Here is a 55,446-nt window from a genome sequence, read left to right as displayed (position 1 = left end):
ATCTGGCGATCAAAATCGGCGCGCCAAATTGACTCTTCGTGGACCCGAATCAATGGTGGGGGCATGGGAGAGGCAGCACTCAGCGATACAGTCATCTCGTTCCGCCTGGCGCGGGCCGAGGAGTTTGCGCGGCAGTGGAAGATCAACGCCAAGCGGCTGCAGAGCCTCGCCAACAATCCGCAGACTCCGGACTCGGTGCGCAGCGATGCGCTGGCCGAGGCACGGACGGCGGCAGGGATCGTCGGGCAGCGGGCGACGGACCTGGCCGAACTCGCCAAGCAGCGCGGGTTTGCTGCCTGGGAGTCGGACCCGAAGGTGGCGCCGCTGGTGGTCGAGATCCGGGCGGTGGAGCATGCGCTGAGCTATGCCGCGGATGCGTTGAGCAAGTAGCTCAGACGCGAAAAACTGTGGCCGGCCAGTCACATGGCGGCAGGCTCCCACTCTTGTATCGGCGCGCAGGCTAGCCAGCGGACGTGGTCTCAGCTAGCAGCAGGTCACAGGTTCCCGAACGATTTCGGGAACAGCGTCACAGTGGACCACACCTTATGAACAAGCTCATTCTTGCTACCGGCGTAGCGCTCTGCGCGCTCTCCGGCACTGCCTTCGCCGCTGACCTGATCGTCGACGAACCGGCGATCGCGGCGGCGACGGCCGATGTCGGCGTGTACCTGCAGCTGCTCGGTGGCGCGGCCTTGCCGGGCACCTACGACTACAACGAGGGCGACAATCTGTTTGATCTCGGCGCCGGCGGCGCGGTCGCCGGGGTGATCGGGTTCGGTACCGGCCTCGAAGGGCTGTCGGTGGAAGCCGACTTCTTCCTTGCGCAGCGCGGCTATGTGTCCGGCATCGACGACTACGACCTCACCACCGGCACGGCGATGGCGGCACTCAAGTATACCGTCAGCCTCAATGACGGCGTCGACCTCTATGGCGCTGTTGGCCTCGGCGGGGTGTACCTGCGCGACCAGGAAGCCGGCACCGACAATGTCGATGTCGAAGGTTGGGGCGCGGGCTACCTGGTGAAGGCCGGCGTGACTGTTGCGGTTGCCGAGCAGATTAGCCTCGTGGGCGAAGTCCGCTATGCCAACTCGTTCGCGCCGATCGATAGCACCAACAATGGCAATGTCGGGCAGGCCGGCACCGCTGCGGTGCTGGTGGGTCTGCAGATCGGGTTCTGATCCGGTCGACAGGTTCAAAGGGCCTCCCTCGGGAGGCCCTTTTCTTTTACTGCCCCATCTGGATGACGGCCTTGTCGGGGAGGGCAACGGGGGGCATTTCGGAGAAGGTCAGGGCGCCGGGGTCGCCGATGTTTTCAGCGCCTTCGCCGCCGCTGGCCGAGAGGTTGGCGTTGCCGTCAGTGTTGATGGCGCCCTGACCCTGTTTTTGCGCGGTCTGGGCGGCGTTGGCCTCAGCGTTGCCGGTGGCGGCGAACTGGCCGAGGACCTTGCCGCCGCCTTCGATCTGCTGCTGCGCCGAGGCCACCTCGGTGGCGATCTCGACCTTGTAGGGGACCTCGAAGGCGCGGGGCGGGCTGATGACGATCTGGCGGTCGTCGACTTCCTCGACCCAGAGGTAGATGGCGCCGGGCAAGTTGTTGAGCTTGTCGGGCTCGACGATGCGGGTGGCGAGAAGGCCGAAGCGTTTGGGCATTTCGCCGGGGCTGGCCCAGCCCACGAGCCCGGTCATGGTGAAGTACAAGACCAGCACCGAGCCTAGCGTCACGACGATGGCGGCGGCCTTGATCCACCACGTCCACAGCGACGTGAGGTTGAGACTGAGCAGCAGCAGCGCGAGGACGAGGAACAGCGCGACGGCGCCGACGATGATCAGCGGGTTCACTTGCGCACCGCCTGGATCAGCGACACCGGCACGGTGTTGATGTTGCTGACAGCGCCGTCTTTGTCGAGGCTGAAGCGGACGACGGTTCTCTCGTCGCCTTTGTGATCGAGCACGAGCGTGTCGTAATAGACCACCGAGAGCTTGGGGTTGATCTTTTCGACCTTGATGGTCACCGGCACGGCGGCGGCGCTGGGGTTGGTGAAGTGGTAGATATTCACCGCGTAATCGCCCGGCAGGATGCCGCGGACCGTCACGGTTTCCTGGTTCAGCGCAATGTGGTGGGTGACGCCGTTGACGGTGACTTCGTCGAGATAGTTGCCGCGGTCGTCGCGATCGAGGGTGACGAACCCCTTCTGCATCGAGTGGTACCAGACGACGTTGCCGGTCGGGTCCTGCACGTAGGTGTCGATGTCGTCGTCGTTGTCGTCGGGCCAGGTGGTGGTGATGATGAATTCGGCGTTGGTGTCGATGATGCCCGACTCGGCGTCCGGCCGGATCAGCGCGAAGGCGACGAACACCATCATGGTGAAGCCGAGCAGCACGTTGAACAGGATGTCGGTGAACGGCACAAAGGTGCCGTCGTCGCTTTCGGCGCCGCTGAAAAGGCTAGGGCCGTCCATCGTGGCTCCGCTCGATGGCGGGGACGACGTGGATCTCGGAGACCTCGGCGATGAGGGAGAACAGCTCGCCGATGGCGCCATCGAGCTGGAAATACTGGAACTTGAGGACTAGCGCTGTGGCGATGCCGGCGACCGTGACGTTGAGCGCAACGGCCATGCCGCCCGTCATGCCGGATAGTGCGCCGCGCAGGGTTTCGGCGTCGAACGAGGTGAGGCCGGCGATCGGGATCAGCATCAGGATGAAGCCGATGGTGGTGCCGAGGAGGGCAAGGCGGAGCAGGCCCTCGGAGACGAAGAGGCCGATCTTTTCGCGGGAGCGGAGCTTGTCGGCGACGGTGCGGAGCAGCAGGGTCTGGTCGAGTTGGCCCTTGCCGCGGATATCGGCCTTTTTCACCAGGTTGCCGACATGGGCGGTGAGCAGGCCCGGTTCGAGCAGGGTGCCGGCGCCGGTGAGGACGTGCACGCCGGCGAGGCGGAAGCCGGTGGCGCTTTCGGCCTCGATCACGGCGCGGGCGCGGCGGGCGGCGATCAGCTCGCGGCTGATGTCGATAGCCTGCACCAGGCAGTGAAGGCTGGTGATGACGAAGATGGCGAAGATCAGCAACGAAATGCGGGTGTGGTCGGAGGCGAGGACCGAACCGAGAAAGCCGAGCTGCCACAGGGTGAGGAGGCCGAGCGCGACGAGCACGTTGACGATCAGCCAGCGCAGGACGGGGGTGTAGTCGCGCCGCTCGATGGGCGGCCCGATGACCGCTGCTTTCACGTCGTCCAAACCCGTTCCTCCGCACCCGACCGGCTCGCTTCGTCCGGGGCGAGCTCGATGCCGCAACCGCTAGCATGAGGGGGAGATCGTCTCCGCCTATGCATCGCATTGGAAATGCCAACGTGGCCTGCAGCCCTTGGCCTTTAGTGGCGCGACAAAGGTGCCGATTGCTGCTGCCCGCAGGAGCAGTCAGGCTGGTGTCGGGCACAGTTGAGGACAGGCCAGATGGCGGAGTGGCGTGAGCATCAATATCGGCGGCTGATCGATGCCGAGACGCATGCGCGGCCGGTGCTGGGCATGACGCCGCCGATCCGCATCCGGCGGCTGGCGTTCATGAGCGCCGATGGCGGCGCCGACCTCAGGGCGCTGCACAGCCAGATGGGCGTGGTGGCCGGGGTGGCGCCGGAAGGGCCGGCCTGGGCGCGGCAGCTCGCCTTCAGCCGCGACGGGCGACGGGTGACGTGGGAGCTACACAACGAGTTCGCCACCATGACCTGGACCGGGGCGGCGGATGACTGGGACGCCAAGCCCGCGGGGATCGGGCTCGAGCTGCACGAGAAGCTGCTGCTGGTGTTCGCGACACGCATCGACGTGATGCCGACGGACACCATTGGCGAGGCGGCGCTGGCCGGGTTCAACCCGCTCAGCCTCTGCTACTCGTCGATCTTCGACGACGGGGCGCAGGCGGCGACCGACTTCCACCTTGATGCCGACGGGTTCACCCGCTTCGAGGTGGCGGCCGGGCGGAGCGGTGAGCTCAGGATCGGGGTGATCGTCCGGCGGCTGTTGGAGATCGAGACCTACCGGACGATGGCGCTGATCGGGCTGCCGCTGGCGCGGGAGCTGGGCGGGCGGGTGTCGGGCTATGAGCGGCAGCTGGCCGGGATCATGCAAGCCGTGGGGGAGGGCGACACCGCCGAGGACCACGAGGTGTCGCTGGCGGCGCTGCATAAGTTGAGCGTCGAGATCAGCCGCACGGTAGAGGAGACGAGCTTCCGCTTTGCCGCGACGCAGGCCTATGGCGAGGTGCTGGCGGAGCGGCTGACGCGGCTGCGCGAGCATGCGATCGGTGAGTTCACCACCATCGAGCGGTTCCTCAACAACCGGGTGCACCCGGCGCTCGCCACCTGCAAGGCTATGGAGAAGCGGCTGACGGCGCTGACGCAGAAGGTGCAGCGCTCGATCGAGCTCTTGGACGCGCGGATTACGCTGTCCATCCAGACGCAGAACCGCTCGGTGCTCGATGCGATCAGCAAGACCGGGCGCAGCCAGTACCGGCTGCAGCTGACGGTCGAGGGGCTGTCGATCATCGCCATCTCGTATTACGCGCTGGGGATCCTCGGGTACATCTTCGAGGGGCTGCACGAGGTGCTGCCGTTCACCAAGGGCGAGATGCTGGCGGTGGCGGCGCCGGTGGTCGTGCTGCTGGTGTTTCTGGGGATCCGGCGGCTGCGGAACCGGCATTTGTGATCGCCAGCTTGGCAACGACCACCGTCGCTGGGTGGAGCGCGCTCGGATGCTAAGCAAGTGCTGTGCCAGCGTTTTTTGGGCTAAGCACGCCCCGGCGGCGGTGCGACGTGTCGTCGCTTGACCGCAACCAACGCCGTCGCCAGAGATTTCCCAACGTGATTGACGCCGGGCCATCCGGCGCGCGCTTGGAGGAATGTGAATGAAAGTCCTGGCCCTTGGTTTGGTGATGTCGGCGCTGCTCGCCGGTTCGGCTTTTGCCGAAGGCGACGCGGCAGCAGGCGCCACCGTGTTCAAGAAGTGCGCGTCCTGCCACGCGGTGGGCGAGGGCGCGAAGAACAAGGTCGGGCCTGAGCTGAACCTGCTCATCGGCCGGACTGCCGGCACGGCCCCGGACTTCAAGTATTCCCAGGGGATGACCGATGCCGGCGCCGGCGGGCTGGTGTGGTCGGCCGAGACGCTGCACCAGTTCCTGGTTAAGCCGAAGGACTTCGTGAAGGGCACCAAGATGAGCTTCCCGGGGCTCAAGGAGCAGGCGGACATCGACAATGTCGTTGCCTACCTGACCACCTTCTCGGCTGCCGCAGCTCCCGCCGATGGCGCGGCGCCCGCCGCGCAGTAAGTCAAATCTGACAGCGTTATCAGAGCCCTCTCCTGAACCGGGGGAGGGCTTTTTTGTGCACCCCACAAATGGGGGGCATGCGACGTTCTATTAGCTTATCGAATGTGAGGTATTGTGCTGACATAGAGGGCCAGAAATCAGGGCCCTCATGGATATCACGCTCAAGCAGATGCAGATCTTCCGCGCCGTGGTGATCGCAGGATCGATCACCAAGGCATCGCGGCGCGTCGGGCTGAGCCAGCCCTCGATCAGCCAGCAACTGGCGAAGCTCGAAGAGCGGCTGGGCACCCAGCTGATCAACCGCAACCGCACCGGCACGGTGAGCCTCACGCCGTCGGGCGAGTACTGGTTCAAGTTCTCCGACGATGTGCTGCGCAAGTTCGACCAGGCGATCGACGAGCACGAGAAACGCTATGTCGATAGCCGGGTGTTTCTCAGGATCGGGCTCTCGCCGACGCTGCGCGGGCGGTTCCTGTCGGCGGCGGCGCGCATCGCCAGCGATGAGCAGGGTTTTGCCAAGTTCGAGGTGAGTTACGCGACGACCAGCAGCGAACTGGTCGAGCAGTTGCGGCTGCACCAGCTCAACTGTGTGATCGTCAATGACGAGGCACTGGCCGAGGATCGCTCGTCGTTCGCCACGTCGCTGCTGTTCCGCGACCCGATGGTGCTGGTGGTGCCGGCGGATTTGCCGGAGGGGATGCTGGAGAGGGCGCTGACCAAAGGGGTCAAAGCCTCGCAGCTCGATGCGTCGCTCACCCGCTATGTCGAGATCAGCGCCAATGTGCCGATGCGGCCGGTGTCCGATGCCTGGTACCGCGCCAACCTGCCTTACGCGACGCCGACCTTCTCGGCGATGACCTACGTGGCGGCGACCGACATCGTGGCGGAGGGACTGGCGACCACGCATGTGCCGCTGTCGCTGCTGCCGAGCCTGCCCAATTCGGTGCGGACGCGGCTCAAGGTCCATACGCTCCCCGGCATGGACCGCTCGATCGTCCTTGCCATGCCCAAGCACCTGATGACGATGCCGGGCTATGCCAATATCTTCAGGCGGCTGACCGATTTCTGCCGGCATGAGTATGCCCAGAACGTCCCCGCCGACAGTGTGCTGGAACTGCCGGTGCCCGAACGGGCGCGGCCGGAGAAAGAGTTGGCCGGGGGCCGTGTGGCTGCCGGGGTGCAGCAGAATTACCAATAGATGACATAGGCAAACTTCCCCGCGCATCGGTCTTATGTGGCGCCAACGCCTACCTAAGAACTGATCCTTGAAGAGGGGGAGACTATGCGCCTAAAACACCTTCTGGCTACCATGTTGGCCGGCAGCATGCTGGCACTGCCGGGCCTGACAATTGCGGCGGATGTGACCGCCGAGCGGCTTTCTGCCGCGGGCAGCGAGGCGGAGGCCGGCAACTGGCTGATGGTGCACCGCACCTATGACGCGCACCGCTTCTCGCCGCTGAGCGAAATCACCGCCGACAACGTTTCGGGCCTGAAGCTCGCCTTCGCGGTGCCGCTCGGCGGCTCGGAGCCCGCCGGGTTTGGCGCCGGCTCGATGGAAGCGACCCCGCTCGCCAAGGACGGATTCCTCTACATCTCGGACCCGTGGGGCACGCCTTACAAGATCGACGCGTCGGACGGCAAAACCGGCAAGACCGTGTGGGTCGGCGATACCGGTGTCGACAAGGATCCGAGCCGGGCAATCCTCCTCGCCAGCCGCGGTCTCGCGCTGGTCGACAATTTGGTGATCACCGCGCTCAACGACGGCCGCGTCATGGCGTTCGACGACGAGACCGGCGACGTGGTGTGGGACCAGCAGGTCGGCAAGGAGCCGGGGGAAGGGTTCACCAATGCCCCGCTGGTGGTGAAGGACAAGATCCTCGTCGGGCAATCCTATGGCGACTGGGCAACGCGCGGCTGGGTTGCGGCACTCGATGCCAAGACCGGCGAAGAGGTTTGGCGGTTCTACACTGTGCCGGAGCCAGGCCAGCCGGGTTCGGAAACCTGGCTCTGCGACCAGTCGGGCAACCCCGACTGCTGGAAGACCGGCGGCGCGGCGGCGTGGGTGACGGGTTCCTATGACGAAGCCAGCAACACCACCTATTGGGGCACGGGCAACCCGGTGCCGATGTACGATCCGGAGTATCGTCCGGGCGACAACCTCTACTCCAACTCGACCGTGGCGCTCGACGCCGATACCGGCGCGCTGAAGTGGCACTTCCAGTACACCCCGGGCGACTACATGGACTATGACGAAGTCGGTGCCCAGCTGCTCGTCGATGCCAAGGTGGAAGGCGAGGATCGCAAGGTGCTGGCGCATTTCGGCCGTAACGGCATCTTCTACACGCTCGACCGCACCAACGGCTCGTTCATCGCGGCGAACCCGTATGTGAGCAAGCTGAACTGGACCAAGGGGATCGACCCCAAGACCGGCAAGCCGGTTGAGTATGACGCGTCGAAGCCTTTGCAGGTCTATGCCAACGGCACGATGCGTCGTGGCGGCGAGACGGTGAACACCTGCCCGAACATCCAGGGCGGCATGAACTTCTGGCCGCCGGCTGTCGACTCGACCAGCAACATTGCCTACGGCGCCGGCATCGAAGGTTGTTCAGACCTGACCGTCGAAGCCAAGGCTCCGGAAGACGTTGCGCCCGGCAATTCGACCTTCGCGGGCGGTGCGGCGGCCGCTTCGGGTGCCCAGACCGGCGCGATCTTTGCGTTCGACGTCACCACTGGCAAGCAGGTTGCCAAGATCGATCGTCCCTATCCGAACTATGCCGGCGTGATGACCACTCCGGGCCTCGTTTGGACCGGCGAGATGGACGGCACGTTCGGTGCCTATGACGCGAAGACGCTGGAGCAGAAGTGGTCGATCAACGTGGGCGGCACGTTCAGCGCCCCGCCGATCGCCTTCAAGGTCGGCGACAAGGAATACATCGCGATCGCGGCCGGCGGCAGCGCCGTCACCACCTTCGGGTATCCCGAGCTCGCCAACCGGCCCGCGGCGAACGTCCTCTACGTGTTCGCGCTCTGACGGGTCTTGCGAGACAGACACAGTAACGCTGCCGGGCGGTCGCCGCCCGGCACAACTCATTGAAGAAAGAAGAGTTCTAGATGTCCCTGCTGTCCCGGAAATCCCTGGCACTGCTCGTCGCAGCGGGCCTGTTTGCCGCCACGCCGCCGGCGCTTTACGCAGCGCAGCCGCCGGCCAACGCCCCGGCGGCGGAGACGGCCGCTCCCGCCGAAGCGCCCGCGACCGATGCCGCGGCGGTGGAACTCGATCCGCTGCTCGCCGGCGCCGATATCGAGCGCGGCGTCGTGGTGTTCGGCAGCCGGGGCGGCAACTGCGTCTCCTGCCATGGCTGGGACGGCAACGGGCTGGGCAAGAACCCGCGCTCGGAAGGCGCCGCGGCATTGCTGCGTGACTCCGGCCTCGATGCGCAGGGCTTCATCGAGATCATCAGCTGCGGCATCCCGGGGACGCCGATGCCGTACCACGACAGCCAAGCCTACAAGGACGATCGCTGCTACGGCATGAAGGCCGCCGATTTCGAGGCCGGCCAGGAGCCCCACAAGGGCAAGGCAATCAAGCATGAGGACATCATCAACCTCGTCGCCTACATCCAGACCCACATCCAGGGGAAGCCCAAGGCGACGTACGACGACTGCGCGTTCTACTTCGGCGCGTCGGCTGAGAAGGCCTGCGCCTTCCTGAAGAAGTAGGCGATGCGGCTGCGCCTGCTGCTGTACTGCGTGGGCATGCTGCATGCGCTGGCGGTGACCCCGCCGGTGCTGGCGCAGTTCGACGTGAACCTGGTGCCGGCCTACACGATCTGGGACATCAAGTTCGGCGAGCCGGTCAGCCAGATCCCGCCCGAGCAGGTCGCGGAGATCGCCTGCGGCACCAATGGCGGGCCGCCGTCGACGCCGCTCAGGGATTTCTCGGAGTTCGAGAAATGCCCGGCGGAGCCGTCGGGGCTGCACGAGGTGTTTTTCACCAATGACGACGAGGCCGACTACATCGCGAAAGCGTTGGAAGCGGAGTACCGCGTGATGCAGGGCGGCACGTCGATCTATGCGCATCCGGTGGTCTATTCGGTGCTGATCGACGGCGGGGGGATCGCCCGCGGCATCCGCATCGTCACCGACGAGCGCGCCGCCGACCGCGAGCGGCGGGTGGCGGTGACGCTGGCGCGCAACCTCAAGTCGCGCTACGGGCGCTGGGCGCAGAGCTGCGACAACCTCAAGCCGACCGATGGACAGCTGCCGGTGGGCAAGGTGTTCGTGCACGAGATCTGCACCGCCGTCAGCCCGGAGGGCGATGCGCGAATGCGGCTCGAAGCCACGTATTTCCGCAAGAAGGGCCAGACCTCGATCAGTCTCGAAACGCAGAAGATCAACAAGAACTACTTCCAGTCGGCGACCCGGCTGGAGGTGGTGCAGAAGCCGTATGAGCCGGACACGACGCCGGTCCGCTAGGGCCGCTGGGAGGATGACGATGAGGATAGGGCTGTTCGTGCTGCTGGCGTTGCTGCCGGGCGTGGCGCTGGCGGGTCCGGTTGAAGACCTGAAGGCCGGCGTCCGCACGGAGTGCCGCGGCTGCGACCTCTCGAACCAGAGCTTCAAGAAGGCCAACCTCGCTGGTGTCGACCTCTCGGGCGCCAATCTCAGCGGGACGACGTTTCATCGGGCCAACCTCAAAGGCGCCAAACTTTCCGGGGTGAACGCGGAGGGGGCGAACTTCAACCTCGCCGATCTTAGCAGCGCCGATCTCAGCGGCGGGCATTTCAAGGATGCGATGTTCTATGAGGCGCAGCTGTCGGGGGCGACGATGGAGAAGGCCGACCTGACGGCGACGCGCATGCAGCATGCGCGGCTGACCGGCGCCGACCTCAGCGGGGCCGATCTCGACTGGTCGGTGATGAAGGAGGTGCGGCTCAACAATGCCAACCTTACGGGAGCTTCGATGGAGCGGACCAATCTCGAGAAGGCCAGCGTGGGGCGGACCAAGTTCGACGAGACCACGATCACCAGTGCCGGCTTCCTGCAGGCGAGCGCGCCGGGGGCGAGCTTCAAGGCGGCGACGATTTCGCTGACCGACTTCTACGGGGCCGAGCTCAACAATGCTGATTTCGCCGGCGCGGTGTTGAGCGACAATCGCTTCACGCGCGCCAAGCTGAAGCTCGAGCAGTTCACCGGCAGCACTTTCACACGCAATATCCTGCCCGATGGGCGGGTGCAGGGTGCCGAATGATACGCACGAAACTGGGCCTCGCCGTGGTGGCGATGACGCTGGCGGTGTCCGGCGCGGTGGCGCAGGAGGTGGTGACGGGGGCCGCCAAGGTGGTCGACGCCGACATCATCATGGTGGAGAAGCAGCGGGTGATCCTCTGGGCGGTGGATGCGCCGGAGCGGCCGCAGAAGTGCTTCGTGGGCGATCTGCTGTGGGACTGCTACGGCGCAGCACGGCAGGCGCTGGGCGAGCTGCTAGCTTCGGGTGAGGCGAGTTGCACGCTGCAGCCGGGCGAGCCGGACAAGTTCAACCGGCGGTATGGCGTGTGCACGTCCGCAGGCAGGGATATTGGCGCGGAGCTGGTGCGGCTCGGGATGGCGCGGGCCTATGTGGAGCAGGGGCCGGACTACGTGGCGCAGGAAGAGGAAGCCAAGGCGGCGGCGGTTGGGGTGTTCCAGCCCGGCGCCAAGGTCGACGCGCCGTGGGAGTTCAGGAAGACGGATCCTCGGAATTATCGGTGACGCTCGGAGGGCGGCGCCCAGTCCGCAGCGGCGGTCGCGGCGGCCGGCTTTGCCCCCGTCAGCGCAATATATGCATCCGTCAGCGTTTCCGTCCCAGCAGCCGCGATGATCTCTCCAGGCGTTCCGACGCGGATGATCTTCCCTGCGACGATGAGCGCGATGCGGTCGGCGTGTTCGACTTCTTCGACGAGGTGGGTGGCCCAGAGGATCGAGACCTGGTGCTGGTCGCGGACGGTGCGGATGTGCTGGCCGAGGAGTTTGCGCGTGGTGGGGTCTAGGCCGACGGACGGTTCGTCCATCAGCAAAAGGTCCGGCAGGTTGAGCAGGGCGCGGACGATCTCGATGCGGCGCTGGTTGCCGCCCGAGAGAGTGCGGACCGGTTTGTCGATGAGGTCAGTGACTTCGAACAGGGTGGCTGCAGCGTCGATGCGGTCCTTCAGCAGCGTGCTGGAGAGGCCGAACAGGTTACCGTGGAACTTGAGGTTGGCGCGCACGCTCATGTCGAGATCGAGCGAGCGCGACTGGAAGACGACGCCGAGGCGTTTGAGGATCTCGGACGCCTGGTCCTGGTAGCTCATGCCGAACAGGCTGACCTCGCCGCCATCGGGTGAGAACAGGCCCGAGCAGATCTGGAACAGGGTGGATTTGCCGGCGCCGTTGGGGCCGAGCAAGCCGACGATCTCGCCGGGGGTGATGTCCAGTGACACGCCCTTCAGCGCTTCGTTGCTGCCGTAGGACTTGCGGACTTCGCTCAGCGCGAGGACGGGGGCGGTCATCCGAAGGCCTTCTCGTCTGTCCCGGCGGAGGCGGCGATCTGGTTGGCGATCTGTTCGCGCTGCTCACGGGTGCGACGGCCGCGTGGAATGTCGAAGCGTAGGTCGGCGGCGATGCGGGCGGGGCGGCCGCTGAGCACGATGGCGCGGTCGGCCAGCATCGCGGCATCCTCGGGCAGGTGAGTGACGAGCAGCACGGTGGGGCGGCTGGCGTCGATGAGCGCGGACAGCACCTGTTCCATCTCGCGCACCAACGTGCGGTCGAGTGAGACGAAGGGCTCGTCGAGCAGTAGCAGGCGCGGGTTGACCGAGAAGGCGCGGGCCAGCGCGACGCGGCGCTGCATGCCGCCGGAGAGTTCGTGCGGATAGTGGTGCTCGAAGCCGGCTAGGCCGACGTTGCGCAGCATCTCGGTGGCTTCGGCAATGGTGGTTTCGGGGCGGACGGCACGGATGTTTTCGAGGGCACTGAGCCAAGGCAGGAGGCGTGCGTCCTGGAACACGAAACCGGCAGGCGGGGCTTCGGCGGCGGGGACGCCGTCGACCAGCACGGTGCCCGAGAACAGCGTGTCGATGCCACCCGCCATGCGCAGCAGGGTGGATTTGCCTACGCCGCTGGGGCCGACCAGTGCCACGATCGATGAGGGCTCGACGACGAGATCGAAGCGCTCGAGCAGCGGCTCGGGAAGGAAGGCGAAGCGCTTGCCTTCGACAGCGATATCGAGACGGGGGCCGGTCATCGTGGCTGTCGCCATTTCAGCACCCGGCCTTCGAGCGGGCGGAGGATCAGGTACTCGAAGACGAAGACCACGAGGATGAAGGCGGTGGTGTAGGCGAAGATGCCCTTGATGTCGAAGAACTGGAAGAACACCGAGATGCGGAAGCCGACGCCGCCATCGGAGCCCAGCACCTCGAAGACGAGGACGATCTTCCAGATCAGGCTCAGGCCGGTGCGGGCCGCCGCGAGGACGAACGGCATCAGCTGCGGCACGGCGATCAGGCGCAGCTGTCGCAGGAACGGCACGCGGAAGGCGCGGCCGAGATCGTCATAGGCGGGATCGAAGCTGCGCACGCCCTCGCGGATGGTGGCGACGACCAGCGGCAGCTTGTTGAGCACCACGGCGAGGATCAGTGCGAACTCAGTGAGGCCCAACCAGATGTAGAGCACGATGGCGATGACGATGGCGGGAACGTTGAGGCCGACCACGACCCAGGTGGAGAACAGCCGGTCGGCGACGCGCGAACGCCCGAGCGCGATACCGATGGCGGTGCCGAGCGCCATGGCGATGATGAAGGCAGTGATGGCGCGGGTCAGGGTTTTGGCCAGGTCGGGTAGCAGCTTGCCCGTGGTCGCGAGCGTCCACACGTGGGCGCCGACATCGATGGGCGAGGGGAACAGGCGCGACGGGAACAGCATCGACAGCACCTGCCAGGCAGCCAGAAGCAGCAGCAGGCTGATCAGCTCGAGGGGAAGCCCCCGCCTGGTCACGCGCTGCTGCCGCCCATTGGTTACGGCTGCGATGCTACTGTCGCGCAGTTCAACGGCTATTTGCGATAGCCCTTCCAGAAGGTGCCGTCAGCCAGTTCGGTCGAATCCCCGACGACATCGGGGCCGCCGAACTTGGCCATCACGGCGAAGGATTCCTCGGCCGGCTTCATGCTCGAGGCCGCGTATTTGGTGACGATGCCACGACGATAATCGTCGCGCAGCTGGGTGAACAGCGCGTCGTCATCGCCGACATTCATCACGTCGCGGATCTTGTCCCACAGCGCGTCGTCGGTGAGCAGCGCGTTCTTGGTTTCGAAGCTGGCGTCGAGGAAGCCCTTGATGGCGGCTTTCTTCTCGCGGCCGGTCTCGTCGAAGAAGGCCCAGCCGAGCAGCGGCGGAGTTTCGGAGACGCCGAGATCGGCGAGCATGGCGGCAACCGAGATCAGTTCGGTCTTGCCCGCCAGCTTGGCGCGCGAGTTCCAGTTCCACAGGTTGAGCGCCGCCTGGGCCTGGCCGCCGGTAATCAGCTCGTTGACCAGCGGGGGCGCACCGAACTTGGCCGAAGCGTCCTCGGTGAGGTTGCCGCCGGTGAGCTTGTTGTAATAGGCGGCGAGGATCACGTAGCTCTTGTCGACCGGGCTGCCGGAGACGGCGAGGGTCTTGCCCTTCAAGTCAGCGACCGTGGCAATGCCGGCGGCCGGATCGACGACGAGGCCGCCGACGGTCAGCGAGTGCGGCACCATGGTGACCATGTTGCCCTGATTGCGCTGGATCGACACCCAGACGAAATCGGACAGGATGACGTCGACTTCCTTGGCCTGCTGCGCGATCTGGCCGGCCTTGCTGTCAGCGACATCGCGGATGTCGAGCGCCAGGTGGTGCTTCTTGTCGAGGCCGAGCGCCTGCATGGCGGCCAGCTCCCATTTCACCGTGCCGGTGGCCTGCACGCCGAGCGACAGCTTTTCCGGCTCGCCATGCTGGGCGAAGGCACCGGAAACGGAGCCGATCGCCAGGGCCAAACCCAGCAGAACGGCCTGAAGAATATTGCGCATGGTCCCTCCCAGGGAACGCGTGTTTTTCGTGGTGGGTCCAGCGCTAGCACCCGCGGACATTGGGCTTGGCTATATCATGTATTGCGGTTGGCGGGGTGGGCGCGCTCGGGCGGAAAGCGGATTGTAAATTGCGATACCGCTGATCGAAAACCGCCTATTGGAACCCGCATAATGAAGACGATTTTTGCAGCTGCTGCTGCCGTACTGATGCTGGCCTGCGCGGCGCAAGCCGAAGGCAACCTCGCGGCGAACGGCACAGACCTGACGCTCGAGATCAACACGGTGGACCTGAAGTTTTCGCAGGACGTGTGGGAGCTCGAAACCGGCAAGTACTACCAGCTCGACATCACCTCCGACGGCAACGAGGAAATCTCGGTGGTGGCGCCGGAGCTGTTCCGCAATTCGTGGATCAACCAGATCGTCGTCAACGACCTCGAGGTGAAGAGCTACGGGCTCTACTCGGTGGAGTTCGACAATGCCGGCACCTTCAACATCTCGTTCGTGCCGATCCGGCCGGGTGAGTACGAGATCTATGTCCCGGGCTACGAGAACCGCGGGCTGAAGGGGAAGTTCATCGTCAAATGATGTTCACCCGACGCACATTCGTCGCGACGGCGACGGCATTGCTGGCGTCGAGCGCCGTGCCGCGGGTCCTCGCCAAGGGGACGGGCAACATCTTCGTGTCCACGGAGAAGGGCAACGAGGTGGTGGTGCTCGACCAATCGCTGGCGGCGATCAAGCGCATCGCCACCTCGCGCCGGCCGCGCGACATGCACTTCAACGCGGCCAAGGATTTGCTCTACGTGGCCTGCGGCGACGATGATGCGATCGATGTGATCGATGTCGCGACGCTCGAGGTGGTGGACTCGATCCCGACCGGCCCGTCGCCGGAAGTGTTCGCGTTCTCGCCTGACGAGAAGATCATCTACGTCTCGAACGAGGAGGATTCCCGGCTCGAGGCGATCGACATGGAGACGTGGGTTTCCATCCAGGACATCCCGACGGGCGCGGAGCCCGAGGGTGTGCTGGTGATGCCGGACGGCAAGACCGCCTATGTCACCTCGGAGGTGGCGGACATGGTGCATGTGGTCGACACCACCACCGGTGCGGTGACCAAGAACATCCTCGTAGGCACCCGGCCGCGCCGCTTCATCCTGACGCCGGATGGGACCGAGCTGTGGGTCAGCTGCGAGCTGTCGAGCGAAATCTACATCATCGATACGGCCACCAACGAGATCAAGGGCGACAGCCTGGTCTTCGTGCCGCCCGGCTTCCGCGAGGAAGACGTCACCCCGGTGGGGATGGCGGTGACCAAGGATGGGTCGAAGGTGCTGCTCAGCTTGGGCCGCGCCAACCACGTCGTCATCATCGATGGCAAGACGCATGAGGTGCTGCAGTACGTGCTGGTCGGCAAGCGCGCCTGGTCGGTCGACCTCTCGAGCGACGAGACGCGGGCCTATGTGGCCAACGGGCTGTCGGACGACATCACGGTGATCGACATGGCTTCGATGAAGCCGATCCAGTCGGTACCGGTTGGGCGTGTGCCGCATTCGGTGGTGATCGATGACTAAACAGTTCCTCGGGCTCCTCCCCCTGGCGGCGTCGCTGCTCCTCTGCGGCACCGCGTTTTCTGCCGAGATCAAGATCGGCTACCTCGGGCTTGAGGACGATCCGCGCTACCACCCCGACCTCGTCTACACGCGCATCGAGATCGCTCCCGGCGGCAACCCGATCGACGGGGCGACGATGGGTGTCGAGGAGATGAAGGTGGTGTCGGACGCGGTGGACCAGCAGGTGGTGCTGGATCATCAGGAGGGTACCGACGCGGCATCACTGGTGGCCAAGGTCGATGCGATGGTGAAGGCGGGTGAGCAGTTCGTCATCCTCGATTTGCCGGCGGAGCTCGTCGACCAGGTGGCCGGGCAGACGCGCGAGTGGCCGGTGACGCTGCTCAACGCCACGGCGCCGGAGGACTATCTGCGCCAGCGGTGCTACCCGAACCTGCTGCACACTGCAGCGTCGGACCGCATGCTGTCGGACGCCATGGTGCAGCTGCTGCGCACACGCAACTGGACCAAGGTGCTGATGCTGGTTGGCGCTGAGCCGCGCGACAAGGCGATGGCGGCGGCGTTCCGCGCTTCGGCCGAACGGCAGCGGCTTAGCATCGTCGACGAGCGCGAGTTCACGCTCGCTACCGACCCGGCAAACCGCGAGAGGAACAACTCGCTGCTGATCACCGGTAATGCCGATTACGACGTGGTGTTCGTCGCCGACCACCAGGGCGAGTTCTCGCGCTACCTGCCGTACGATACGCAGCTGCCGCGGCTGGTGGTGGGCTCGACCGGGCTGGTTGCTTCGGAGTGGCAGTGGAGCTGGGATCGCGATGGCTCGACGCAGGTCACCTCGCGCTTCGAGACGCTGACCGGCGGCCGGCGGATGACCGGGCAGGACTGGTCGACCTGGATCGCCGCCAAGGCGATTGTCACGGCCTATGCCAAGGCCCGAACCGGCGAGTACCAGAAGACCGCGGACTACATTCGCGGCAACCGGCTGAAGATCGACGGCGCCAAGGGCGTGCAACTGAACTTCCGGCCGTGGGACGGGCAGATGCGCTTCCCCATCGTCTTGGCGACGCATAACGCGGTGATCGCCGAGGCGCCGCTCGAGGGGTTTTTGCACCAGACCAACGTGCTCGATACGCTCGGCACCGACGAGCCGGAGCACAAGTGTTTGTAGGCGTTCAGCATCTGTGGCTCGGGGTCTACGCCATCTCTTGGCGAGAGATCGCCAAGTTCCTGCGCCAGACCGAGCGGTTGCTGTCGGCGCTGGTTCGGCCGGCGCTGTGGCTGATCGTGTTCGCGACGGGGTTGCACGACCTGCTTGGCGTTTCGATCGTGCCGCCGTACCAGACCTATACGCCGTACCAGGAGTACATACTGCCGGGGCTGGTCGGGATCGTCATCCTGTTCCAGTGCATGCAGTCGGCGCTGTCGATGGTCTATGACCGCGAGGCCGGGGTGATGCGGGTGATGCTGGTGACGCCGCTGCCGCGCGGGTTCCTGCTGTTCGCCAAGATCACCGGCGCGACGATTTTGGCGCTGCTGCAGGCCTATGCGTTCCTGATCGTTGCCAAGCTCGTCGGCTACGGGGTGCCGGATTTCGGCTATCTCACCGCCATCCCGGCGATCATCCTCGCGGGGCTGATGCTGGGTTCGATCGGACTGCTGGTCTCGGTGTACACGCCGCAGATCGAGAATTTCGCCGGGATGATGAACTTCGTGGTGTTCCCGATGTTCTTCCTCTCCTCCGCGCTCTACCCGCTGTGGAAGCTGCGCGAGTCCGGGGCGGAGATCGTCTACTGGCTCAGCGTCGCGAACCCCTTCACTCATGCGGTGGAGCTGATCCGCTTTGCCATGTACGGGCAGCTGAACCTCACCTCGCTCGGCGTCGTCGCCGGGTGCGCCGCCGTGGCGTTCTTCCTCGCGGCGCGCGGTTACGATCCGCAGGCCGGAGCGATCCGCAAGGTGAAGCGGGACTGATCCTGGCAGGTGCATTATCGTTCATATGGAGCATTGAAGTCGCGGCGAGCGGATGATGAGGTGCGCCCCTCATACTTGAGGGAGGATTTCATGAGTCTCAGCGTTCTTTTCGTCGGTGGTACCGGGCAGATTTCGCTGCCCTGCGTCGAGCGCGCGGTGGCCGAGGGGCACAAGGTTAGCGTGTTCAACCGCGGCCAGCGCGATGCGGCGCTGCCCAAGGGGGTGACCTCGATCGTCGGCGACATGAAGGACCAGGCGACCTATCGGGCGCTGGGCGGCATGAAGTTCGACGTGGTGGCGCAGTTCATGGTGTTCACGCCCGAGCAGATGGCCGAGGATATCGCGACCTTCGCCGGCAACACCAAGCAGTACATCTTCATCTCGTCGGCCTCGGTCTACGAGAAGCCGGCGCGGCATTACATCATCACCGAGAAGACCCCGACCGTGAACCCTTACTGGGGCTACAGCCAGGCGAAGATCGCGTCGGAAGCGATGCTGAAGGCGTCGAAGAACCTGCCCTGGACCATCGTCCGGCCGAGCCACACGGTGCGCACCGGGCTGCCGACGATGATGGGCGAAGGCGACATCGTCATCCGCCGCATGCAGCAGGGGAAGCCCGTGATCGTTGCGGGTGACGGCACCTCGCCGTGGACGCTGACGCGTTCGGTGGATTTCGCCGTGCCGTTCGTCAACCTGTTCGGCAAGGCCGCGGCGCTGAGCGAGGATTTCCACATCACTTCGGACCGCGCCTACAGTTGGGACGACATTTATAAGGCGATCGGTCGGGGCGTCGGGCTCACGCCTGACATCGTGCATGTGCCGTCGGACACGCTGGTTGCCTACAAGAAGGACTGGGAAGGGCCGCTGATCGGCGACAAGACCTGGTCGGCGCTGTTCGACAATTCCAAGGTGAAGCGCGTCGCCGGCGACTTCAAATGCTCGGAGGATCTCGACGAGGTGCTGGCGGAGTCGATCGGCTTCCTGAAGCAGCGGCTGGCGTCGAACGCGCCGGTGAACACGGAGCTTGATCCGCTGATGGACCGGATCACTTCGGAGCAGGCAGCGCTCGGGCGCTAGCCTGGTTCGTGCGGGCGGCAACGTGCGTAGGGCGCCGACGATACGAAAGGCCGGGCACTAGGCCCGGCCTTTGTCACTCGAGCGTTCGTGGCGTGGTTTCAGTAAGAAATAAGGGCATGAACTGGCGAAACTAGTGTCCACCACACTCGGATAGGAATAACTGCGTAGTCAATACTATTGCATTTCACCTATATAGTACAAAGTACAACAAGTTTTCCCATCGCTCGGGACTGGTTCTTAATCTCCACATCGCTCCGCTAAGGGCGAATCGAATGTGGAGAACGACCTTGCCTTCCGTGTCTTCGGTTTCGCGATCAGGCAATGCCTATGTCGACGGCATCCTCGGCGACTACAAGTGGGGCACGTCCAACCTCACCTATAGCTTCCCGACCAGCGCGTCATTCTACGGGAGCTACAGCTCAGGCGAGCCCTCAAGCAATTTCGGTGCCCTGAACGCGGCCCAGATCCAGGCGGCAAAGGCCGCATTCGCCTCGTATGCGGCGATTGCCAATCTCACCTTTACGCAAGTCACGGAGTCCTCGACCACGCATGGCGACCTGCGGGTGGCCATGTCGGACCTGCCTGCGACGGCGTGGGGCTATTATCCCAGCACCGCGGCCTCGGGCGGCGACGTGTGGATGAACAAGTCGACCGGCTATTACAACAGCCCGGTCAAGGGCAACTACGCCTACATCTCGTTCCTGCACGAGATCGGGCACGCCTTCGGCCTCGAGCACCCTCAAGACAACAACATGCCCTCGAGCCGGGACTCGATCGAGTACACGGTAATGAGCTACCGCTCCTATGTCGGGGCGCCGCTGCAGAACTATACCAACGAGACCTGGGGCTTCGCCCAGACGCTGATGATGTACGACATCGCAGCGATCCAGCACATGTACGGTGCCAATTTCACCACCAACGCCGGCAGCTCGGTCTACACTTGGAGCCCCACCACCGGGCAGATGTCGATCAACGGCGTCGGGCAGGGGGCGCCGGGCGGCAACCGTATCCTGATGACGGTATGGGATGGCGGCGGCGTCGACACCTATGATCTCTCTAACTATTCGACCAACCTGAAGATCGACCTGAACCCGGGCGCCTGGACGACCACCTCCGCCGAGCAACTGGCGCGGCTGACCACCAACGGTTCCAAATTGGCGATCGGCAACATCGCCAACGCACTGCTCTACAATGGCGACCTGCGCTCGCTCATCGAGAACGCCGAAGGCGGGTCCGGCAATGACACCATCGTCGGCAACGTCGCCGACAATACGTTGTGGGGCAATGGCGGCGCCGACACCCTGACCGGGGGCGACGGCGACGACCTGCTTTATGGCGGCTCCGGTGGCGACCGGCTGGAGGGCGGCAACGGCCTCGACTCGGTGTCGTACCTGGAAGCGACGGCCCGCGTCGTGGTCGATCTCGCGAGCCCCTCGCTCAATGGCGGCGAAGCAACCGGCGATACCTACTCCTCGATCGAGCAGGTGATCGGCAGCAATTTCGACGACAGCCTGTCAGGTGACAGCGCGGCCAACGGGCTAGGCGGCTTTGCCGGCAACGACACGCTAAATGGCCGCGCCGGCAATGACGTGCTGGTGGGCGGTGACGGCAACGACGTCCTCAACGGCGGTGCAGGTGCCGATCGGCTGGAGGGCGGCAACGGCGTCGACACGGCGGACTACAGCGCGGCATTGCTCAACAGCCTGTTGTCGCTGTCGGTCTCCGGGGTGACGGTTGACCTGATGGCCCCGAGCGTCAACACCGGCGAGGCGGCGGGGGACACCTTCTTCTTTGTCGAGAATCTCACCGGCAGCGCTTTCAACGACGTGCTGCGGGGGGACGATGGCGCCAATGTCATAAACGGCATGGGCGGCACCAATGCGCTCCAGGGGCGCGGCGGCAACGACACCCTGATTGGCGGCATCGGCAACGACAAGCTCGAGGGCGATGCGGGCGCCGACACCCTCACCGGCGGGCTGGGGTTCGACACCTTCATATTCGTTGCCACCAGCGACAGCCCTATGACCGGGCGGGATACGATCACCGATTTCCTGTCGCTGACCGACAAGATCGACCTGAAAGCGATCGATGCCAACACCACTTTGGCAGGCGACCAGGCGTTTACCTATATCGGCTCGGGTGCCTTCACCAAGAAAGCGGGCCAGCTCAGTTTCACCGGCGGGCTTGTCGCCGGCGACGTCAACGGGGACGGCATCGCTGACTTCCAGATCGTCGTCAAAGGCCTGGCGGTGCTCGCGGCGGGCGATTTCATCCTCTAGACATGGGACCCACGGACACCATGTCAGGGCGATCAGCAGGTGCGGCCCCGGCTTTGCGGGGATCGGTGCGCGCCGCGGGACCGCTCGCCGCGTTCGTGCTGGTCAGCCTGCTTGCCAACCTGATCATGCTGGTCGGCCCGCTGTTCATGCTGCAGGTCTATGACCGGGTGCTGCCCAGCCGCTCGTTGCCGACGCTGTGGGCGTTGCTGCTGCTGGTGGTGGCGCTCTACGGCGTCTACGCGCTGATCGAAACGCTGAGGACGCGGATGTCTGCCCGTTTCGCGAGCCTGGTCGATGCGCGGCTTTCGCCGCTGGCCTTCGAGGCGGGGCTCAGGGGCAGGCTCCAGGTGCAGGCGGTAACGCCGGCCGATCCGGTGCGCGACCTCGACAACATCCGGCAATTCCTCTCGAGCTCCGGTCCGGTGGCGCTGCTGGATCTGCCGTGGATGCCGATTTACCTCGCCACGGTGTTCCTGCTCCATCCGGTGCTCGGCTGCGTAACGCTCGCTGGCGCGTCGGTGATGACGGTGCTGCTGGTCATCAACGAGTTCATGTCGCAGCGGCCCTCGCGCGAACTCGCTGCGGCGACGGCGCGGCGGCAGGTGCAGTCCGACGACGCGCGTGCCAGCGCCGAGAGCGTCGTCGCCATGGGGATGCTGCCGGCGATCACGCGGCGTTGGGACGTGGCGAGCGGCGAGCTGTCGCGGGCTCAGCAGCAGGCCGCCGACCGGAACGGCTTCTACGCGTCGCTGAGCAAGGCGTCCCGCTTCCTGCTGCAGGCCTGCGTGCTGGCGACTGGCGCCTATCTGGTGATCGCCGGCGAAATCTCGGGCGGGCTGATGGTTGCAACGTCGATCATCTCGTCGCGGGCACTGGCGCCGGTCGAGCAGATTGTCGGCCAATGGCGCGGCTTCGTCGGCGCCCGGCAGGCCTGGCAAAGGCTGAAAGCTGCGCTGGCGGCGTCCCGGATCGAGCTGCCCGGCGTGAGCCTGCCGGCCCCGCGTCGCTCGCTCGCGGTCAACCAGCTGTCGACCGGACCCAGCGCACGGACGCGGCTTGTCGAGGGCATCTCCTTCGATCTGAGCGCCGGCGAGGCGATGGGCGTGCTCGGGCTCTCGGGTTCGGGCAAGTCGTCGGTGGCGCGCGCGCTGGTCGGGGTCTGGCCGGTGCTGTACGGCGCGGTTCGCCTCGATGGGTCGGAGCTCGACCATTTCGACCCGCATGAACTCGGCCGCAGCGTCGGCTATCTGCCGCAACAGGTGGAGCTGTTCGCCGGGACCGTCGCGCAGAACATTGCGCGGTTCCGGGCCGGCGACGACGAGGCCGCGCTGTTCGCGGCGGCCCATGGGGCGCGGGTGCACGAGCTCATCGCCGGCCTGCCCGAGGGCTACAACACCCAGATCGGCGAGCGCGGCGCCGCCCTGTCGGCCGGCCAGCGGCAGCGCATCGGGCTGGCGCGGGCGCTCTATGGCGATCCGTTTCTCCTGGTGCTGGACGAGCCTAACTCCAACCTCGATGCCGAGGGCGACGCGGCGCTGACCGAAGCGGTGCGCACCGCCAAGGCCCGCGGCGCGGTGGTGATCATCGTGGCGCACCGGCCAGCGGCGATCGCTGCGGCGGATAAGCTGCTCTATCTCAAGGGCGGACGGCAGCAGGCGTTCGGGCCCAAGGACGAGGTGCTGCGCCAGATCACTCAGCCGGCATCGAACGTCCGCAGCATCGTGGCGGTGGCCAATGGCTAGCGAAACGCTCGAAGGCATGGCTTCCACAAGCCTGGGGCGGCACGGCCTCGTCGGCTTTGCCGTCGTCGTGGCCGTGGTCGGCGGGCTGGGGCTGTGGGCTGCGACGACGCAGATTGCCGGAGCGGTGGTCGCGGGCGGCATCGTGGTGGTGGAGGGCGGTAGCAAGCGCATCCAGCACCAGGAAGGCGGCATCGTCAGCGAAATCCTGGTGCACAACGGCGACGTGGTGACCGAGGGTCAGCTGCTGCTGCGGCTCGACGGCACGGCGGTATCGGCGTCGCGCGACGTGATCAGGGCGCAGCTCGACAATGCGTTCGCCGCCCGCGCGCGGCTGGTTTCGGAAGCCGCTGGAACAGCCACCATGGAGCGGCCAGCCACCACCGGCTGGTCGCCGGGTCCGGATTTCAACCAGGCCTTCGAGACGCAGGAGCGGTTGCTCGAAGCGCGAAGGACCTCGCTTGCCGGCCAGCAATCCCGGCTCGACGAGCAGAGTGCGCAATTGCAGGAGCAGGTCGCGGGGCTGCAGGCGCAGCGTTCGGCGCTCACCGACGAGCTGGCGATTCTCACCGACGAGTGGCACGGGCTCGAGGAGTTGCTGGCCAGCGGGCTCACCGACTCGGAGCGTGCCAACGCCAACCGGCGCCAGCGCACCACCATCGAGGGCAGCATCGCCAAGCTCTCCACCGATATCGCCGGAGCGCAAGCGGCGATCGCCGAGCGGGCCCTGGCGGGCGCGCAAGTGGTGGACGATTTCCGCTCCGAGGTGCTGCAGGAGCTGCAGGCGCTCGAAGCGAACATCGCGGAGCTGATGCAGAAGCAGATCGCTGCCGACGACCGGTTGCGGCGGCTGGAGGTGCGGGCGCCGCGCTCGGGCATCATCCACCAGTCGATCGTGCAGACCGTCGGCGGGGTGATCGGCGCGGGGGAGGCGGTAATGCTCGTCGTGCCGGCCAACGATCAGCTGCTGGTCGATGTCCGCGTCAGCCCCAGTGATGTGGACGACATTTCGGTGGGCCAGGACGTGCTGCTGCGATTTACCGGCCTCGACGCGCCGACGACGCCGGAACTGCGCGGCTCGGTGCGGTCGGTGTCACCGGCCACGGCCAACGACCCGGTTACGGGCGCCATGTTCTACGAAGTCAGGGTCAGCGTGCCGGAAGCCGAGCGCCAGCGCCTAGGGGCGGCGACGCGGCTGATGCCGGGCATGCCGGCGGAAGCGTTCCTCGAAACCAATACCCGCACCGTGCTAGCCTATCTGGTGAAGCCGCTGATGGACCAGGTGTTGCACAGCTTCCGGGAAGACTAGGGAACAGCGATGAGCGAGTGGATCGACTTTCAACGCTGGACTGAATGCGTCGGCATGGAGCGGCCGGGCATGGTGTTCGAGGTGGTCAACGGCGACCTGCAGAGCCTCATGACCCATTGCATCGTCCCGCTCGAAACGCCGTTCGACTGGCGGTCGCCGCCACTCAGGTTCCGAGTCATCGTCGAACCGACACCGATGCACTCCGAGCCGCTGCCCAAGCCATCGGAAAACAGCTGAGGGTCGCCGCGCACCCGGGCTTCCGGCAGCGCTCCCCCAGAAATGCGAAAGGCCGGGCACTAGGCCCGGCCTTTGTCGCATCCCTGCAATCCAGGGAGGATATTGGAGCGGGCGAAGGGATTCGAACCCTCGACCCTAACCTTGGCAAGGTTATGCTCTACCCCTGAGCTACACCCGCACTCCATCGGCTCTTTACGATGCTAGCTCCTTGTGGGAACTTGGCAGCGCCGAACCGCGCGCCTATATGCCCAATCGAAAGCGGGTTTGCAACCCATAATTCTGGTCTCGTCAAAGCCGTGATAAAGCTTGCGTCTGACACCCTTCGGGGCGCAAGAAAATCAAGGAAAGACGGGCCTCTCACCGGCCCCGACCCGGCAGGAAAAGTACAGTATGTCCCTCAATGATCTCAATCCGGCCTCCAACACCGCTGCTGCTCCGGCCGCCGCTTTGATCAAGGATTCGACCGATCGGGCGTTCAAGGCCGACGTTATCGATGCCTCGCTGGAGGCACCGGTGCTGGTGGATTTCTGGGCGCCGTGGTGCGGCCCGTGCCGCCAGCTGACGCCGAACCTCGAGAAGGTGATCAACGAGAAGGCCGGCAAGATTCGGCTGGTGAAGATCAATATCGACGAAAATCCGGGCGTCGCCGGCCAGCTTGGCATCCAGTCGATCCCGGCGGTGTTCGCCTTTGCCGGCGGCCGGCCGGTCGATGCGTTCCTCGGGGCGATCCCGGAGAGCGAAGTGCGGCGCTTTGCCGACAAGGTGATCTCGGGCGCCCCGGCGGGCCAGCCGCAGGCAGGCTCGATCGAGGAAGAAATCGCCAACGCAGTGACGGCCGCGGGCGATGCACTGAAGGTGGGCGACCTCAACCAGGCGGCGCAGATCTACGGCATGGTGCTGCAGCACCAGCCGGATCACGCGGCGGCGATCGTGGGCATGGCCAAGGTGTTCCTCGCGGCCGGCGAGCCGGATCAGGCGCGGGCGGTGCTTGACACCATGCCGGAAGCCGAGCGCAAGGGCGACGACTACAACTCGACCGTCGCGGCGCTGAAGCTGCTTGGCGAGGCAGCGGAGCTCAGCGAAACCGATGAGCTCGCCGCACAGCTCGAAAAGAACCCCGACGACCACCAGGCGCGGTTCGACCTCGCGGTGAAATACAATGCCGAGGGCAAGCGCCTCGAGGCGGCGGAAGCACTGGTGACGCTGATGCGCCGCGATCGCACCTGGAACGAGGACGGGGCGCGCAAGAAGCTGCTCGAGCTGTTCGAAGCCTGGGGTCCCAAGGATCCCGCCACGCTGAAGGGCCGCCGGCTGCTGTCGGCGCTGCTGTTCAGCTGACCTTACTATCGCGCCCAAGGAGGCGCCCGTGTTGAAGCGACCAAATTCTCCCGCCGACCTGCCCGCCAGCGTGCCGCTGTTCCCGTTGACGGGCGCCTTGCTGCTGCCTTACGCCCGGCGGCCGCTCAACATCTTCGAGCCGCGCTATGTCGAGATGATCGACCATGCGCTCCGGGGCGACCGGCTGATCGGGCTGATCCAGCCGCGCGACACGTCCGAGGAAAGCCCGAAGGGCCGGGCGCCGCTGCAGCGCATCGGCACGGTGGGGCGGATCAGCCATTTCGAGGAAGTCGAGGACAGCCGGTACTTCGTCATCCTCGAGGGCATCTGCCGCTTCGAGCTGATCAAGGAAATGCCGACCATGACGCCGTTCCGGCGCGGCATGATCGCGACCGATGCCTTCGCCTCGGATTTCGAGCGCGAGTTCGGCGAAGAAGCGGTGGATCGGCCACGCTTCCTCAAGATGATGCGGGACTACGCCGAGTTCGGCAATTTCGACCTCAACTGGGACGAGATCGAAAAGACCGGCACGGCGGACCTGGTGAACTTCTGCGCCATGGTCTCGCCCTATGGCGCCGCCGAAAAGCAGGCGCTGCTCGAGGCCGATACGCTGGAAACACGGGCCGAGACGCTGATCGCCATGGCCGAATTCGAGATGGCCAAGGGCGAAAACCGGGCCTCGCCGCTCAATTGACCGAGGAGCCGGCAGCAGCAGCAGCCAACCTCCGCCACGTGGTGGATGTGAAGACGCTCGAAATGCTGGTCTGCCCGCTGACCAAGACCCGGCTGACGCTATCGGCCGATGCCACCGAGTTGATCTCGGTGGCGGCCCACCTGGCCTTCCCGATCCGCGACGGCGTGCCGATGCTCAGCCTCGACGAGGCACGCGAGATCGAGCAGGGCGACATGGGGCGGAATCTGCCGCTGCTGGGGTAGCGGCTAGATCTGCAGCCCGCGCAGCAGTTTTGGCCCGTTGCGGTCGAGGCCGGCGGCTCGGGAGATCAGCAGGTCCTTCACCGGCGGCAGGCGATCGACCACGCCCATGCCGAAGTCGCGCAGGGCGCGGACTGGGGCGACGTCGTTGGAGAACAGCCGCACCATGCCGTCGGTGACCATCGCCATGAGTGCGGTGTCGAAGCGGCGCCAGTGCTGGTAGCGCTCGAGGATATCGGCGGTGCCATGGTCCTGGCCGAGGCGGATGGCGTTGATCACCACTTCGGCGAGGGCGGCAACGTCCTTCAAGCCGAGGTTGAGGCCCTGGCCCGCGACCGGGTGGACGACGTGGGCGGCGTCGCCGATCAGCGCCAGGCGCGGAGCGACGAAGCTCTTGGCGATCTGCAACCGCAGCGGGAAGGACTGCAGGCCTTCTTCGAGGGTGACGCGACCAAGGCTCGAGCCCATCACCGCTTCGATCTCGGCAGCGACCTGTTCATTCGGCCAGGTCTTGAGCTCGGCGGCGCGCCTGGTGCTCTCGGTCCAGACCAGCGACGAACGGCGGCCGGGCAGCGGCAGGCTGGCGAAGGGGCCGGCCGGGCGGAAGTGCTCGTAGGCAGTGCCCTCGTGGTCGAGCTCGTGGGTGATGGTGGTGACAAGGCCCGACTGGCCGTAATCGTGCGAGATCACCTCGATGCCGGCCATGCCGCGCAGCGCCGATTGCGCGCCATCGGAGGCGATGACCAGCGGGGCGGTGATGGTGCGGCCATCGGCGAGGCTGAGGCGGGCTGTGGCAGTATCGGCGACGAAGCCGGTGATCTCCACCGGGGCGATGACCTCGACGCCGTCGCCGAGCGCGCCGAGCAGGGTTTCGGCGACCAGCTGGTTGGGCACGAGGTGGGCGAAGGGTTCGCCGGGCGCCACGTCGCCGATGAAGCTGAGAAAGAGCGGGCGGGAGATATCGCCGGTGCCGGAATCGGTGATCTTCATCTGGCGCACCGGCTCGGCGCCGATCGCCATGGCGGTCCATACGCCCAGCTCGACGAAGATGCGCCGGACGCCCGCGGCGATGGCCGAGGCGCGCTGGTCCTTCGGGACGGAGAACGGGCGGCGATCGAGCAATGCGACGCGGAGGCCCTTCATCGAGCGGCTCAGCGCCAGCGCCATGGTGAGGCCGACCGGGCCGCCGCCCACGATCACGATGTCAAAGCTGGTGTCGGCCATCAATGCACTCCGATCTGCCGGCTATGTCGACCTTCAGGCTGGCTCGCGCAAGAGGCTCGTTTGCCGCGGTAGTGCTGCCCAAAGTGTCAGCATTGGCGACGATTCTGCACAAACTCTAGGCAGGGGCCGGGGCAAGACGGGAGGGCGAGGCGGGCTATTGGTGCAGTCGTCGCGTCTTTCCTTAACAGAATCATAAGCTTGGCAATCGTGGCGGCAGTTTGGCACGGCACTTGAGTCTGTTTGTCCCGATTGGAGACCGTCCAAACACCGTATCGAAAGGGGCATCCATGAAGCTGGTGATCGCAATCATCAAACCGTCGCGCCTGGAGGAGGTCCGCCAGGCCCTCAACTCGCTCGACGTGCACGGCATGACCGTGACCGAAGTCAAAGGCTATGGCCGGCAGAAGGGCCATTCCGAAATCTACCGCGGCACCGAATACGCCGTGCACTTCCTGCCCAAGCTGAAGATCGAGATCGCTGTCGACGACGCCCAGTCCGACGCCATCGTCTCGGCCATTCGCGAGAGCGCCCAGACGGGCCGCATCGGTGACGGCAAGATTTTTGTGCTCGACCTGTTGGCCGTGACCCGCATCCGCACCGGCGAGACCGGCGCGGCGGCGCTCTAACGCACCTCTCTGGAGAAACAACAATGACAGACTTGAAGATGTCAAAAGTCCTGGGAGCGGCGGCGTTGGCTTCGCTGGCTCTCGCACTGCCTGCGTTCGCGCAGGATGCAGCCGCCCCGGCTGCGGCAGCGGCCGAAGTGGTTGCTACCGTCGACAAGGGCGATACCACCTGGATGATGCTGTCGACGATCCTGGTGATCGCCATGACCATCCCCGGCCTCGCCCTGTTCTACGGCGGCCTGGTGCGCGCCAAGAACATGCTCAGCGTGCTGATGCAGGTGTTCGCAGCCTTCTGCATGGTCTCCCTGCTGTGGGTGATCTACGGCTACTCGCTCGCCTTCAACGGACCGACCGACGGTGGCCTCAGCGCCTTCATCGGTGACTTCTCGAAGCTGTTCCTGTCGGGCGTGACGCCCTCCACTCAGTCGGCCACCTTCTCGGCCGGCATCGAGATTCCGGAGCTTACCTTCGTCGTCTTCCAGCTGACCTTCGCCGCCATCACTCCGGCGCTGATCGTCGGCGCCTTCGCCGAGCGCATGAAGTTCGGCGCGGTGATGCTGTTCCTCGCGCTGTGGTTCACCTTCTCGTACCTGCCGATCGCCCACATGGTGTGGTTCGGCGGCGGCTACCTGTTCGGCCTCGGCGCGTATGACTTCGCCGGTGGCACCGTGGTTCACATCAATGCCGGTGTGGCTGGTCTCGTCGCCGCGATCGTCCTCGGGCCGCGTACCGGCTTCCTCAAGGAACCGATCCCGCCGCATAACCTGACCTTCACCTTCATCGGTGCCTGTCTGCTGTGGGTCGGCTGGTTCGGCTTCAACGCCGGCTCCAACCTCGAGGCCACCGGCCTTGCGGCGCAGGCCCTGCTCAACACCATCACGGCCCCGGCCGCTGCGGCTCTCGCCTGGGCCGTCGCTGAAAAGTTCACCCGCGGCCATGCCTCGCTGCTCGGTGCTGCTTCCGGCGCCGTCGCCGGCCTCGTGGCGATCACCCCGGCCGCCGGCTTTGCCGGCAGCATGGGCGCGATCGTCCTCGGCGCGGTTGCCGGTGTGGTCTGCCTGTGGGCAGTGGTGACGCTGAAGCCGATGCTCAAGTACGACGACGCGCTCGACGTGTTCGGCGTGCACGGCATCGGTGGCATCATTGGTGCGCTCGGCACTGCGATCGTCGCGGCACCGTCGCTCGGCGGCTACGCACTGGGCGATCCGGCGGCCTACAATATCGGCTCGCAGTTCGTGATCCAGCTTACCGCAGTGGTCATCGCCATCGTGTGGTCGGCAGTGGTGACGTTCGTTGCCATGCTGATCGTCAAGGCAGTGTTCGGTGGCGCCCGCGTCTCCGAGTCGGCCGAGAGCGATGGTCTCGATATCTCGAGCCACGGCGAGCACGCCTACAACTAACACCTAGGGCGCGGGTGGGACTCTCCCTCTCCCACCCGCGTCGAAACTGCCGGAGGGTCGAGCCCGGCTCGGCTCTCCGTCCTTCTTGCCTTCCCGCTGATCGCGGCGTGCAGCTCACGTACCTCTTGGCCCGCCACAGAGGCTTCCCACTCGCAAACCGCGTGGGCTGCACACCCCGGTCAACGGCTTCCGGGCCCGGCAACGGGCCGGCGTCCGCCCCGCCAGGCTGATGCCGCTCTGCTTACAATGTGGGCAGAGACGGGCTGTTGTCCGCCCAAATTCTGAGCACTTCGCCGGCGGCGGAGCGCTTCTGATTTGCGTCGCGGCGTAAGCTGCTGAAAAACCTCAACTCTTTTCTGCCTACCGGATTGGCATGGGGCTTGATTGCCTGCCACCCAATTAGCCCGGATGCGAGCCGGGTGTTTTGGGGGAGCTTCAAATGGCTGAGTCCGCAGGGCTCGACGTATTCTTCGTGCTGGTCGGCGCGATCCTGGTGTTTGCGATGCATGGCGGCTTCGCCTTCCTCGAACTGGGGACAGTGCGGGGCAAGAACCAAGTCAATGCGCTGGTCAAGATCCTGGTCGATTTCGCCTTCTCGACGCTGGCCTATTTCCTGATCGGCTACACCATCGCCTACGGGGTGACGTTCTTTCACAGCGCGGCGACGTTGTCGGGCGGCGGCGCGGGGTTCGCGCCGCAGGGTTTCAGCCTTGTGAAGTTCTTCTTCCTCGCAACGTTCGCCGCAGCGGTGCCGGCGATCATTTCCGGCGGCATTGCCGAGCGGGCGAAGTTCTGGCCGCAGGTGATCGCGGCGGCAGTGATCGTCGGGCTGATCTATCCGTTCTCCGAGGGGATCGTGTGGAACGGTAATTACGGCATCCAGGCCTGGCTCGAGGCGACGTTCGGCGCGCGCTTCCACGATTTTGCCGGCTCGATCCAGGTACATGCGCTGGGCGGCTGGCTGGCGCTGGCGGCGGTGCTGCGGATCGGGGCGCGCAATGGGCGCTATGGGCCGAGCGGCCGGCCGTTCCCGCCGTCATCGATCCCGTGGCTGGCGCTGGGCACCTGGCTGCTCGCCATCGGCTGGTTCGGCTTCAACGTGATGTCGGCGCAGTCGGTCGCCGGGGTGTCGGGGCTGGTAGCGATCAACTCGCTGATGGCCATGGTGGGCGGCATCATCGCCGCGGTGCTGATCGGCAAGAACGACCCGGGCTTCACCCATAATGGTGCATTGGCAGGGCTCGTTGCGGTCTGCGCGGGGTCCGATCTCTACCATCCGCTGGCCGCGCTGGTGGTCGGCGGAGTGGCCGGAGTGATCTTCGTCAAGGGCTTCAGCTGGACGCAGGAGAAGCTGAAGATCGACGATGTGCTCGGCGTCTGGCCACTGCACGGGCTTTGCGGACTGTGGGGCGGCGTTGCCGCCGGGATCTTCGGACTCGAGGCCCTGGGCGGCATGGGCGGCGTGTCGTTCGTGACCCAGCTCGTCGGCTCGGTGGCCGTGTCGGCCTATGCCTTCGGCGCCGGCTACCTGCTCTATTGGCTCAGCAGCCGGCGGCTCACCCTCAAGCTCAGCGACGAGCAGCAGCGGCGTGGCGCCGACCTTTCGGTGCACTCCATCGGTTCCAATCCGGAACTCGAGTTCTAGCGCCGGCAGATCCGGGAACCGGGCCTTCCGCTCCAGCGTTTCAAGAGCGGAAGGAGAGTTCCATGTCTCTTAGGGAAAAGCTTAAGTACGTTGATTTTTCATCGATCGCGCTGCTGCTCCTCGCCGCCGCGGTCCCAGCGATAGTCATCCTCGCCGCCTAGCCGGCTTGCTCAGCGCCCCAAACCGCTCTATGAGTGGCTTCTTCACTAGCCACTCAGGAGGGGCGATATGACGGCATTTTCTCGACCGCGCCTCTTCGGGCTCGCCACGGTTCACCGTTAGGTCGCCCGGGGGCCGCCAAGGCCCCTTTCGCTAGTTCCCGGCACTGCCGGCATTTCCAGATTTGCTTTTCTTATGGGACCGGATCGCGGCTGCAAGGCGCGTCCGGACAAGTGACATGGCTCGTTCGAAGATCGATTTCCGCGGCCAGGCCTTCGCCAAGGTGCTGGGTTTCGCGGCAGGGCATTGGCGGCGCCAGCCCAAGCGTATTGCACTCATCATGGGGCTGTTCTTCACCGAGACGGTGGCCGACATCCTGACGCCGTTCTTCGCCGGCCGCCTCGTCGAGGCGGTGGCGACGGGGGCGGCAACCAACGAGATCGCCTGGAACGCGGCGGTCACGGCGTTTCTCGTCATCGTGGCGCTGGGCGTCGGTTCGGTGATCATCCGTCAGCTCGGGTTCCAGCAGATCATTTCGCTGACCCTCAGGATGATGAGCGAGATCACCCAGGGCGCCTTCCATCGGGTGCAGCGCTTCTCGTCGGACTGGCACGCCAACTCGTTCGCCGGCTCGACGGTGCGCAAGATCACCCGCGGCATGTGGGCGCTCGACCAGCTCAACGACGTGATCCTGATGGCGCTGTTCCCCTCGCTGGTGATGCTGGTGGGGACGACCGTCATGCTCGGGCTGTTCTGGCCGGTGATGGGCCTGGTGATCGGCGTCGGCTCGATCATTTACATCGCCGTGACCGTCACCCTCTCGACCACCTGGGTGGCCCCGGCGGCGAGCCTTGCCAACCAGTGGGATACCCGCATGGGCGGGGCGCTGGCCGATGCCATTTCGTGCAATGCGGTGGTCAAGGGTTTTGGCGCGGAGGACCGTGAGGAATCACGGCTGAAGCTCGTCGTCGACAAATGGCGGAGGCGCACCTCGCGCACCTGGAACCGTGGCACGCTGAACGGCACCATCCAGAACGCCATGCTGCTGGTGCTGCGCGCCTCGATCATCGGGGCCGGGCTGTTGCTGTGGCAGCAGGGTGTGGCATCGGCGGGCGACATCACCTTCGTCATCACCACGTTCCTGGTCTTGCAGGGATACCTGCGCGATGTCGGCCAGCACGTGCGCAACCTGCAGCGCGCGGTGAACGACATGGAAGAGCTCGTCAATCTGGGCGACCAGAAGCTCGGCATCGAGGACAAGCCGAGCGCGAAACCGATTGCCATCAAGGCGGGCGGCATCGCCTTCGAGCACGTCGACTTCCACTACGGCGCGCATTCCAAGGCGCTCTACCACGACCTTTCGGTCAACATCGCGCCAGGCGAGAAGGTGGGCCTCGTCGGTCACTCCGGCTCGGGCAAGACGACGTTCGTCAAGCTGATCCAGCGTCTGCACGATGTCAGCGGCGGCCGCATCGCCATCGACGGCGTCGACATTCGCGACGTCGGCCAGGCCTCGCTGCGCCAGCAGATCGCCATCGTGCAGCAGGAGCCGGTGCTGTTCCACCGCTCGCTCGCCGAGAACATCGCCTATGGCAAGCCGGGTGCCGATCGCCAACAGATCATCGCGGCGGCGAAGCTCGCCAATGCGCATGATTTCATCGAGCGGCTGCCTAAGGGCTACGAGACACTGGTCGGCGAGCGCGGCATCAAGCTGTCGGGCGGCGAGCGGCAGCGTGTCGCCATCGCCCGCGCCTTCCTGTCGGATGCCCGGGTGCTGATCCTCGACGAGGCAACGTCGAGCCTCGATAGCGAGAGCGAACTGCTGATCCAGCAGGCGATGGAGCGGCTGATGGTGGGGCGGACGACGATCGTCATCGCCCACCGTCTGTCGACGGTGCGCGCCCTCGACCGGCTGCTGGTGTTCGACACCGGCAAGGTGGTCGAGGAAGGCACGCACGAGCAACTGGTGAAGCGGCCGGATGGCATCTATCGCCGGCTGTTCGAACGGCAGGCGCTGGAGTTGATCAAGGGGCTGGAGGCGGCGGAGTAAATCCCTCGCTTCGAAGGGAGGGACGCCTTGGCTTTCATCGTCGAATGACGATATAAGCCCTCATGGCTTCCCTCCCCCTTTCCATCCTCGACCTCGCTCCCGTCTCCGAAGGCACCTCAACCCCGGACGCGCTGCGCAACATCGTGCAACTCGCCAAGCTCGGCGACGAGCTTGGCTTCACCCGGCTCTGGTACGCCGAGCACCACGGCATGCCCTCGATCGCATCGTCCTCGCCGGAGGTGCTGATTGCTACGGCGGCGGCCAATACCTCGCGCATCCGGGTCGGCTCGGGCGGGGTGATGCTGCCCAATCATGTGCCGCTGCGGGTCGTTGAAACCTATCGCACGCTCAATGGGCTCAATCCCGGCCGCATCGATCTGGGCATCGGTCGCGCCGGGGGCAGCGACGGGCGGACGCTGCAGGCGCTGCGCTCGGTGGGCGGCGAGTATTTCGCGCAGGAGCTGGCCGAGATGCTGGCCTTCGAGGAGGGCAATTTCGCTCCCGACCACCCGTTCCATCCGGTCATGGTGGTGCCGGAGCGGGTGGAACTGCCGCCGGTCTATCTGCTCGGCTCCAGCGGCGCGAGCGCACAGGCCGCGGGGCAGCTGGGCGTCGGCTATTCGTTCGCGGCGCATTTCAGTGCGACGCCGGCGGGTCCGGCATTCCAGGCCTATCGCGCGGCGTTCACGCCGACCGACGCCTTTCCCAAGCCGCATGCGATCATAGCGGTTTCGGCGCTGGTGGCGCCGACGGACGAAGAGGCACGGTTCCTGGCGCGCTCGCAGGAGCTGATGTGGGCGCTGTTCCATTCCGGCCAGGTGCGGAAGCTGGTGTCGCCGGAAGAGGCAGCAGCGCATAGCTACACGCCGCACGAGACCCGCATCATCGAAGGTCAGCGCCCACTCTGGATCGTCGGCTCGCCCGATACGGTGAAGGCCGCGATCGAGCGAAAGGTCGAAGAATCCGGCGCCGACGAGGTGATGGTGACCACCACCATGTATGACTATGAGCTGCGGCTGCGCTCGTTCCGGCTGCTGGCGGAGGCTTTCGGCCTCCGCAGCTAATGGTCAGGCAGCGACCGCCTCGTGCCGTGCGGCATGGATGGCCGCGGGCTGGAAGAGCAGCTTCACGTAATTGCGCGCCATCAGCATCTGCTCGGGGAGGACGCCGGGCCGGCCGAGCGACTTGGCCATGATGATGCCGCCATCGATGGCGCAGCAGATGGTGCGGGCCAGCCGGTCCGGATCGATCGCCTCGCGGGGCGGGTAGAGTTCCACGATCTCCTCGATCATCTCGCGGAAGAACGTGTTCCAGCCCTGCACCGCCTCCCGGACCTGGGCGCGTACCTCGCGGTCGAACAACCGGTCGTGGTAGCTCATGGCGGCGACGAGGCAGCCCGGGTGGCCGCCCGGCAGCGCGGAGATGTGCTCGGCAAACAGGGTGAGGCCGATGAGCAGCCGCTGCAGCGGGTCGTCGCTGAGCTGCGCTGCGCGTCCGAACACGTCGTGGACCAGTTCATTGTTGCGCTGCCGGTAGCGGACGATGAGGCCCTTGGCGAGCTCGTTCTTGTCCTTGAAGTGATAGAAGAAGCCGGACTTGGTGATGCCGGCCTCGGCGATGATCTCGTCGATCGAGGTGACGCCGAAGCCTTTGGCGAGCACGCCCGCTTCGGCGATATCGAGGATGCGTTCGCGCGTTTCATTGCCTTTGCGCATGGTGGTCCCTCCTGGAAACTGTACTTCCGGTATGGTTCTCGGATCGCTCGACCCACGCCGACAGGTCGCCCCTCGCGACAGGATGCGGGCTATCCAGTTGTGATTGCTCGCCAAGTTCCTGGGACGCCGAACCGTACCACGTGTTCGCTATAGTCGGCTCACAAGTCATCATATGTTTTGTCTCAAGCGGGGCGCGCCGAGGAAGACGATTATGACGACCATCGACCTGAACGAGAGCCCGCTCGTAACCCGCCACGACACCGATGCCGGCTTCATCCGGCGGCTGCTGGGCCGCTGGCTGCAGCGGCGCCGGGAGCGTGCCACGCTGATCGGCCTTATGCGCATGGAGCCCCACCTGCTGCGCGACATGGGTATCGAGCCCGGCGACATCTTCGACGCGCTCGATGGCAAACGCAGCTCCGTGCTGTTCAATCCGGTGCGGAAGCCCGACCATCGCTAGCCCCTGACTGCCCGCCAGGCGGCGATGATGGCATTGGCCGAAAGGTCGATGTCGGCCTCGGTGGTGGCGCCCGAAGTGACGGAAATCCGCATCACCCAGTCGCCGCGCCAGGCAGCGCCCGCGACGTAGCAGACGCCGCTATCGAGCACGCGGGCAATCACCGCCTCGGTGTCGGCCTTGCGGGCCTCGGCATCGCCGGTGCCGAAATTGAGGATCAGCTGGTTGATCGTCACTTCGTTGACGACGCGGATGCCGGGCTCGGCCGCCAGGCGTTCGGCCATGCGGCGCGCGAGGCGGCAGTGGCGCTCGACGATCTCGACGATGCCGGCGCGGCCAAGGGTCTTCAACAGCGCGTAGACCGGCACACCGCGGGCGCGGCGGGACAGCTCTGGAACATAGTTCGAGGGGACGCGATCGCCCTGGGCGATGGAAGGCAGGTAGCTCGACCACTGCGTCATGGCGCCGAGCAGCGCGTCGCGATTCCTCACGATGGCGAAGCCGGAATCATACGGCGCCTGCAACCATTTGTGGCCATCGGTGACCCAGGAATCGGCGCCCTCGATGCCGTCCGTCAGGTGCCGCAACGACGGCGTGGCGCGGGCCCAGAGGCCGAAAGCCCCGTCGACATGCACCCAGGCGCCATTTGCTTTGCCGATCGCGACGATGTCGCGGAACGGATCATAGGAGCCGGTATTGATCTGGCCGGCTTGGGCGATAACGATCTTGGGGCCGGTGAGACCGGCAAACGCTGCCTCGAGGGCCGATGGCAGCATGCGGCCTTCGCTGTCGGTGGCGATGGTGATGACCCGCTTGCGGCCGAAACCAATCAGCTGCAGCGACGAGAACAGCGACGAGTGCGCATCGGCTCCGATCAGCACGTGCACCGGCGGCGCCCCGAACAGGCCGTCGCTGTCGGGATCCCAGCCAGCATCCAGCAGGACGCCGGTGCGGGCGGCGGCGAGGCAGGTGCCGTTGGCGACGGTGGCACCGGTGCCGAAGCCGATGGCACTTTCACGCGGCAGGTCGAGGATCTCGAGCAGCCACCGCTCGGCAACCTCCTCGAGCGCCGCTGCGGCCGGCGCGGTCGATTGGTACCCGGCGTTCTGCCCCCACGCGCTGATCAACCAGTCGGCAGCGACGCCGGCCGGATGCGAGCCGCCCATCACCCAGGCGAAGAAACGCGGGCCGACGGTCGGCATCAGGCCCGGGGCCGCGAGGGCGGCCAATTCATCGAGCATCGCGCCGGCATCCATGCCGGTTTCCGGCAGCGCCGCCGAAAACCGTTCGCGCATCTCGTGATAGCCCATTTCGGGACGGCCTGCCTTCCGGCGCACTCCCGCGCGATAGTCTACAGCGTGATCGACCGCGCGGGTCAGCAGCGTACGCAAGTCATCAGTCATAATATGATCTCCCGGCGGCGCAGCAGAAATCATACCGCATCTGAAGCGCAGATGAACAAAGGCCCGGCGCCATGACAGCGCCGGGCCCGCGAAAGTCTATGGAATAGCGTCAGGCGGCGAGCTTCTTGAGGATCGCAGCGCCCATCTCTTCGGTGCCGACCGTCTTGCGGTTGTCTTGCGCAATGTCGCCGGTGCGGAGGCCATCGGCCAGCACGCTCGAAATGGCGGCCTCGAGCCGATCGGCCAGCGCCACGAGGTTGAACGAATAGCGGAGCGCCATCGCGAAGCTCGCCAGCATGGCGATCGGGTTGGCGATACCTTGGCCGGCGATATCGGGGGCCGAGCCGTGCACCGGCTCGTAGAGCGCCTTGCGCTTGCCGGTGGTCGCATCCGGTGCGCCGAGCGAGGCGGACGGCAGCATGCCGAGCGAACCGGTCAGCATGGCGGCCGCGTCGGAGAGGATGTCGCCGAACAGGTTGTCAGTGACCATCACGTCGAACTGCTTGGGATTGCGCACCAGCTGCATCGCCGCGTTGTCGGCGAGGATGTGGTGGAACTCGATATCCGGATAGTCCTTGGCCACGGCCTGCGCGACTTCATCCCACAAGACTCCCGACTTCATGACGTTCTTCTTGTCGGCCGAATGCACCTTGTTCTTGCGGGTGCGGGCGAGGTCCATGGCGACGCGGACGATCCGATCGATCTCGTAGGTCTCGTAGACCTGGGTATCGATGGCGCGCTTCTGGCCGTTGCCGAGGTCGGTGATGGTCTTGGGCTCGCCGAAATAGACGCCGCCGGTGAGCTCGCGGACGATCAGGATGTCGAGGCCCTCGATCAGCTCGCGCTTCAGTGACGAGGCATCAGCCAGCGCCGGGTAGCAGATGGCCGGACGCAGGTTGGCGAACAGCTGCAGGTCCTTGCGGAGGCGGAGCAGGCCGGCTTCCGGACGCTTCTCGTACGGCACCTTGTCCCACTTGGGACCGCCGACGGCACCGAAGATCACCGCATCGGCGGCCAGCGCTTTCTGCATGTCCTCTTCCGAAATCGCCTCGCCATGCGCGTCATAGGCGCAGCCGCCGACGAGGCCCGTATCGAAGGTGAAATCCGTCTCACCCTGGCTGTTGAGCCAGGCGATCACCTTCTCGACCTCCTTCATGATCTCGGTGCCGATCCCGTCGCCGGGGAGGAGGAAGAGCTTTTGGGCCATTTTGCTTTACGTCTCGCGTTGTCAGATGGATGCGCTGTCGAAGCGCTTTTGCATGAAATAGCGGGCGCCGCCGACCGGATGATCGTGCAGCGTGCCGAACACAGAAAAACCGAGCTTTTCGTAGAACGGCCGGGCCTGGAAACTGAATGTGTCGAGCCACACGCCGAGAAGGCCCCGCTGACGCGCGAAGACCTCGGCCTCTGCCATCAGCGCCCGCCCGTGCCCCTTGCCACGCAGCTCGGCCGGCACGTGCAACCACTCGACGAACAGCCAGTCCAGCACCGCCGTCGCGGTTAACCCGCCCACCGCCTTGTCGTCCGCATCGTAAAGCAGCAGCGCGATCTTCTGGTGCGTGATGCCGCCGGTCTGCTGTTTGTTGTAGGCGCGCAACCCATTGCGCACCACCGCCACGTCGCGACCCAGGGGGTTGAGCTTGAGCCTGATCTCCACGGGCGTTAGCGTTCGTGGGCGCCCATTCGGGCGGTGACTTCGATTTCGACCTTCATCTCGGGCCGCGTTAGGCCGCAGACCAGCATGGTGGCGGCGGGACGGATGTCGTCAAACATCTTGCCGGCGACTTCGACGAGGCCGTCATAGTGCGCCATGTCGGTGATGTAGTAGCGAACGCGCACCACATCCTTGATGGTGCTGCCGGCTTCCTCGAGCGCATGGGCGATGGTCGCGAAGGCGTTGCGGGCTTGGTCGCGGATGTCGTCCGGCATCACCATGGTCTTGTAGTCGTAGCCGGTGGTGCCGCTCACATAGATGATGTTGCCGTCGACGACGGCACGCGAGTAGCCGATCTTCTTCTCGAACGGGGAGCCCGATGAGATGTGGAGGACCATGGGTGCCTCCTCAGAGCCAGGGGCGGCTCTGGCTCATCTTCTGCTCGAAGCCGGAAATCGCCGGATCGGACTTCAGCGTCGCGGCGATATCGTCGAGGCCTTCGAGCAAGGTCTGCTTGCGGGACGGGTCGATGTCGAAATGGACCGAACCGCCATCCGGGCCGCGAATGGTCTGCGCTGCGAGGTCGACGGTGATCGTCGCGTTGGAGCCGCGCTCGGCGTCATCCATCAGCAGCGCCAGCTGCTCGGGCGTCACGACGATGGGCAGAATGCCGTTCTTGAAGCAGTTATTGTAGAAGATGTCGGCGAAGCTGGTGGAGATGACGCAGCGCACGCCGAAATCGAGCAAGGCCCACGGCGCATGCTCGCGCGACGAACCGCAGCCGAAATTGTCACCGGCGACGATGATCTTGGCCTGGCGATAGGCCGGCTTGTTGAGCACGAACGTGTCGTTCTCGGTGCCATCTTCGTTGTAGCGCATCTCGGAGAACAGGGCGGAACCGAGCCCGGTGCGCTTGATGGTCTTCAGGTACTGCTTGGGAATGATCATGTCCGTGTCGATGTTGATGATCGGCAACGGCGCGGCGACGCCTGTGAGGGTCGTGAACTTATCCATGGCAATACCCCTTTCGGTGGCGGTGTAATGACGCAATGGGGGGCGGGAATCAAGTCGGACGTAGGGCGGAGCGCCGAGCGCCCCGCCGGATTGTCGCCGGTTGGGGTCGTCTGGGACGATCAGGCAGCGAGGCTGGTGTCTGCGGCGACGCCGAGCATCAGGTTGAGGTTCTGCACTGCGGCACCCGAGGCACCCTTGCCGAGATTGTCGTAGACGGCGACCAGCAGGGCCTGGGCTTTCGCGTCGTTGGCGAAGACGTGTAGGCGCATGCGGTTGGTGTCGTTGTAGATCTCGGGGTTGAGCTCGGCGCTGCGCTCCTCAGCGGCCAGCGGCGCGACGTCGACAAAGCTCTGCGGGATCGCTGCGAAGTGGTCGCCGATCGCGGCATGGAGCTCGGCGCCGGTGGGCACCTTGTCGAGCGACCACAGCTGCAGCGGCACGGCGGTGATCATCCCCTGCCGGAAATTGCCGACGGCGGGCTGGAACAGCGGCGTGTGCGCGAGCTTCGCGTATTTCTGCAGCTCGGGCAGGTGCTTGTGCTTGAAGGTCAGGCCGTAGAGCGCGAACTCGTTGGCGTCCTCGCCCTTTGCCTCATAATCCTCGATCATGGTGCGGCCGCCGCCGGAATAGCCGGAGATGCCGTTGACGGTGACCGGGAAATCGGCGGGCACGAGGCCGGCTTCGATAAGCGGCCGGAGCGTCGCGATGGCGCCCTGCGGCCAGCAGCCGGGGTTGCCGACGCGCGTCGAGTTGGCGATGGCGGCAGACTGCGCCTTGTCCATCTCGGCGAAGCCGTAGGCCCAGCCTTCGGCGATGCGGTGCGCGGTCGAGGCGTCGATCACCTTGGTGGTGTCGTTCTCGATCAGCGACACGCTCTCCTTGGCCGCATCGTCGGGCAGGCAGAGAATCGCCACATCGGCGAGGTTCAGCAGGCGCTTCCGCTCGTCCTGATCCTTGCGCTTGTCGTGCGCGATGGAGATGACCTCGAGGTCGCGACGGCCGGCAAGGCGCTCCCGGATCTGCAGACCCGTGGTACCGGCTTCGCCGTCGATGAAGATTTTCGCGACCATGTAAGGCTCCCATCAAAGGGGGTGAATGCGCGGGACATATAGGGGTTGCCTCTGTCACGTGCAAAGGGTTTGGTTGCGCCAACACGATCATATGAGAGGCCGAAAATGACCCCGCACAACCACGCCAAGCCCGGCGACTATGCCGAAGCGGTCCTGCTGCCCGGCGACCCGCTGCGCGCCAAATGGATCGCCGAGAACTTCTTCACCGATGCCAAGCTGGTCAACTCGGTGCGCAACTGCCTCGGCTATACCGGCACCTGGAAGGGCAAGCCCGTTTCGGTGCAGGCGACCGGCATGGGGCAGGCGTCGCTGTCGATCTACGTGCACGAGTTGATCAACGTCTATCGGCTGCAGAAGCTGATCCGGGTCGGCACCTGCGGCGGGCTCAATGCCAAGGTGAAGGTGCGAGACCTGATCATCGCCCAGGGCGCGACGACGGATTCAGCGATCGTGCGCGACGCGTTCATGCCATTCAACTTTGCGCCGATCGCCGACTTCGGGCTGCTGCGCGACAGCGTCGAGCGGGCCGAGAAGGCGGGAATGCGCTATCACGTGGGCAACATGCTCTCGTCGGACATCTTCTATCATATCGAGCCGGGCCTCACCGGCTACGGCCGGCTGCCGGCGCACGGCATCCTCGGGGTCGAGATGGAGGCGGCGGCGCTCTATACGCTCGCGGCGCGGTTCGAGCGCAAGGCGCTGGCCATCTGCACGATGACCGACTGCCTGATCACCCACGCCGAGCTTAGTGCCGAGGACCGGCAGTCGTCGCTAAAGGAGATGATCACCCTGGCGCTCGACACCGCGATCGGCGCTTGAGCGTCCTCGACAAACTGGCTTCGGCGCTCGGACGAAACGACGAGCGGCCGAATGTGGAACTGGCGGAGGCGCTGGCGGCGACGCCGGATGCCGCCGCGATCGCCAAGCTGGTCGGGGCGCTGTCGACGGGTTCGACCGCGGTGTCGAACGACGCGATCAAGGTATTGTACGAGCTGGGCGCGCGGCGTCCGGAACTGGTGGTGCCGCATGCGGGAGCGTTCCTGACGCTGCTCGGTTCACGGAACAACCGCAATGTCTGGGGCGCTCTCCAGGCGATCGAGTCCGTGACTCAACTGGCGCCTGAACTGGTGCTTTCGGCCCTGCCGCAGATCATCGCGGCGGCGGACAAGGGTTCGGTGATCGCCAAGGACAAGGCGGTGCAGATCCTCGCCAAGCTCGCTGCGGCGGGGCATGCCGAGGTGGCCTTGCCGGTGCTGCTGGAGCGGGTGGAGGCGGCGGCGCCGAACCAGTTTCCGATGTATGCCGAAGCTGCTAGTGTGGTGGTCGATGCAGGACATCGGGTACGGCTGCGCCAGATCCTGGACGCGCGGCTGGGACGGATCGACGCCTCCGCCAAGCGAGCGCGGATCGAGAAAATCCTGCGGAGATTGCAGCGGTAACCCGCTGTAAACCATAACGAAAACGCTGAGGTACGAGCCTCATTCGGCGCCAGTGGCATAGCGCGGAATGTCAATACGCGTTGGCATGTAGCGAGGCTGGAAGTTGATCTTCCGGCGCCCTCCAGAACCTGCCCATACTCTCTTCGACGCACCGATATTGCAGCGGAACTGAACCGCTGGCGGGGGCGTTTCACGGGTTACGCTAGGCATCTGAGGGGAGGCCAGGATGAATACCCATACACTAGTCGAGCATCGCGATATCCAGAACTGGGTGACGGCCCGCAAGGGCCAGCCGGCGCTCCGGAGTGTGCCCGATCCGACCGGCCGGATGCGCGCGCGGCTCGCGTTGAATTTCGCCCGCCCGCAGGCGCCGACCGAAACGCCGAGCCAGGACGACGGCATCAGCCCGTGCTCGTGGACGGCATGGTTGGCCGAACTCGACCGGCAGCATCTGGCGTTGCGCGTCAGCGACCAGATGGTCTTCGAGTTCGTCGAGCGGCGCGAGCGGAACTAGGCGGATTTGGCCAGCGAAGTGCCAGCCAGGGGATGGGCCGGCATAACATCGGCATCCGGATCGCCGGAGACGCCGACACGGTCACGGCCGTCACGCTTCGCTGTGTAGAGCGCCGCGTCGGCCCGGCGGCGAAGACCAGAGAGGCTTTCGTCGTCGAACCGCTCGGCGACACCGAAGCTTGCGGTGCAGCGGACGAATGGCGGCAGGCCCGGGATCGACAGCGAAGCAAAGCTTGTGCGCAGGGTTTCGGCGAGAAGCCGCGCGATGGCGAGGTTGGCGCCCGGAATGAACACCGCAAATTCCTCGCCGCCCATGCGGCCGACAACCGCCCCGGCCGGCGCAGTGTCGCGTAGCACCGCGGCAAAGGCGACGATCACCAGGTCGCCGGTATCGTGGCCGTAATTGTCGTTGACCGACTTGAACGCATCGAGATCGGCAAGCACGAGCGCCGCCGGCAAGCTGCGATTGTTCATGCCCGGGGCGGCGCGCTCTTCGAAACCGCGGCGGTTGTAGACGGCCGAGAGCGGATCGGTTTCGGAGCGGGCGGTGATCTCGACCAGCATGTCGCGGACCAGCAACATCAGCATCAACAGCCCGGTAGCCACCTGCAGGATGGCGCCGAGCGATTGCGAGTAGAGCGCGTAGGTCGTTGCGAGGTAGGTGGCGGAGGTGTCGCCCGAGCCGCCAAGCAGCACGGCGGCGAAGGGCTTTGAAAGGAACTGCAGCGCGCTCAGCGTGAACAGCGCAACGAGGCCGACATCGATGGTCTGGCGGCGGCGCGAGGCGAGGATGATCCAGGCGGCGCAGGCCTGCATCAGGGCATAGGGCGCCTGGTAGATGAGGTTCCGCGGCACGGTGTCGTGGGGCAGCATGTAGCCGTACCAATTGGCGACGACCGACAGGACGACGATGGCAGCAACGCCGGGCCAGGGCAGGGCGCGGCCATAGCGGCGGGCGACGCCCAGCGTTACCGAGGTGACGGCTCCGAGAAAGCTGGAGAAGCCAGCGGTGTAGGCGAATTGCGGGTAGTCCTGCAGCGGCAGGACGAATTCGGACGCGATGTAGAGGATGCCGAACACGTAGGCGAGGGCGAAATAGGGCGCGACCTTATCCACCCGGTTGGAGACGCCGACCAGGAAGAAGGCGAGCGCAAACAGCGCCGCGATGAACAGATTGATGGCGAGGATGAAGCTCGCGCCAGCCATGCCCTGCAGTCCGCGTCCTTGGGTAGTGGAACGACACTAGCGGCAGCCCGAGAAAGAACGGGTTAACAGCAAGCGCCAAGTGCAGCGCCATGCTGTCGCAGTCGAGTATAGGAACATGTCGCGGGCTTGGAACCAGACGCCTCTGCGACCACTTAAGCTAAGGGAGTTTTCCCGCTAAGCTATCCTGGAACAAGACCAGAAAGGCATCGACATGACCCAGGTCCTCACCAAGCACGAAGACATCCGGCTATGGGCTGCGGCCCGGTCCGGCAACCCGGCCATCGAGGACCGGGCGACGGGCATCGGCGGCCCGCCGGTGCTGAGGATCCTGTTCGATCAGTACGCGCTGAACGCCGGGGAGAACCAGTACGGCGATCGGCCCGGTGGGCTCGACCTGGTCGACTGGTCGGAATGGTTCGAGCAGTTCGACAGCCAGAAGCTCGGGCTCTTGGTCGAGGACGAGCGGCCGGGCGTGCTGGACGACTACTTCGAGTTCGTGCCGCGCGACGGGAACCAGCGGGACTGAGTGGGACTCAGCCTTCTCGTTCGGCAGCCGCTTCGATCGCTTCCATGTCTTCGTCCGAGAAGCCGAAATGGTGGCCGATCTCGTGCACGAGGACGTGGGTGATGATCTCGCCTAGGGTTTCGTGGTCCTCGCTCTCGGCCCAGTAGTCGAGGATCGGACGGCGATACAGCCAGATCTGGTTGGGGAGTTGTCCGGTGTAACCGGCAGCGCCGCCCTGCGGCAGGCCGACCCCGCGGAACAGGCCGAGGATATCGAACTCGCTCTCGAGTTCCATTTCCTTGATCGTCTCGTCATCGGGGAATTCGGCGACAACGCAGGGCACTTCCCCGGCGAGCGCCTTGAACTCAGGCGGCAGGTCCCGGAAGGCCGCTGCCGCCATCTGTTCGAAGTCGTCGAGAGACGGAGCTGCGCGCTCCGTCCACGAATTGGGGCTTACCGCCACTCGCGGATATCGACGAAGTGGCCGGTGATCGCGGCGGCCGCAGCCATGGCGGGCGACACCAGGTGGGTGCGGCCCTTGAAGCCCTGACGCCCCTCGAAATTGCGGTTCGAGGTCGAAGCGCAGCGCTCCTGCGGCTTCAGCTTGTCGGGGTTCATGGCAAGGCACATTGAGCAACCGGGCTCGCGCCACTCAAAGCCCGCATCCTTGAAGATCACGTCGAGGCCTTCGGCTTCCGCCTGTTCCTTGACGAGGCCGGAGCCCGGCACGACCATGGCGTTGACGCCGGTGGCGACCTTCTTGCCGGCCACCACCTTGGCGGCGGCGCGCAGGTCTTCGATGCGGCCGTTGGTGCACGAACCGAGGAAGACACGCTCGATCGAGATGTCGGTGATTTTGGTGCCCGGCTGGAGGCCCATGTACTCAAGCGCGCGCCACTTGCTGGCACGCTTGTTGGCGTCCTGGATGTCATCCGGATTGGGGACGACGCCATTGATCGAGATCACGTCCTCGGGGCTCGAGCCCCAGGAAACGATCGGCGGCAGCTTGGCTGCGTCGAGGATCACCACCTTGTCGTAGTGCGCGTCGGCGTCGGAATAGAGCGTCTTCCAGTACTCGACGGCGTGGTCGTAAGCGGCACCCTTGGGGGCGCGCGGACGGCCCTTCACGTACTCGAACGTTTTCTCATCCGGCGCAATCAGGCCAGCGCGGGCGCCGCCCTCGATGGTCATGTTGCAGACCGTCATGCGGCCTTCCATGCTGAGCGCGCGGATGGCTTCGCCGGCGAACTCGATGACGTGGCCGGTGCCGCCAGCGGTGCCGATCTCGCCGATGATGGCGAGGATGATGTCCTTGGCGGTGACGCCGGGCGGCAGCTGGCCGTCGACGCGGACCAGCATGTTCTTGGCCTTCTGCTGGATCAGCGTCTGGGTAGCGAGCACGTGCTCGACTTCCGACGTGCCGATGCCGTGGGCCAGCGCGCCGAACGCGCCATGCGTCGAGGTGTGGCTGTCACCGCAGACGATGGTCATGCCGGGCAGGGTGAAACCCTGCTCGGGGCCGACGATGTGCACGATGCCCTGACGCTTGTCGAAGGGATCATAGTACTCGATGCCGAAATCCTTGGTGTTCTCGGCCAGCGCCGCGATTTGGATCGCGCTTTCCGGGTCCGGATTGGGCAAGGAACGGTCGGTGGTGGGGACATTGTGGTCGACCACGGCCAGGGTGCGCTCGGGCGCACGGACCTTGCGGCCGTTCATGCGCAGACCCTCGAAGGCCTGCGGGCTTGTCACCTCGTGGACCAGGTGGCGATCAATGTAAATAAGGCTGGTCCCATCCTCGTTGTTGGAAACAAGGTGATCGTCCCAGATCTTATCGTACAGAGTTCTGCCGGCCATTTTTGCTGGAGGTTCCACTCGGGGGTTAAGGGAGTAACGGGGGGTTCTAAGCCCCGCTTGCATGTCAGGTCAAGATTGGCCGCGGGCGAGCCCCTTACAAGGGGGCCATGCGTCTAGGTGTATCGGGGAGCCCACCCACGCGAAACGCACCCAGCAGCGTCGTGTCGATGCCGATGTGGCGGCGGTTCCAGTTGGCGATCGCCAGTTGCGCCACGGCGCGCGACAGGGCGTTGACGGCGGCGGCGCCGATGAGGCCGAAAACGGGGATCATCGCCAGTTCTACAACCAGCCCCACCAGCATGATGGCGCCCCAGATACGCACGTAGTCGCGCTCGTGGCCGGTCATCATCATGACGATGCGCGAGGGGCCGGTGGCGGCGTCGAACAGCAGCCCGGTGCTGAGCATGATCAGCACCCAGTAGCCGGCGGTGGAGTGATCGCCGAACAGCGACAGGATCTGGTTGCCGAAGACAAGGTAGCCGACGAATACCACCAGTGAGAAGGCAAATCCGGCCCAAGCGCACAATGCCGTGATGGCCTGCGCCTGCTTCATCTCGCCGGCGTGGTAATGGCGCGAAACCATCGGCGCCACGACCAGGGTGATGGCGAACATGAAGAGGGTGAGAAGTCCCGCCGTACGGAAGGCGTTGAAGTAGATGCCGGCGGCCTCGGCAGTGACGAGGAGGCCGATGAAAATGGTGTCCATGTTCAGCGCGGCGGAATCGATCACCGTGCCGATGAGGAACCAGCGGCTCGCTCTACCGTGTTCGCGCCAATAGGGCCGGAGGCCGCTGAAGCCGGGGGCGATCTCGTAGCGGCGGAGGCGGGCTAGGGCGTATTGCAGGACCAGCGCGACGGCGAGGAGGGTTGCGGTCAAAAGCAAGGCCTGCCAGCCGCTCAGCGGAGCGCCCAGCGCGAACAGCGCGACGATGGCAAACGGGGTGAGGACGCGCCACAAGATGTCGCGCGGGCTGAGCGCGGTCCACACCGAGCCCTGCGCCCGCAAGGCGGACGACCAGTATTCGGCGAAGGCCATCGGCAGGATCAGTGCTGCTGCGGCGTAGAGATGCCAGGGCGGGCCGCCATCGAATGCGCCGGCGATCGCGGCGCCTGCCAACGTCAGCACAGTAAGCCCGAGGCCGGCAAGCAGTGTCAGCGCGCCGCCGGAGCGCAACGCCGCCAATGCCTTGTCGTGGCGGCCGGCGACTTCCTCTTCCGGCCAGTAGCGGAGGATGGCGGTCTGCTGGCCCATCGAAGCGCCGATGGCCAGCACAGTGGCGAGGCTGAGCCCGAAGGCGAAATAGCCGTACTCGGCGGCGCCCATGATGCGCGAGAGCACCACGTACATCAGGTAGGTCAGCCCAGCGGTCGCCACCTTGATCAGCAGCGAGACCAGCGAGCGGCTGAGGCCGGTGCGCAGCAGCGCGCGGAGATCGGTGGAGGTGGGAGACATCAGGGCCGTCACAGAGGTTTGGCCCGACTATGGCAGGGGGATGCTCACAAGGTCTTACTGCGGAGTGGGCACTCGACAACGGGTGCAGCCGGACGCAGAGTCAGGGGACCGAGGGGACGGGGAGTTGGGCGATGAATGAGGCGGCGGCTGTCGACACGCGTGCGGAACTGATCGCGCGGGCGCAGGGCTACCAATCATCGGAGCCGAGCTTTGCGCGGTTCCTGAAGACGGTGGCGGAGGCGACCGACCCCGAAGACCTGGCGATGCACTCCGCCGAGGCGCTGGAAGCGACGTTTCGCAAGTCCTACGGCCGGCTGGGAAAGCGCGAGCTTGCGAGCCACAACGTCTACGTGGTGCCACCGGAGAAGCCGGGCGACGCCGAGATCGTCGAGGTGTTCTCGGCGGACATGCCGTTCATCGTCGATAGCGTCTTGGCAGCAATCCGGGCGCGCGGCGGGGTGATCCGCTTCATCACCCATCCGGTGCTGCAATTCGACCCGGCGACCTATCGGGTGCTGGAAGTCCCGACCCCAGGTAGCCGGCTCGAGAGTTTCCTTCATGTCGAGATCGACCCCTTGGCAGATATCGTCCAGCGCGAGGCGCTGCGGGGCGAGATCGACGACACGCTGACCGATGTCGGCCGCGCAGTTGCCGGCTGGCGGCCGATGCTGGCGCGGGTGAAGAAGGCGATGGCCGATTGGCACGCCCATGCGCCCAAGGCGCCGCCGGCGCAGGTGGCCGAGGCGATGCACTTCCTCGGCTGGCTGGCCGAGCACAACTTCACCTTCCTCGGCATGCGCGAGTACAAGCTGGAGCCGGGCAGCGAGGCCGATGGGGTAACGATCCCGGCCAAGCTGGTGCCGGTACATGACAGTGAGCTGGGGATCCTCGAGGACCCCCGCGTGCTGTTCCTGCGTTCGGGTCCGAACTATGTCGAGATGACCGAACAGCATTTCGCGTTCCTCGCCGAGCCGGCGCCGATCATGGTCACCAAGGCCAATATCCGGTCGCGGGTGCACCGGCGCACCTACATGGATTACGTCGGGGTGAAGCTCTACGACCGGGAAGGCGCCATCTCTGGCGAGCTTCGCATCGTCGGGCTCTTCACCTCGATGTCACTGGCCTCGCCCAACACCGACGTGCCGCTGATCCGCAAGAAGATCACCGAGGTGCTGAAGGAAGCGGGCCAGGACCCGCAGAGCCACGCCGGCAAGGCGCTGATGAACGCGCTCGACACTTTCCCGCGCGACGAGCTGTTCCAGATCTCCGAGCCGCAGCTCTATGAGTTCGCGACGATTATCGCCAGCCTCGTCGACCGGCCGCGGGTGCGAGTGCTCAGCCGCATCGACCGGTTCGACAATTTCGTCTCGATCCTCGTGTTCGTGCCGCGCGACCGCTACGATTCGGACGTGCGGGCGGTGATCGGCGCCTATCTGGCCGAGGTTTACGAGGGCCGCGTTTCGGCGTTCTACCCGAGCTTCCCCGAGGGCGAGCTGGTCCGGGTGCACTTCATCATCGGGCGCAACGGCGGCAAGACGCCCACACCACTCCGCGAGGAGCTGGAGCAGGGCGTTGCCGAGCGCATCCGCACCTTTGGCGACCGGCTGGTGGCAGCGGCGCCGGATTCGGCGGCCATCGCGGACTACCTCGATGCGTTCCCGCCGGATTACCAGGCGGTGCACTCCGCCGAAGCCGCGCTCGCCGATATTGCGGTGATCCGGGTGCTGCCGGACGAGCGGGCGATTGCGCTCAGGCTCGGGGCGCGCGAGGGGCGCAGCGCCATGGGGCTGAAGGTTTACCACCAGGGCAGCCCGATCGCGCTGAGCGATCGTGTGCCGATGCTGGAGAATTTCGGCTTCCGGGTGATCGACGAGGACACCTTCACGGTCAAGCCGCTGCACGGGGCCGAGACGTTCGTCCACGACATGCTGCTCGAGGCCGATGATGGGCTCGACCTCGACGACCGCGTGCTGGGCCAGCAGATCGAGAACGCCATCCTCGCCGTGTGGCGGCGCGAGGCGGAGAGCGACGGGCTCAACCAGCTGACCATGCGGGCCGGCCTGAGCTGGGACGATGTCGAGGTGCTGAGGGCGCTGACGCGTTACCTGAAGCAGGTCGGCATCCCCTACTCGCGCGACTACCTCAACGGGGTGATGGCGCGGCATGCCGATGTGTCGGCGGCGCTGGTGACGCTGTTCCACGCGGAGAACGATCCGCATTTCGCCGGCGATCGGAAGCGGGCGACCAGCGAGGCGCGCGAGACCATCAACGCGGCGGTGGAGGCGACGACCTCGCTCGACGAGGACCGCATCCTCAGGCGCTATCTCAACCTCACCGAAGCGGTGGTGCGGACCAATGCCTACCAGCGCGACCAGAGCGGATCGCGACGGCCGGCGCTGGCGCTGAAGTTCGACTGCTCCAAGGTCGATGCGCTTCCCGAGCCCAAGCCCTACCGCGAGATCTTCGTCTATTCGCCGCGGGTGGAAGGGCTGCACCTCAGGTTCGGGCCGATCGCGCGCGGTGGCCTCCGCTGGTCGGACCGGCCGGAAGATTTCCGCACCGAGGTGCTGGGGCTGGTAAAAGCGCAGCAGGTGAAGAACGCCATTATCGTGCCGGTGGGCGCGAAGGGCGCGTTCGTGCCGAAGCAGACGCCGGTCGGCGCTGACCGCGAGACGGTGATGCGCGAGGGGACCACCTGCTACAAGATATTCGTCTCGACGCTGCTCGACGTCACCGACAACCTCGAAGTCGATACTATCGTCCCGCCCCCCGACGTGGTGCGGCGCGATGGCGACGATCCGTACCTGGTGGTCGCCGCCGACAAGGGCACGGCGAGTTTCTCGGACACCGCCAACGCCATCGCAGTGGGTCGCGATTTCTGGCTCGGCGATGCCTTTGCCTCTGGCGGTTCGGCCGGCTACGACCACAAGAAGATGGGCATCACCGCGCGGGGCGGCTGGGAGGCGGTGAAGCGGCATTTCCGCGAGATGGATCGCGACATCCAGACAACGCCGTTCAGCGCGGTGGGTGTCGGCGATATGTCGGGCGACGTGTTCGGCAATGCCATGCTGCTGTCGCCCGAGACGCGGCTGATCGCGGCGTTCGACCATCGCGACATCTTCATCGATCCCGATCCGGATCCGGCGGTCAGCATGGCGGAGCGGCTTCGGCTGTTCCAGCTGCCGCGCTCGAGCTGGCAGGACTACAATGCCGAGCTGATCTCGAAGGGCGGCGGGGTCTACTCGCGCAGCCTGAAGACCGTGGCGCTGTTCGCCGAGGCGCGGAAGGCGCTGGGGCTCAATTCCGATGCGGTGACGCCCAACGACGTGATCCGCGCCATCCTCAAGGCGCAGGTCGATCTGCTCTGGTTCGGCGGCATTGGCACCTATGTGCGGGCGAGCACAGAGAGCGATGCGCAGGCCGGCGACAAGGCCAATGACGCGGTGCGGATTGCCGGCGGCGAGATCCGCGCGTTGGTGGTGGGCGAGGGCGCCAACCTGGCGGTGACGCAGCTGGGGCGGGTCGAATACGCGCTGAAGGGCGGGCGGATCAACACCGACGCGATCGACAACTCGGCCGGTGTGAACTCGTCCGACCTCGAAGTGAACATCAAGATCGCGCTCGGGGCGCTGACGCGGACCGGGCAGTTGACGACGCCGGTGCGCAACGAGTTCCTTGCCTCGATGACCGACGAGGTGGCGGCGCTCTGTTTGAAGAACAACTACCTGCAGACGCTGGCGCTCAGCGTCGAGGAATCGCGTGGGCTCGCGGCATTCCCCGAGCACCTGTCGCTGATGGAGGCGCTGGAGGCGGCGGGCGAACTCAGCCGGCCCGTGGAGTTCCTTCCTGACAACGCGGCACTCCGGCATCGGGCGCAGGGCGGCAAGGGGCTGAGCCGGCCAGAGCTGGCGGTGCTGCTGGCCTATGCGAAGAACGTGGCCAATGCGGACCTGCTGAAGACCGGGGTGCCGGACGACCCGTACCTCGGGCGCGAGCTCTATCGCTACTTCCCCGACCGGCTGATCGAGACGTTCGAGGACACGGTCACCAACCATCGGCTGCGCCGCGAGGTGATCGCCACGGTGCTGTCGAATGCGATGATCAATCGCGGCGGGCCGGGCTTCGTCAATGAGATGATGACGGCGTCGAGCGCCGATGCCGGGCAGGTGGCGGCCGCCTATGCGGCGGCGCGCGACGTCTACGGCACGCCCGATCTCAACCGCGACATCGATGGGCTCGACGGCACGGTGCCGGGCAAGACGCAACTGAGGCTCTATGCCGAGGTGCAGGCGCTGTTGAAGCGCGAGACGCTGTGGTTCCTGAGGAACGGGCGGTTCGACAATGGCTTGCGACCGCTGGTCGATCGCTACCAGGATGGCATCGCGCAGGTGCGGGCGATGATCACCGGCCTGTTGGGCACGTATCTCGAGCACGCCATCGGCGAGCGGACAACGCGGCTCGAAGCGGCGGGGGTGAGCCGCGAGATGGCGCGGCGCTTCGCTGAACTGCCGGTGCTGTCGCTAGGGACCGATATCGTGCTGGTGGCCGAAAAGACCCGGACGCCGGTGGCTGATGCTGCGGTGGCGTTCTTCGGTGTGCTCGACACGTTCAAGCTCGGCCGTATCGTCGAGCAGGGCAACGCCATCGTCCTTGCCGACAAGTTCGACCGAATGGCGCTCGACCGGGCGCTGGCCAACCTGCTGCGAGCGCAGCGCGACCTCACCGTCGATGCGCTAAGCCTCGGCACCGGTGCGGTGGATGGGCGGCTTGCCGCATGGCGCAGTGCGCAGCCGGAGGCAATCGCGCGGGTTGCAGATGCGGTGCAGGGGCTCACCGAGGGCGAGATGACGGTATCTCGCCTCTCGGTCGCCGCCGGCTTGCTCGGCGATCTGGCGCGGAGCGTCTGACGTCAGCCGTTCACGGCTTGCGGTGACGGGGCGAGGATCGACCAGTCGGCATCCTGCGCCCAGGCCTCGAACGAGTGCCAGGCGACCTCGGGGAAGGCCTGGTGCAGGGCCGGAATATCGACGTCGTAGCCGACCTGGTCGAACCATTCGAACATGATGGCGCTCTCAGGGTCCTGCTGCCGTGCGGCCGCCAGCGGGATCTCCTGGTAGCGAATCGGGCCGCCCGTGGTGCGCGAGAGGATCGCGGCCTGGTCGGTGCCGGAGAGTTCGTCGCCGGCGATGTCGAAGCGCTTGCCGAACACCGAGGCGCCGCGTTCGATCACCGCCGCGACGAAGGCGCCGATATCGGCGACGGCGATTAGCTGATTAGTCCGCGCGGACGGCAGCCCGAAGGCGTAGACGCCGTTGCGGAGCGCCTCGATCCCCCAGGGTGCCGTGACATTCTCCATGAAGGCGACGGGCGCCACGATCGTATGGGGAATGCCGAGTTCCTTGATCGCCTGCTCGACCCGATACTTGCTCTCGAAATGCGGGATGCCCGTCGCCTTGTTGGCGTCGGCGACAGAGGAAAACACCAGGTGACCGATGCCGGCCGCCTTGGCGGCGTGGACCGCGGCGATGCCCTGTTCGGTTTCCACCTCAGGGCCGTTGCCCCAGAAGCTGGTGACGACGAACATAGCGTCGGCGCCTTTGGCGGCTCGCTCGACCGAGGCCGGATCGCTGAAATCACCAGCAATGATGTCGGCGCCAGCGGCGGCGAGGCGGCGTGCAGCTGCCGCATCGGGGTTGCGGGTCAGCGCCCGCACGGTGTGACCCCTGCTGAGCAGGGCGCGGGCGACGGCGCCGCCTTGCTGGCCGGTGGCGCCGGTGACGAGGACGGTTTTCTTGGTTGTCATTTTCGATCTCCGAGTTTGGTCCCGGAGATTTCGGTACTGACGGATTGCGCTACAACGAGCTATAGTCAGGAAACATCGTACCGCTGGGAGCTACAATGGTGGACCTGAACGACGTTGCGATCTTCGCCCGGGTGGTCGAGGCCGGCAGCTTCACCGGGGCGGCCCGGTTGCTTGGCCTGCCCAAGACGAGCGTCAGCCGACGGGTTGCCGAACTCGAACGGCAGGTCGGGGTGCGGCTGCTGCACCGGACCACCCGCAGCTTGCGGCCCACCGATGTTGGCCGGGTCTACTATGAGCAGAGCAGTGCTGCGCTACGGACCATCGAAGCGGCGAACGAGCAGCTTGCCGAAGCACGGGCGGAGCCCTCGGGTACCATTCGCGTCTCGGCGCCGGTCGGCTTTGCAGGGTTCTTCCTGGGGCAGACGGTGTTCGAGTTCCTCGAGTCCTATCCCAAGGCGAGCGTCGAGCTGCTGCTCACCGACGACAAGCTCAACCTGGTCGAGGCAGGCATCGATGTCGCCTTCCGCACCGGTTCGCTGACGGATTCGACGCTGGTGGCGCGCAAGCTCGGCGCGTCGCACAAGGTGCTGTGCGCGAGCCCCGACTACCTTGCGAGGCGGGGAACACCGGAGCAGCCGGCAGACCTCAGATTGCACGATTGCATCATTGCCGGACGGTCGATCGCCGGCGCGCAATGGGTGCTGGAGGGGCCCGATGGGCCGCAGACCGTGGCCGTGAGCGGCCGTATCGCTGCCAACACGATGGAGATCGCGACGGCGGCGGTGCTCAAGGGTCTCGGCATCGCGCAGTTGCCTGCCTCCGCCGCGGCGCCCGCCATTACGGAAGGCCGGGTGCAGCGGGTGCTGCCGGACTATGCGATGGCCGTGGGCGGCGTCTACGCGCTCTATCCGTCGAGCCGGCACCTGTCGCCGGCGGTCAAGGCGTTCGTCGAGCTCGCCGCCGAGCGGTTGAGCCGGGCGGCGGCGCTCGAAAACTGCGCGCCGGATGCGTTGGGAATGCCTGCTGCCTAGTGCCGGAAGTGGCGCATCCCAGTCATCACCATGGCGATGCCGGCTGCGTCGGCAGCGTCGATCACCGCCTGGTCGTTCATCGAGCCACCGGGCTGGATGACGGCGGTAGCGCCGGCTTCGACCGCGGCGAGCATGCCGTCGGGGAACGGGAAGAAGGCGTCGGAGGCCACCACGGAGTTGGCGGTGAGGGCGCCCTCGATGCCGGCGGCTTCGGCGGCGTCGATAGCCTTGCGGTGGGCGACGCGGCTTGAGTCGAGCCGGCTCATCTGGCCGGCGCCGATGCCGACTGTGGCGCCGTCCTTGACGTAGATGATTGCGTTCGACTTGACGTGCTTGGCCACCTTCATCGCGATCTTCAGGTCGCGCAGTTCGGCCTCGGTCGGGGCCTTCTTGGTCAC

Annotated in this window: 54 protein-coding genes, 1 tRNA gene and 1 pseudogene (1 of these 56 running past the window's edge); 34 read left to right on the top strand and 22 right to left on the bottom strand. The window is 65.7% G+C overall.

The genetic code is table 11. The features are described from left to right. The first annotated feature begins 63 nt into the window (after positions 1-63). Together AC1DWU_RS02550 and AC1DWU_RS02545 are read left to right on the top strand one after the other, a co-directional pair. Positions 64-390 (top strand): hypothetical protein, encoded by a 327-nt coding sequence (locus AC1DWU_RS02550; protein WP_477148381.1) that lies wholly within the window; start codon positions 64-66, stop codon positions 388-390. A gap of 155 nt (positions 391-545) precedes the next feature. After that, positions 546-1,178, top strand: coding sequence for an outer membrane beta-barrel protein (locus AC1DWU_RS02545; RefSeq protein WP_477148380.1), 633 nt, complete (start codon positions 546-548; stop codon positions 1,176-1,178). A gap of 46 nt (positions 1,179-1,224) precedes the next feature. On the opposite strand, the gene AC1DWU_RS02540 is transcribed toward AC1DWU_RS02545, so the two are convergent. From AC1DWU_RS02540 to AC1DWU_RS02530, 3 genes are read right to left on the bottom strand one after another with little or no spacing between them, the layout of a single operon-like run. Beyond that, entirely contained in the window at positions 1,225-1,839 is a 615-nt protein-coding gene (locus AC1DWU_RS02540) for a hypothetical protein (protein WP_477148379.1), read from the bottom strand. Next, a complete protein-coding gene (locus AC1DWU_RS02535; protein ID WP_477148378.1) occupies positions 1,836-2,459 on the bottom strand; it encodes a hypothetical protein in 624 nt (207 codons plus the stop codon). The genes AC1DWU_RS02540 and AC1DWU_RS02535 overlap by 4 nt, the downstream gene beginning before the upstream one ends. Beyond that, positions 2,446-3,231 (bottom strand): hypothetical protein, encoded by a 786-nt coding sequence (locus AC1DWU_RS02530; RefSeq protein ID WP_477148377.1) that lies wholly within the window; start codon positions 3,229-3,231, stop codon positions 2,446-2,448. Before AC1DWU_RS02530 ends, AC1DWU_RS02535 begins: the two co-directional genes overlap by 14 nt. A 216-nt stretch (positions 3,232-3,447) precedes the next feature. On the opposite strand from AC1DWU_RS02530, the gene AC1DWU_RS02525 reads away from it, so the two are divergent. The 8 genes from AC1DWU_RS02525 to AC1DWU_RS02490 all read left to right on the top strand — a co-directional run bounded on the left by AC1DWU_RS02525 (position 3,448) and on the right by AC1DWU_RS02490 (position 11,062). Next, on the top strand, positions 3,448-4,692 hold the full coding sequence (locus AC1DWU_RS02525) for a DUF3422 family protein (protein WP_477148376.1): 1,245 nt from the start codon (positions 3,448-3,450) through the stop codon (positions 4,690-4,692). A gap of 199 nt (positions 4,693-4,891) precedes the next feature. Beyond that, positions 4,892-5,311: a c-type cytochrome gene (locus AC1DWU_RS02520; protein ID WP_477148375.1), complete on the top strand. Its 420-nt coding sequence runs from the start codon at positions 4,892-4,894 to the stop codon at positions 5,309-5,311. 148 nt (positions 5,312-5,459) lie between these two features. After that, complete coding sequence (locus tag AC1DWU_RS02515) at positions 5,460-6,509, top strand: LysR family transcriptional regulator (RefSeq protein ID WP_477148374.1); 1,050 nt, start codon at positions 5,460-5,462, stop codon at positions 6,507-6,509. A gap of 84 nt (positions 6,510-6,593) precedes the next feature. After that, positions 6,594-8,342 (top strand): outer membrane protein assembly factor BamB family protein, encoded by a 1,749-nt coding sequence (locus AC1DWU_RS02510; protein ID WP_477148373.1) that lies wholly within the window; start codon positions 6,594-6,596, stop codon positions 8,340-8,342. A gap of 80 nt (positions 8,343-8,422) precedes the next feature. Then, entirely contained in the window at positions 8,423-9,031 is a 609-nt protein-coding gene (locus AC1DWU_RS02505; protein WP_477148372.1) for a c-type cytochrome, read from the top strand. A gap of 3 nt (positions 9,032-9,034) precedes the next feature. Continuing rightward, complete coding sequence (locus AC1DWU_RS02500; RefSeq protein WP_477148371.1) at positions 9,035-9,787, top strand: hypothetical protein; 753 nt, start codon at positions 9,035-9,037, stop codon at positions 9,785-9,787. Positions 9,788-9,806: 19 nt separating this feature from the next. Then, on the top strand, positions 9,807-10,562 hold the full coding sequence (locus tag AC1DWU_RS02495; protein ID WP_477148370.1) for a pentapeptide repeat-containing protein: 756 nt from the start codon (positions 9,807-9,809) through the stop codon (positions 10,560-10,562). After that, positions 10,559-11,062 carry a thermonuclease family protein gene (locus AC1DWU_RS02490; protein ID WP_477148369.1) on the top strand — a complete coding sequence of 168 codons (504 nt, stop codon included), beginning with the start codon at positions 10,559-10,561 and terminating at the stop codon, positions 11,060-11,062. The genes AC1DWU_RS02495 and AC1DWU_RS02490 overlap by 4 nt, the downstream gene beginning before the upstream one ends. Here AC1DWU_RS02490 and AC1DWU_RS02485 read toward each other — a convergent pair. The 4 genes and pseudogenes from AC1DWU_RS02485 to AC1DWU_RS02470 form a co-directional block, all read right to left on the bottom strand. Then, positions 11,053-11,766 (bottom strand): annotated as a pseudogene (locus AC1DWU_RS02485) (ATP-binding cassette domain-containing protein); the annotation flags it as partial. The gene AC1DWU_RS02490 and the pseudogene AC1DWU_RS02485 sit on opposite strands and share 10 nt — an antisense overlap. A gap of 68 nt (positions 11,767-11,834) precedes the next feature. Next, positions 11,835-12,572: an ABC transporter ATP-binding protein gene (locus AC1DWU_RS02480; protein WP_477148368.1), complete on the bottom strand. Its 738-nt coding sequence runs from the start codon at positions 12,570-12,572 to the stop codon at positions 11,835-11,837. After that, a complete protein-coding gene (locus AC1DWU_RS02475; RefSeq protein WP_477148367.1) occupies positions 12,569-13,321 on the bottom strand; it encodes an ABC transporter permease in 753 nt (250 codons plus the stop codon). Before AC1DWU_RS02475 ends, AC1DWU_RS02480 begins: the two co-directional genes overlap by 4 nt. 56 nt (positions 13,322-13,377) lie before the next feature. Beyond that, positions 13,378-14,373, bottom strand: a complete 996-nt coding sequence (locus AC1DWU_RS02470; RefSeq protein WP_477148366.1) for an ABC transporter substrate-binding protein — start codon at positions 14,371-14,373, stop codon at positions 13,378-13,380. 171 nt (positions 14,374-14,544) lie between these two features. Here AC1DWU_RS02470 and AC1DWU_RS02465 point away from each other — a divergent pair, with 171 nt between their 5' ends. From AC1DWU_RS02465 to AC1DWU_RS02425, 9 genes are all read left to right on the top strand, one after another. Next, positions 14,545-14,958 carry a cupredoxin domain-containing protein gene (locus AC1DWU_RS02465; protein WP_477148365.1) on the top strand — a complete coding sequence of 138 codons (414 nt, stop codon included), beginning with the start codon at positions 14,545-14,547 and terminating at the stop codon, positions 14,956-14,958. Next, positions 14,955-15,944 carry a PQQ-dependent catabolism-associated beta-propeller protein gene (locus AC1DWU_RS02460; protein ID WP_477148364.1) on the top strand — a complete coding sequence of 330 codons (990 nt, stop codon included), beginning with the start codon at positions 14,955-14,957 and terminating at the stop codon, positions 15,942-15,944. The genes AC1DWU_RS02465 and AC1DWU_RS02460 overlap by 4 nt, the downstream gene beginning before the upstream one ends. Next, positions 15,937-17,109, top strand: a complete 1,173-nt coding sequence (locus AC1DWU_RS02455) for a type 1 periplasmic-binding domain-containing protein (protein WP_477148363.1) — start codon at positions 15,937-15,939, stop codon at positions 17,107-17,109. The genes AC1DWU_RS02460 and AC1DWU_RS02455 overlap by 8 nt, the downstream gene beginning before the upstream one ends. After that, positions 17,100-17,912 carry an ABC transporter permease gene (locus AC1DWU_RS02450; protein ID WP_477148362.1) on the top strand — a complete coding sequence of 271 codons (813 nt, stop codon included), beginning with the start codon at positions 17,100-17,102 and terminating at the stop codon, positions 17,910-17,912. The genes AC1DWU_RS02455 and AC1DWU_RS02450 overlap by 10 nt, the downstream gene beginning before the upstream one ends. Positions 17,913-18,002: 90 nt before the next feature. Beyond that, complete coding sequence (locus AC1DWU_RS02445) at positions 18,003-18,989, top strand: SDR family oxidoreductase (protein ID WP_477148361.1); 987 nt, start codon at positions 18,003-18,005, stop codon at positions 18,987-18,989. A 296-nt stretch (positions 18,990-19,285) separates the two neighbouring features. Beyond that, complete coding sequence (locus tag AC1DWU_RS02440; RefSeq protein ID WP_477148507.1) at positions 19,286-21,268, top strand: M10 family metallopeptidase C-terminal domain-containing protein; 1,983 nt, start codon at positions 19,286-19,288, stop codon at positions 21,266-21,268. Positions 21,269-21,333: 65 nt separating this feature from the next. Beyond that, positions 21,334-23,010: a type I secretion system permease/ATPase gene (locus AC1DWU_RS02435; protein WP_477148360.1), complete on the top strand. Its 1,677-nt coding sequence runs from the start codon at positions 21,334-21,336 to the stop codon at positions 23,008-23,010. Continuing rightward, positions 23,003-24,316, top strand: coding sequence for an HlyD family type I secretion periplasmic adaptor subunit (locus AC1DWU_RS02430; protein WP_477148359.1), 1,314 nt, complete (start codon positions 23,003-23,005; stop codon positions 24,314-24,316). Before AC1DWU_RS02435 ends, AC1DWU_RS02430 begins: the two co-directional genes overlap by 8 nt. A gap of 9 nt (positions 24,317-24,325) precedes the next feature. After that, positions 24,326-24,553, top strand: coding sequence for a hypothetical protein (locus AC1DWU_RS02425; RefSeq protein WP_477148358.1), 228 nt, complete (start codon positions 24,326-24,328; stop codon positions 24,551-24,553). A gap of 103 nt (positions 24,554-24,656) precedes the next feature. On the opposite strand, the gene AC1DWU_RS02420 is transcribed toward AC1DWU_RS02425, so the two are convergent. Then, a tRNA-Gly gene (locus tag AC1DWU_RS02420) sits at positions 24,657-24,731 on the bottom strand. A 212-nt stretch (positions 24,732-24,943) separates the two neighbouring features. Here AC1DWU_RS02420 and AC1DWU_RS02415 point away from each other — a divergent pair. From AC1DWU_RS02415 to AC1DWU_RS02405, 3 genes are read left to right on the top strand one after another with little or no spacing between them, the layout of a single operon-like run. Then, on the top strand, positions 24,944-25,891 hold the full coding sequence (locus AC1DWU_RS02415) for a tetratricopeptide repeat protein (RefSeq protein ID WP_477148357.1): 948 nt from the start codon (positions 24,944-24,946) through the stop codon (positions 25,889-25,891). 28 nt (positions 25,892-25,919) lie between these two features. After that, entirely contained in the window at positions 25,920-26,585 is a 666-nt protein-coding gene (locus AC1DWU_RS02410) for an LON peptidase substrate-binding domain-containing protein (RefSeq protein WP_477148356.1), read from the top strand. 38 nt (positions 26,586-26,623) lie between these two features. Further along, complete coding sequence (locus AC1DWU_RS02405; protein WP_477148506.1) at positions 26,624-26,827, top strand: Trm112 family protein; 204 nt, start codon at positions 26,624-26,626, stop codon at positions 26,825-26,827. A gap of 3 nt (positions 26,828-26,830) precedes the next feature. Here AC1DWU_RS02405 and AC1DWU_RS02400 read toward each other — a convergent pair whose 3' ends face one another. Continuing rightward, the gene (locus AC1DWU_RS02400) at positions 26,831-28,048 is read right to left on the bottom strand and encodes an FAD-dependent oxidoreductase (protein ID WP_477148355.1); all 1,218 of its coding nucleotides are present in this window, start codon (positions 28,046-28,048) and stop codon (positions 26,831-26,833) included. Positions 28,049-28,335: 287 nt separating this feature from the next. On the opposite strand from AC1DWU_RS02400, the gene AC1DWU_RS02395 reads away from it, so the two are divergent. The 5 genes from AC1DWU_RS02395 to AC1DWU_RS02375 all read left to right on the top strand — a co-directional run bounded on the left by AC1DWU_RS02395 (position 28,336) and on the right by AC1DWU_RS02375 (position 34,992). Next, entirely contained in the window at positions 28,336-28,674 is a 339-nt protein-coding gene (locus AC1DWU_RS02395) for a P-II family nitrogen regulator (protein WP_055046886.1), read from the top strand. Positions 28,675-28,697: 23 nt separating this feature from the next. After that, entirely contained in the window at positions 28,698-30,074 is a 1,377-nt protein-coding gene (locus AC1DWU_RS02390) for an ammonium transporter (RefSeq protein WP_477148354.1), read from the top strand. Between the two features lie 439 nt (positions 30,075-30,513). After that, the gene (locus AC1DWU_RS02385) at positions 30,514-31,719 is read left to right on the top strand and encodes an ammonium transporter (RefSeq protein ID WP_477148353.1); all 1,206 of its coding nucleotides are present in this window, start codon (positions 30,514-30,516) and stop codon (positions 31,717-31,719) included. 397 nt (positions 31,720-32,116) lie between these two features. Next, complete coding sequence (locus AC1DWU_RS02380) at positions 32,117-33,928, top strand: ABC transporter ATP-binding protein (protein ID WP_477148352.1); 1,812 nt, start codon at positions 32,117-32,119, stop codon at positions 33,926-33,928. Between the two features lie 62 nt (positions 33,929-33,990). Beyond that, positions 33,991-34,992, top strand: coding sequence for an LLM class flavin-dependent oxidoreductase (locus AC1DWU_RS02375; protein WP_477148351.1), 1,002 nt, complete (start codon positions 33,991-33,993; stop codon positions 34,990-34,992). 3 nt (positions 34,993-34,995) lie between these two features. On the opposite strand, the gene AC1DWU_RS02370 is transcribed toward AC1DWU_RS02375, so the two are convergent. After that, complete coding sequence (locus tag AC1DWU_RS02370; RefSeq protein ID WP_477148350.1) at positions 34,996-35,643, bottom strand: TetR/AcrR family transcriptional regulator; 648 nt, start codon at positions 35,641-35,643, stop codon at positions 34,996-34,998. A gap of 211 nt (positions 35,644-35,854) precedes the next feature. Between AC1DWU_RS02370 and AC1DWU_RS02365 the strand changes: the two genes are divergently transcribed. Next, a complete protein-coding gene (locus tag AC1DWU_RS02365) occupies positions 35,855-36,103 on the top strand; it encodes a DUF1127 domain-containing protein (protein ID WP_477148349.1) in 249 nt (82 codons plus the stop codon). On the opposite strand, the gene AC1DWU_RS02360 is transcribed toward AC1DWU_RS02365, so the two are convergent. From AC1DWU_RS02360 to argC, 6 genes are all read right to left on the bottom strand, one after another. Further along, a complete protein-coding gene (locus tag AC1DWU_RS02360) occupies positions 36,100-37,503 on the bottom strand; it encodes a pyridoxal phosphate-dependent decarboxylase family protein (protein ID WP_477148348.1) in 1,404 nt (467 codons plus the stop codon). The genes AC1DWU_RS02365 and AC1DWU_RS02360 overlap by 4 nt on opposite strands. 109 nt (positions 37,504-37,612) lie before the next feature. After that, a complete protein-coding gene (gene leuB / locus AC1DWU_RS02355; protein ID WP_477148347.1) occupies positions 37,613-38,710 on the bottom strand; it encodes a 3-isopropylmalate dehydrogenase in 1,098 nt (365 codons plus the stop codon). A 21-nt stretch (positions 38,711-38,731) separates the two neighbouring features. Further along, on the bottom strand, positions 38,732-39,160 hold the full coding sequence (locus AC1DWU_RS02350; protein WP_477148346.1) for a GNAT family N-acetyltransferase: 429 nt from the start codon (positions 39,158-39,160) through the stop codon (positions 38,732-38,734). A gap of 5 nt (positions 39,161-39,165) precedes the next feature. After that, positions 39,166-39,555, bottom strand: coding sequence for a RidA family protein (locus tag AC1DWU_RS02345; protein ID WP_477148345.1), 390 nt, complete (start codon positions 39,553-39,555; stop codon positions 39,166-39,168). A gap of 10 nt (positions 39,556-39,565) precedes the next feature. Beyond that, entirely contained in the window at positions 39,566-40,171 is a 606-nt protein-coding gene (gene leuD, locus AC1DWU_RS02340; protein ID WP_477148344.1) for a 3-isopropylmalate dehydratase small subunit, read from the bottom strand. A 119-nt stretch (positions 40,172-40,290) separates the two neighbouring features. Continuing rightward, on the bottom strand, positions 40,291-41,241 hold the full coding sequence (argC, locus tag AC1DWU_RS02335) for an N-acetyl-gamma-glutamyl-phosphate reductase (protein WP_477148343.1): 951 nt from the start codon (positions 41,239-41,241) through the stop codon (positions 40,291-40,293). A 105-nt stretch (positions 41,242-41,346) separates the two neighbouring features. Here argC and deoD point away from each other — a divergent pair, with 105 nt between their 5' ends. The 3 genes from deoD to AC1DWU_RS02320 all read left to right on the top strand — a co-directional run bounded on the left by deoD (position 41,347) and on the right by AC1DWU_RS02320 (position 43,194). Continuing rightward, entirely contained in the window at positions 41,347-42,060 is a 714-nt protein-coding gene (gene deoD, locus AC1DWU_RS02330) for a purine-nucleoside phosphorylase (RefSeq protein WP_477148342.1), read from the top strand. Further along, a complete protein-coding gene (locus AC1DWU_RS02325) occupies positions 42,057-42,680 on the top strand; it encodes a hypothetical protein (protein ID WP_477148341.1) in 624 nt (207 codons plus the stop codon). The genes deoD and AC1DWU_RS02325 overlap by 4 nt, the downstream gene beginning before the upstream one ends. Before the next feature lie 226 nt (positions 42,681-42,906). After that, a complete protein-coding gene (locus tag AC1DWU_RS02320; protein WP_477148340.1) occupies positions 42,907-43,194 on the top strand; it encodes a hypothetical protein in 288 nt (95 codons plus the stop codon). Here the strand turns inward: AC1DWU_RS02320 and AC1DWU_RS02315 are convergent. Next, positions 43,191-44,399, bottom strand: a complete 1,209-nt coding sequence (locus AC1DWU_RS02315) for a GGDEF domain-containing protein (protein ID WP_477148339.1) — start codon at positions 44,397-44,399, stop codon at positions 43,191-43,193. The two genes, AC1DWU_RS02320 and AC1DWU_RS02315, sit on opposite strands and share 4 nt — an antisense overlap. A 211-nt stretch (positions 44,400-44,610) precedes the next feature. Between AC1DWU_RS02315 and AC1DWU_RS02310 the strand changes: the two genes are divergently transcribed. After that, entirely contained in the window at positions 44,611-44,925 is a 315-nt protein-coding gene (locus AC1DWU_RS02310; RefSeq protein WP_477148338.1) for a hypothetical protein, read from the top strand. A 7-nt stretch (positions 44,926-44,932) separates the two neighbouring features. Here AC1DWU_RS02310 and AC1DWU_RS02305 read toward each other — a convergent pair whose 3' ends face one another. From AC1DWU_RS02305 to AC1DWU_RS02295, 3 genes are all read right to left on the bottom strand, one after another. Then, positions 44,933-45,304, bottom strand: coding sequence for a metallopeptidase family protein (locus AC1DWU_RS02305; protein WP_477148337.1), 372 nt, complete (start codon positions 45,302-45,304; stop codon positions 44,933-44,935). Positions 45,305-45,357: 53 nt separating this feature from the next. Continuing rightward, positions 45,358-46,761 (bottom strand): 3-isopropylmalate dehydratase large subunit, encoded by a 1,404-nt coding sequence (gene leuC / locus AC1DWU_RS02300; protein WP_477148336.1) that lies wholly within the window; start codon positions 46,759-46,761, stop codon positions 45,358-45,360. A 94-nt stretch (positions 46,762-46,855) separates the two neighbouring features. Next, entirely contained in the window at positions 46,856-48,214 is a 1,359-nt protein-coding gene (locus tag AC1DWU_RS02295; RefSeq protein WP_477148335.1) for a lipopolysaccharide biosynthesis protein, read from the bottom strand. A gap of 131 nt (positions 48,215-48,345) precedes the next feature. Here AC1DWU_RS02295 and AC1DWU_RS02290 point away from each other — a divergent pair, with 131 nt between their 5' ends. Then, positions 48,346-53,121 carry an NAD-glutamate dehydrogenase gene (locus tag AC1DWU_RS02290; RefSeq protein ID WP_477148334.1) on the top strand — a complete coding sequence of 1,592 codons (4,776 nt, stop codon included), beginning with the start codon at positions 48,346-48,348 and terminating at the stop codon, positions 53,119-53,121. Between the two features lie 2 nt (positions 53,122-53,123). Here AC1DWU_RS02290 and AC1DWU_RS02285 read toward each other — a convergent pair whose 3' ends face one another. Beyond that, positions 53,124-54,017 carry an NmrA/HSCARG family protein gene (locus AC1DWU_RS02285; RefSeq protein ID WP_477148333.1) on the bottom strand — a complete coding sequence of 298 codons (894 nt, stop codon included), beginning with the start codon at positions 54,015-54,017 and terminating at the stop codon, positions 53,124-53,126. A 95-nt stretch (positions 54,018-54,112) separates the two neighbouring features. Between AC1DWU_RS02285 and AC1DWU_RS02280 the strand changes: the two genes are divergently transcribed. After that, entirely contained in the window at positions 54,113-55,048 is a 936-nt protein-coding gene (locus AC1DWU_RS02280; protein ID WP_477148332.1) for a LysR family transcriptional regulator, read from the top strand. Here the strand turns inward: AC1DWU_RS02280 and purH are convergent. Then, a protein-coding gene (purH, locus tag AC1DWU_RS02275) for a bifunctional phosphoribosylaminoimidazolecarboxamide formyltransferase/IMP cyclohydrolase (RefSeq protein ID WP_477148331.1) crosses the window boundary here: on the bottom strand, positions 55,045-55,446 show its final stretch. The gene runs 1,188 nt beyond the window's last position; only the last 402 of its 1,590 coding nucleotides appear in the window; its start codon lies off the right edge, out of view; its stop codon occupies positions 55,045-55,047. The two genes, AC1DWU_RS02280 and purH, sit on opposite strands and share 4 nt — an antisense overlap.

Source organism: Devosia sp. P2_G7, assembly GCF_056403495.1.
This window is presented reverse-complemented; position numbering and strand designations above follow the sequence as displayed.

Excerpts from the sequence above, each read along its gene's own strand:
- AC1DWU_RS02550 (WP_477148381.1), top strand. The coding sequence starts at position 64 with ATGGGAGAGGCAGCACTCAGCGATACAGTCATCTCGTTCCGCCTGGCG.
- AC1DWU_RS02545 (WP_477148380.1), top strand. The coding sequence starts at position 546 with ATGAACAAGCTCATTCTTGCTACCGGCGTAGCGCTCTGCGCGCTCTCC.
- AC1DWU_RS02535 (WP_477148378.1), bottom strand. The coding sequence starts at position 2,459 with ATGGACGGCCCTAGCCTTTTCAGCGGCGCCGAAAGCGACGACGGCACC.
- AC1DWU_RS02525 (WP_477148376.1), top strand. The coding sequence starts at position 3,448 with ATGGCGGAGTGGCGTGAGCATCAATATCGGCGGCTGATCGATGCCGAG.
- AC1DWU_RS02520 (WP_477148375.1), top strand. The coding sequence starts at position 4,892 with ATGAAAGTCCTGGCCCTTGGTTTGGTGATGTCGGCGCTGCTCGCCGGT.
- AC1DWU_RS02515 (WP_477148374.1), top strand. The coding sequence starts at position 5,460 with ATGGATATCACGCTCAAGCAGATGCAGATCTTCCGCGCCGTGGTGATC.
- AC1DWU_RS02510 (WP_477148373.1), top strand. The coding sequence starts at position 6,594 with ATGCGCCTAAAACACCTTCTGGCTACCATGTTGGCCGGCAGCATGCTG.
- AC1DWU_RS02505 (WP_477148372.1), top strand. The coding sequence starts at position 8,423 with ATGTCCCTGCTGTCCCGGAAATCCCTGGCACTGCTCGTCGCAGCGGGC.
- AC1DWU_RS02500 (WP_477148371.1), top strand. The coding sequence starts at position 9,035 with ATGCGGCTGCGCCTGCTGCTGTACTGCGTGGGCATGCTGCATGCGCTG.
- AC1DWU_RS02495 (WP_477148370.1), top strand. The coding sequence starts at position 9,807 with ATGAGGATAGGGCTGTTCGTGCTGCTGGCGTTGCTGCCGGGCGTGGCG.
- AC1DWU_RS02490 (WP_477148369.1), top strand. The coding sequence starts at position 10,559 with ATGATACGCACGAAACTGGGCCTCGCCGTGGTGGCGATGACGCTGGCG.
- AC1DWU_RS02480 (WP_477148368.1), bottom strand. The coding sequence starts at position 12,572 with ATGACCGGCCCCCGTCTCGATATCGCTGTCGAAGGCAAGCGCTTCGCC.
- AC1DWU_RS02470 (WP_477148366.1), bottom strand. The coding sequence starts at position 14,373 with ATGCGCAATATTCTTCAGGCCGTTCTGCTGGGTTTGGCCCTGGCGATC.
- AC1DWU_RS02465 (WP_477148365.1), top strand. The coding sequence starts at position 14,545 with ATGAAGACGATTTTTGCAGCTGCTGCTGCCGTACTGATGCTGGCCTGC.
- AC1DWU_RS02460 (WP_477148364.1), top strand. The coding sequence starts at position 14,955 with ATGATGTTCACCCGACGCACATTCGTCGCGACGGCGACGGCATTGCTG.
- AC1DWU_RS02455 (WP_477148363.1), top strand. The coding sequence starts at position 15,937 with ATGACTAAACAGTTCCTCGGGCTCCTCCCCCTGGCGGCGTCGCTGCTC.
- AC1DWU_RS02445 (WP_477148361.1), top strand. The coding sequence starts at position 18,003 with ATGAGTCTCAGCGTTCTTTTCGTCGGTGGTACCGGGCAGATTTCGCTG.
- AC1DWU_RS02430 (WP_477148359.1), top strand. The coding sequence starts at position 23,003 with ATGGCTAGCGAAACGCTCGAAGGCATGGCTTCCACAAGCCTGGGGCGG.
- AC1DWU_RS02425 (WP_477148358.1), top strand. The coding sequence starts at position 24,326 with ATGAGCGAGTGGATCGACTTTCAACGCTGGACTGAATGCGTCGGCATG.
- AC1DWU_RS02415 (WP_477148357.1), top strand. The coding sequence starts at position 24,944 with ATGTCCCTCAATGATCTCAATCCGGCCTCCAACACCGCTGCTGCTCCG.
- AC1DWU_RS02400 (WP_477148355.1), bottom strand. The coding sequence starts at position 28,048 with ATGGCCGACACCAGCTTTGACATCGTGATCGTGGGCGGCGGCCCGGTC.
- AC1DWU_RS02395 (WP_055046886.1), top strand. The coding sequence starts at position 28,336 with ATGAAGCTGGTGATCGCAATCATCAAACCGTCGCGCCTGGAGGAGGTC.
- AC1DWU_RS02390 (WP_477148354.1), top strand. The coding sequence starts at position 28,698 with ATGACAGACTTGAAGATGTCAAAAGTCCTGGGAGCGGCGGCGTTGGCT.
- AC1DWU_RS02385 (WP_477148353.1), top strand. The coding sequence starts at position 30,514 with ATGGCTGAGTCCGCAGGGCTCGACGTATTCTTCGTGCTGGTCGGCGCG.
- AC1DWU_RS02380 (WP_477148352.1), top strand. The coding sequence starts at position 32,117 with ATGGCTCGTTCGAAGATCGATTTCCGCGGCCAGGCCTTCGCCAAGGTG.
- AC1DWU_RS02375 (WP_477148351.1), top strand. The coding sequence starts at position 33,991 with ATGGCTTCCCTCCCCCTTTCCATCCTCGACCTCGCTCCCGTCTCCGAA.
- AC1DWU_RS02370 (WP_477148350.1), bottom strand. The coding sequence starts at position 35,643 with ATGCGCAAAGGCAATGAAACGCGCGAACGCATCCTCGATATCGCCGAA.
- AC1DWU_RS02365 (WP_477148349.1), top strand. The coding sequence starts at position 35,855 with ATGACGACCATCGACCTGAACGAGAGCCCGCTCGTAACCCGCCACGAC.
- AC1DWU_RS02360 (WP_477148348.1), bottom strand. The coding sequence starts at position 37,503 with ATGACTGATGACTTGCGTACGCTGCTGACCCGCGCGGTCGATCACGCT.
- leuB (WP_477148347.1), bottom strand. The coding sequence starts at position 38,710 with ATGGCCCAAAAGCTCTTCCTCCTCCCCGGCGACGGGATCGGCACCGAG.
- AC1DWU_RS02345 (WP_477148345.1), bottom strand. The coding sequence starts at position 39,555 with ATGGTCCTCCACATCTCATCGGGCTCCCCGTTCGAGAAGAAGATCGGC.
- leuD (WP_477148344.1), bottom strand. The coding sequence starts at position 40,171 with ATGGATAAGTTCACGACCCTCACAGGCGTCGCCGCGCCGTTGCCGATC.
- argC (WP_477148343.1), bottom strand. The coding sequence starts at position 41,241 with ATGGTCGCGAAAATCTTCATCGACGGCGAAGCCGGTACCACGGGTCTG.
- deoD (WP_477148342.1), top strand. The coding sequence starts at position 41,347 with ATGACCCCGCACAACCACGCCAAGCCCGGCGACTATGCCGAAGCGGTC.
- AC1DWU_RS02320 (WP_477148340.1), top strand. The coding sequence starts at position 42,907 with ATGAATACCCATACACTAGTCGAGCATCGCGATATCCAGAACTGGGTG.
- AC1DWU_RS02315 (WP_477148339.1), bottom strand. The coding sequence starts at position 44,399 with ATGGCTGGCGCGAGCTTCATCCTCGCCATCAATCTGTTCATCGCGGCG.
- AC1DWU_RS02310 (WP_477148338.1), top strand. The coding sequence starts at position 44,611 with ATGACCCAGGTCCTCACCAAGCACGAAGACATCCGGCTATGGGCTGCG.
- AC1DWU_RS02305 (WP_477148337.1), bottom strand. The coding sequence starts at position 45,304 with ATGGCGGCAGCGGCCTTCCGGGACCTGCCGCCTGAGTTCAAGGCGCTC.
- leuC (WP_477148336.1), bottom strand. The coding sequence starts at position 46,761 with ATGGCCGGCAGAACTCTGTACGATAAGATCTGGGACGATCACCTTGTT.
- AC1DWU_RS02295 (WP_477148335.1), bottom strand. The coding sequence starts at position 48,214 with ATGTCTCCCACCTCCACCGATCTCCGCGCGCTGCTGCGCACCGGCCTC.
- AC1DWU_RS02290 (WP_477148334.1), top strand. The coding sequence starts at position 48,346 with ATGAATGAGGCGGCGGCTGTCGACACGCGTGCGGAACTGATCGCGCGG.
- AC1DWU_RS02285 (WP_477148333.1), bottom strand. The coding sequence starts at position 54,017 with ATGACAACCAAGAAAACCGTCCTCGTCACCGGCGCCACCGGCCAGCAA.
- AC1DWU_RS02280 (WP_477148332.1), top strand. The coding sequence starts at position 54,113 with ATGGTGGACCTGAACGACGTTGCGATCTTCGCCCGGGTGGTCGAGGCC.